Source organism: Spongiactinospora sp. TRM90649 (assembly GCF_029382225.1).
Lineage (GTDB): Bacteria > Actinomycetota > Actinomycetes > Streptosporangiales > Streptosporangiaceae > Spongiactinospora.
Map to the genome: position 1 here is coordinate 566,699 of NZ_JARLTC010000002.1, position 57,259 is coordinate 623,957.

52 protein-coding genes and 1 tRNA gene (1 of these 53 only partly in view) are annotated in these 57,259 nt (G+C 69.6%); 20 read left to right on the forward strand and 33 right to left on the reverse strand.

The window, feature by feature from the left end:
* The 5 genes from P3X83_RS02750 to P3X83_RS02770 form a co-directional block, all read left to right on the forward strand.
* Nucleotides 1–287 carry the 3' portion of a DUF4352 domain-containing protein gene (locus P3X83_RS02750; protein WP_277302863.1) on the forward strand. It extends 373 nt beyond the left edge of the window, so 287 of the gene's 660 nt are visible here — the last part of the coding sequence; its start codon lies beyond the left edge, outside the window; it ends in the stop codon at nt 285–287.
* A gap of 74 nt (nt 288–361) precedes the next feature.
* Nucleotides 362–658, forward strand: a complete 297-nt coding sequence (locus P3X83_RS02755; protein WP_277302864.1) for a hypothetical protein — start codon at nt 362–364, stop codon at nt 656–658.
* 78 nt (nt 659–736) lie between these two features.
* Nucleotides 737–1,447, forward strand: coding sequence for an alpha/beta fold hydrolase (locus P3X83_RS02760; protein WP_277302865.1), 711 nt, complete (start codon nt 737–739; stop codon nt 1,445–1,447).
* Between the two features lie 252 nt (nt 1,448–1,699).
* A complete protein-coding gene (locus tag P3X83_RS02765; protein ID WP_277302866.1) occupies nt 1,700–1,960 on the forward strand; it encodes a hypothetical protein in 261 nt (86 codons plus the stop codon).
* A gap of 234 nt (nt 1,961–2,194) precedes the next feature.
* A complete protein-coding gene (locus P3X83_RS02770; protein ID WP_277302867.1) occupies nt 2,195–4,231 on the forward strand; it encodes a M14 family zinc carboxypeptidase in 2,037 nt (678 codons plus the stop codon).
* A 594-nt stretch (nt 4,232–4,825) separates the two neighbouring features.
* On the opposite strand, the gene P3X83_RS02775 is transcribed toward P3X83_RS02770, so the two are convergent.
* The 9 genes from P3X83_RS02775 to P3X83_RS02815 form a co-directional block, all read right to left on the reverse strand.
* Complete coding sequence (locus tag P3X83_RS02775) at nt 4,826–5,338, reverse strand: hypothetical protein (protein ID WP_277302868.1); 513 nt, start codon at nt 5,336–5,338, stop codon at nt 4,826–4,828.
* 391 nt (nt 5,339–5,729) lie between these two features.
* Nucleotides 5,730–9,605, reverse strand: coding sequence for a DNA-directed RNA polymerase subunit beta' (locus tag P3X83_RS02780; RefSeq protein ID WP_277302869.1), 3,876 nt, complete (start codon nt 9,603–9,605; stop codon nt 5,730–5,732).
* A gap of 18 nt (nt 9,606–9,623) precedes the next feature.
* A complete protein-coding gene (rpoB, locus tag P3X83_RS02785; RefSeq protein ID WP_277302870.1) occupies nt 9,624–13,100 on the reverse strand; it encodes a DNA-directed RNA polymerase subunit beta in 3,477 nt (1,158 codons plus the stop codon).
* A 466-nt stretch (nt 13,101–13,566) separates the two neighbouring features.
* Nucleotides 13,567–14,163, reverse strand: a complete 597-nt coding sequence (locus P3X83_RS02790) for a hypothetical protein (RefSeq protein ID WP_277302871.1) — start codon at nt 14,161–14,163, stop codon at nt 13,567–13,569.
* A gap of 37 nt (nt 14,164–14,200) precedes the next feature.
* Complete coding sequence (locus P3X83_RS02795; protein WP_277302872.1) at nt 14,201–14,680, reverse strand: hypothetical protein; 480 nt, start codon at nt 14,678–14,680, stop codon at nt 14,201–14,203.
* A gap of 192 nt (nt 14,681–14,872) precedes the next feature.
* Nucleotides 14,873–15,892 (reverse strand): ABC transporter ATP-binding protein, encoded by a 1,020-nt coding sequence (locus P3X83_RS02800; protein WP_277302873.1) that lies wholly within the window; start codon nt 15,890–15,892, stop codon nt 14,873–14,875.
* Between the two features lie 224 nt (nt 15,893–16,116).
* Nucleotides 16,117–16,509, reverse strand: coding sequence for a 50S ribosomal protein L7/L12 (gene rplL, locus P3X83_RS02805; RefSeq protein ID WP_277302874.1), 393 nt, complete (start codon nt 16,507–16,509; stop codon nt 16,117–16,119).
* 67 nt (nt 16,510–16,576) lie between these two features.
* The gene (gene rplJ / locus P3X83_RS02810) at nt 16,577–17,185 is read right to left on the reverse strand and encodes a 50S ribosomal protein L10 (RefSeq protein ID WP_277302875.1); all 609 of its coding nucleotides are present in this window, start codon (nt 17,183–17,185) and stop codon (nt 16,577–16,579) included.
* A 240-nt stretch (nt 17,186–17,425) separates the two neighbouring features.
* Entirely contained in the window at nt 17,426–18,307 is an 882-nt protein-coding gene (locus P3X83_RS02815; protein WP_277302876.1) for an AraC family transcriptional regulator, read from the reverse strand.
* A 113-nt stretch (nt 18,308–18,420) separates the two neighbouring features.
* Here P3X83_RS02815 and P3X83_RS02820 point away from each other — a divergent pair, with 113 nt between their 5' ends.
* Complete coding sequence (locus P3X83_RS02820; RefSeq protein WP_277302877.1) at nt 18,421–19,239, forward strand: NAD(P)H-binding protein; 819 nt, start codon at nt 18,421–18,423, stop codon at nt 19,237–19,239.
* Nucleotides 19,240–19,263: 24 nt separating this feature from the next.
* Here P3X83_RS02820 and P3X83_RS02825 read toward each other — a convergent pair whose 3' ends face one another.
* Together P3X83_RS02825 and P3X83_RS02830 are read right to left on the reverse strand one after the other, a co-directional pair.
* Nucleotides 19,264–20,037 (reverse strand): SDR family oxidoreductase, encoded by a 774-nt coding sequence (locus P3X83_RS02825; RefSeq protein WP_277302878.1) that lies wholly within the window; start codon nt 20,035–20,037, stop codon nt 19,264–19,266.
* 137 nt (nt 20,038–20,174) lie between these two features.
* Nucleotides 20,175–21,470: a helix-turn-helix transcriptional regulator gene (locus P3X83_RS02830; protein WP_277302879.1), complete on the reverse strand. Its 1,296-nt coding sequence runs from the start codon at nt 21,468–21,470 to the stop codon at nt 20,175–20,177.
* Nucleotides 21,471–21,898: 428 nt separating this feature from the next.
* Here P3X83_RS02830 and P3X83_RS02835 point away from each other — a divergent pair, with 428 nt between their 5' ends.
* From P3X83_RS02835 to P3X83_RS02845, 3 genes are all read left to right on the forward strand, one after another.
* Nucleotides 21,899–22,180 carry a hypothetical protein gene (locus P3X83_RS02835; RefSeq protein ID WP_277302880.1) on the forward strand — a complete coding sequence of 94 codons (282 nt, stop codon included), beginning with the start codon at nt 21,899–21,901 and terminating at the stop codon, nt 22,178–22,180.
* Nucleotides 22,181–22,261: 81 nt separating this feature from the next.
* Nucleotides 22,262–22,807 carry a helix-turn-helix domain containing protein gene (locus P3X83_RS02840; protein WP_277302881.1) on the forward strand — a complete coding sequence of 182 codons (546 nt, stop codon included), beginning with the start codon at nt 22,262–22,264 and terminating at the stop codon, nt 22,805–22,807.
* Between the two features lie 123 nt (nt 22,808–22,930).
* On the forward strand, nt 22,931–23,587 hold the full coding sequence (locus tag P3X83_RS02845) for a DUF2306 domain-containing protein (protein WP_277302882.1): 657 nt from the start codon (nt 22,931–22,933) through the stop codon (nt 23,585–23,587).
* A 160-nt stretch (nt 23,588–23,747) separates the two neighbouring features.
* Here P3X83_RS02845 and P3X83_RS02850 read toward each other — a convergent pair whose 3' ends face one another.
* The gene (locus P3X83_RS02850; protein WP_277302883.1) at nt 23,748–24,500 is read right to left on the reverse strand and encodes a helix-turn-helix domain-containing protein; all 753 of its coding nucleotides are present in this window, start codon (nt 24,498–24,500) and stop codon (nt 23,748–23,750) included.
* 240 nt (nt 24,501–24,740) lie between these two features.
* Here P3X83_RS02850 and P3X83_RS02855 point away from each other — a divergent pair, with 240 nt between their 5' ends.
* The 3 genes from P3X83_RS02855 to P3X83_RS02865 all read left to right on the forward strand — a co-directional run bounded on the left by P3X83_RS02855 (nt 24,741) and on the right by P3X83_RS02865 (nt 27,795).
* A complete protein-coding gene (locus P3X83_RS02855; RefSeq protein ID WP_277302884.1) occupies nt 24,741–25,970 on the forward strand; it encodes a serine hydrolase domain-containing protein in 1,230 nt (409 codons plus the stop codon).
* Between the two features lie 27 nt (nt 25,971–25,997).
* Complete coding sequence (locus tag P3X83_RS02860) at nt 25,998–26,405, forward strand: hypothetical protein (protein WP_277302885.1); 408 nt, start codon at nt 25,998–26,000, stop codon at nt 26,403–26,405.
* 820 nt (nt 26,406–27,225) lie between these two features.
* Complete coding sequence (locus P3X83_RS02865) at nt 27,226–27,795, forward strand: dihydrofolate reductase family protein (RefSeq protein ID WP_277302886.1); 570 nt, start codon at nt 27,226–27,228, stop codon at nt 27,793–27,795.
* Between the two features lie 761 nt (nt 27,796–28,556).
* Here the strand turns inward: P3X83_RS02865 and P3X83_RS02870 are convergent.
* The 6 genes from P3X83_RS02870 to P3X83_RS02895 form a co-directional block, all read right to left on the reverse strand.
* Nucleotides 28,557–29,387 carry a DUF1396 domain-containing protein gene (locus P3X83_RS02870; RefSeq protein ID WP_277302887.1) on the reverse strand — a complete coding sequence of 277 codons (831 nt, stop codon included), beginning with the start codon at nt 29,385–29,387 and terminating at the stop codon, nt 28,557–28,559.
* Between the two features lie 239 nt (nt 29,388–29,626).
* Nucleotides 29,627–30,346: a 50S ribosomal protein L1 gene (gene rplA / locus P3X83_RS02875; protein ID WP_277302888.1), complete on the reverse strand. Its 720-nt coding sequence runs from the start codon at nt 30,344–30,346 to the stop codon at nt 29,627–29,629.
* Nucleotides 30,347–30,445: 99 nt separating this feature from the next.
* A complete protein-coding gene (gene rplK, locus P3X83_RS02880) occupies nt 30,446–30,877 on the reverse strand; it encodes a 50S ribosomal protein L11 (protein WP_277302889.1) in 432 nt (143 codons plus the stop codon).
* 91 nt (nt 30,878–30,968) lie between these two features.
* Nucleotides 30,969–31,781, reverse strand: coding sequence for a transcription termination/antitermination protein NusG (nusG, locus tag P3X83_RS02885; RefSeq protein ID WP_277302890.1), 813 nt, complete (start codon nt 31,779–31,781; stop codon nt 30,969–30,971).
* Between the two features lie 76 nt (nt 31,782–31,857).
* Nucleotides 31,858–32,106 (reverse strand): preprotein translocase subunit SecE, encoded by a 249-nt coding sequence (gene secE, locus P3X83_RS02890; protein ID WP_277302891.1) that lies wholly within the window; start codon nt 32,104–32,106, stop codon nt 31,858–31,860.
* A gap of 76 nt (nt 32,107–32,182) precedes the next feature.
* Nucleotides 32,183–32,255, reverse strand: a tRNA-Trp gene (locus P3X83_RS02895).
* A gap of 279 nt (nt 32,256–32,534) precedes the next feature.
* On the opposite strand from P3X83_RS02895, the gene P3X83_RS02900 reads away from it, so the two are divergent.
* On the forward strand, nt 32,535–33,740 hold the full coding sequence (locus P3X83_RS02900; protein WP_277302892.1) for a pyridoxal phosphate-dependent aminotransferase: 1,206 nt from the start codon (nt 32,535–32,537) through the stop codon (nt 33,738–33,740).
* A 70-nt stretch (nt 33,741–33,810) separates the two neighbouring features.
* Here the strand turns inward: P3X83_RS02900 and P3X83_RS02905 are convergent, their stop codons facing one another.
* Nucleotides 33,811–34,893, reverse strand: coding sequence for a Stk1 family PASTA domain-containing Ser/Thr kinase (locus P3X83_RS02905; protein ID WP_277302893.1), 1,083 nt, complete (start codon nt 34,891–34,893; stop codon nt 33,811–33,813).
* A complete protein-coding gene (locus P3X83_RS02910) occupies nt 34,890–35,390 on the reverse strand; it encodes a SigE family RNA polymerase sigma factor (protein ID WP_277302894.1) in 501 nt (166 codons plus the stop codon). The genes P3X83_RS02905 and P3X83_RS02910 overlap by 4 nt, the downstream gene beginning before the upstream one ends.
* Before the next feature lie 78 nt (nt 35,391–35,468).
* Between P3X83_RS02910 and P3X83_RS02915 the strand changes: the two genes are divergently transcribed.
* Nucleotides 35,469–36,506 carry an adenosine deaminase gene (locus tag P3X83_RS02915; RefSeq protein ID WP_277302895.1) on the forward strand — a complete coding sequence of 346 codons (1,038 nt, stop codon included), beginning with the start codon at nt 35,469–35,471 and terminating at the stop codon, nt 36,504–36,506.
* On the opposite strand, the gene P3X83_RS02920 is transcribed toward P3X83_RS02915, so the two are convergent.
* Together P3X83_RS02920 and P3X83_RS02925 are read right to left on the reverse strand one after the other, a co-directional pair.
* Nucleotides 36,495–37,313 carry a hypothetical protein gene (locus P3X83_RS02920; protein WP_277302896.1) on the reverse strand — a complete coding sequence of 273 codons (819 nt, stop codon included), beginning with the start codon at nt 37,311–37,313 and terminating at the stop codon, nt 36,495–36,497. The genes P3X83_RS02915 and P3X83_RS02920 overlap by 12 nt on opposite strands.
* Nucleotides 37,300–37,992: an RNA polymerase sigma factor gene (locus tag P3X83_RS02925; RefSeq protein WP_346742662.1), complete on the reverse strand. Its 693-nt coding sequence runs from the start codon at nt 37,990–37,992 to the stop codon at nt 37,300–37,302. The genes P3X83_RS02920 and P3X83_RS02925 overlap by 14 nt, the downstream gene beginning before the upstream one ends.
* Between P3X83_RS02925 and P3X83_RS02930 the strand changes: the two genes are divergently transcribed.
* The 4 genes from P3X83_RS02930 to P3X83_RS02945 all read left to right on the forward strand — a co-directional run bounded on the left by P3X83_RS02930 (nt 37,991) and on the right by P3X83_RS02945 (nt 42,215).
* The gene (locus P3X83_RS02930) at nt 37,991–38,725 is read left to right on the forward strand and encodes a methyltransferase domain-containing protein (RefSeq protein ID WP_277302897.1); all 735 of its coding nucleotides are present in this window, start codon (nt 37,991–37,993) and stop codon (nt 38,723–38,725) included. The two genes, P3X83_RS02925 and P3X83_RS02930, sit on opposite strands and share 2 nt — an antisense overlap.
* A 375-nt stretch (nt 38,726–39,100) precedes the next feature.
* Entirely contained in the window at nt 39,101–40,372 is a 1,272-nt protein-coding gene (locus P3X83_RS02935) for an extracellular solute-binding protein (protein WP_277302898.1), read from the forward strand.
* A gap of 101 nt (nt 40,373–40,473) precedes the next feature.
* Nucleotides 40,474–41,370 (forward strand): sugar ABC transporter permease, encoded by an 897-nt coding sequence (locus P3X83_RS02940; protein ID WP_277302899.1) that lies wholly within the window; start codon nt 40,474–40,476, stop codon nt 41,368–41,370.
* On the forward strand, nt 41,370–42,215 hold the full coding sequence (locus tag P3X83_RS02945; RefSeq protein ID WP_277302900.1) for a carbohydrate ABC transporter permease: 846 nt from the start codon (nt 41,370–41,372) through the stop codon (nt 42,213–42,215). The genes P3X83_RS02940 and P3X83_RS02945 overlap by 1 nt, the downstream gene beginning before the upstream one ends.
* Before the next feature lie 411 nt (nt 42,216–42,626).
* Here the strand turns inward: P3X83_RS02945 and P3X83_RS02950 are convergent, their stop codons facing one another.
* From P3X83_RS02950 to P3X83_RS02995, 10 genes are all read right to left on the reverse strand, one after another.
* The gene (locus tag P3X83_RS02950; RefSeq protein WP_277302901.1) at nt 42,627–43,772 is read right to left on the reverse strand and encodes an acetyl-CoA C-acetyltransferase; all 1,146 of its coding nucleotides are present in this window, start codon (nt 43,770–43,772) and stop codon (nt 42,627–42,629) included.
* Nucleotides 43,773–43,841: 69 nt separating this feature from the next.
* A complete protein-coding gene (locus tag P3X83_RS02955; RefSeq protein ID WP_277302902.1) occupies nt 43,842–44,240 on the reverse strand; it encodes a hypothetical protein in 399 nt (132 codons plus the stop codon).
* Nucleotides 44,237–45,508 (reverse strand): hypothetical protein, encoded by a 1,272-nt coding sequence (locus tag P3X83_RS02960; protein WP_277302903.1) that lies wholly within the window; start codon nt 45,506–45,508, stop codon nt 44,237–44,239. The genes P3X83_RS02955 and P3X83_RS02960 overlap by 4 nt, the downstream gene beginning before the upstream one ends.
* Complete coding sequence (locus tag P3X83_RS02965; protein ID WP_277302904.1) at nt 45,505–46,500, reverse strand: hypothetical protein; 996 nt, start codon at nt 46,498–46,500, stop codon at nt 45,505–45,507. Before P3X83_RS02965 ends, P3X83_RS02960 begins: the two co-directional genes overlap by 4 nt.
* A 193-nt stretch (nt 46,501–46,693) precedes the next feature.
* Entirely contained in the window at nt 46,694–47,296 is a 603-nt protein-coding gene (locus P3X83_RS02970) for a response regulator transcription factor (protein ID WP_277303507.1), read from the reverse strand.
* A 35-nt stretch (nt 47,297–47,331) separates the two neighbouring features.
* Nucleotides 47,332–49,023, reverse strand: a complete 1,692-nt coding sequence (locus tag P3X83_RS02975; RefSeq protein ID WP_277302905.1) for a sensor histidine kinase — start codon at nt 49,021–49,023, stop codon at nt 47,332–47,334.
* Nucleotides 49,024–49,138: 115 nt separating this feature from the next.
* Nucleotides 49,139–50,011, reverse strand: coding sequence for a class F sortase (locus tag P3X83_RS02980; protein ID WP_277302906.1), 873 nt, complete (start codon nt 50,009–50,011; stop codon nt 49,139–49,141).
* Between the two features lie 15 nt (nt 50,012–50,026).
* Nucleotides 50,027–50,962, reverse strand: a complete 936-nt coding sequence (locus P3X83_RS02985) for a hypothetical protein (RefSeq protein ID WP_277302907.1) — start codon at nt 50,960–50,962, stop codon at nt 50,027–50,029.
* Nucleotides 50,963–51,143: 181 nt separating this feature from the next.
* Nucleotides 51,144–52,136, reverse strand: a complete 993-nt coding sequence (locus P3X83_RS02990) for a class F sortase (RefSeq protein ID WP_277302908.1) — start codon at nt 52,134–52,136, stop codon at nt 51,144–51,146.
* A complete protein-coding gene (locus P3X83_RS02995; RefSeq protein ID WP_277302909.1) occupies nt 52,133–53,494 on the reverse strand; it encodes a hypothetical protein in 1,362 nt (453 codons plus the stop codon). Before P3X83_RS02995 ends, P3X83_RS02990 begins: the two co-directional genes overlap by 4 nt.
* Before the next feature lie 151 nt (nt 53,495–53,645).
* On the opposite strand from P3X83_RS02995, the gene P3X83_RS03000 reads away from it, so the two are divergent.
* Together P3X83_RS03000 and P3X83_RS03005 are read left to right on the forward strand one after the other, a co-directional pair.
* Nucleotides 53,646–54,797 (forward strand): acyl-CoA dehydrogenase family protein, encoded by a 1,152-nt coding sequence (locus P3X83_RS03000; protein WP_277302910.1) that lies wholly within the window; start codon nt 53,646–53,648, stop codon nt 54,795–54,797.
* Between the two features lie 372 nt (nt 54,798–55,169).
* A complete protein-coding gene (locus P3X83_RS03005; RefSeq protein WP_277302911.1) occupies nt 55,170–55,736 on the forward strand; it encodes a hypothetical protein in 567 nt (188 codons plus the stop codon).
* 165 nt (nt 55,737–55,901) lie between these two features.
* Here the strand turns inward: P3X83_RS03005 and P3X83_RS03010 are convergent, their stop codons facing one another.
* Nucleotides 55,902–57,194, reverse strand: a complete 1,293-nt coding sequence (locus tag P3X83_RS03010) for a YibE/F family protein (protein ID WP_277302912.1) — start codon at nt 57,192–57,194, stop codon at nt 55,902–55,904.
* Between the last annotated feature and the right edge of the window lie 65 nt (nt 57,195–57,259).

A 57,259-nucleotide genomic window follows, 5' to 3' on the forward strand; every position in this document is an offset into this window, starting at 1 on the left:
GCTACTACGCGGTCGAGCTGACCATCGGCACCAGGAGCAGCGTCCCGTACACCGGCGTCCCAGCGGACGGCGCCGTGGTGTCCGACGCCGACGGCAACCGGTACCCCGCCAGCGCCATCGGCGACGTCCGTGAAGGCGTCCCCCTCGGTTCGTTGAGCATCGCCCCCGGCGACAGCCGTAAGGGCCTGGTCGTCTTCGAGGTGCCGGAGAAGGCCCGGATATCCGCGCTCCAGCTCGGCCTCGACACCGGCTTCACCGACCAGCCCGCCGAGTGGCACTTCGGCTGACGGGTTTCATCCGCCCAGGAGGGGCAGAGGGCAGCCACACAGCCACACAGCCACACAGCATCGGGGGGAAGAACATGATGCGAACACTGCACAAGATGGGGATCCGGTCGGGGATCTTCTACTTCGCCGGAGTCGCCTCGGTCGGTCTCTCCTTCGCCGCGTGGCTGGCGTCCCGGCAGTTGGAGGACGCGGGCCTGGACAGGGCCGACCGCTGGGGGCTCTTCATCGGCGAGTGGGCACCCACGTTCTTCGCCATGGGAGTGGCGCTGCGCATCGAGGAGACCCACTGCCAGGAGAGCGGCGGCGTCCACGACATCGAGCACGAGCGTCATCGTCACCACGACCGGCAGGCGTCCATGGCCGGTGTGTGACCTCTGCGCGGTCCACGTGGGAGCGACCGTCTCCCACGTGGACACCATCGTCACCGCGCGGAGGGGCAGAATGACCACATGCCCTCCACGCCTTCGCCGGTCCTCCTGCACAGCCCGCTGGTAGGCCCGCTGACCTGGGAGGCGACGGCGATGTGCCTCCGGGAGGCGGGGCACGCAGCGGTCACCCCCTCACTGCTCGGCGCGCTGGAGGACGGCCCGCCGTACTACCCGGCGTTCGCACGCGCCGTCGCGGACGACTACCCGGGTGACGAGGACGGTCCTGTCGTCCTCATCGCGCACAGCGGGGCGGGGGCGCTGCTCCCGGCGGTCGCCGCGGCGCTCGGCGGCGCGGTGCGCGCCGCCGTCTTCGTGGACGCCGTGCTGCCCGCGCCCGGCGCCGACTGGTTCTCGACCGCTCCCGAGCACCTGCGCGGCCACCTGACCGCCCTCGTCCACGACGGACGGCTCCCGCCCTGGCACGAGTGGTTCCCGCCGGGAACGGTCGCCGCGCTGCTCCCCGACACCGCCCTCCGCGATCGGTTCATCGCCGAACTCCCCCGCCTGCCCGTCGCCTACCTGCGCGAGCCCGCCCCGCCCGAAGACCCCTCCTGGGGCCGAGTACGCCCCGCCTACATACGGCTGAGCGCCGCCTACGACTCCGAGGCCGACGAGGCCGCCCGCCTGGGCTGGCCCGTCCTGCGCGCCGACGCCGACCACCTGGCCATGCTCACCCGCCCCGAGACGGTCGCCACACTGATCGCTCAGGCGATCCGGCGAACGACGGTGTAAGAAGCGGGGCTCTCCGCTCACTTCCCTTCACTGGCGCATCCAAGGAAGGGAGGAACGCACGCATGGAGGAACCCGTTCCAAGGGACCGATTCACCGCCCTGTACGACTCCTGCTACGCGAACGTCTACGCGTACGCGGTCAGCCGTGCCGGGCGCGGGCTCGCCGAGGAGGTGGCGAGCGAGACGTTCTGCGTCGCCTGGCGCCGGATAGACGACGTTCCCGGCGACGTTCCGGGCGGGCCTGTTCCGGCTCATGGCCGACCTGCCCGCCGTCCGCTCGCTCGGTGCGACACGCGACCCACTGGGCCGCGACGCGGTCGGCGTGGCCTTGCGGAGCTGCGACAACGGCTACGCGTCCGAGACCCGGGCGCTGTTCGGCCGCACCGGCGGCAGGCTGCTCGCGGTGCTGCGGGCCACCGGCGACTCCGGCTGCCAGAAGGTCTCCCCCATCGCCTGGACCGCCATGCTGGGCTCCGGCTGGACCGACGCGAAGCCGGTGCTTCCGCGCCGCTGAATTTCCGGCGACAACATTTGAGCGGCCGCTCAGGTAATACCGGTAAAAGGCAGGGAAACGGCCACGTGGAGTGGCCGGCGAATTGCACCGCTGACGCGGCGCCGCCGGTCACACCACGTTGACATGTGCCAATACCGCTGGGTCGTTTTCGCGACTTTTCTTGTTGGCCGGGTCTTGCCCGTTCCGTCAAGTCGGCTTTGAATGATCTCCATAGCGGTGATCCAGGAGGAGCCGATGCGTGTATTGCGGGCGTCCGCAGTAGTACTGACGATCGTTTTGGCCACATTTCCGGCCGCCGGGCCCTCGTTGCCGGCGGTCGCCGGCCCGACCGACCCGGAGCCGGTCTCCCTTGTGACGCTGTCCGTGCCCGACCAGGCCGCGATGGAACGGCTGGTGGCCACGGGAGCCGACCTCACCGAACGAGTCCGTCCCCAGGCTGACGGCAGCGTCCAGGTGGACGCCGTCGTCACCGACAGCCAGCTCGCCGCCTACAGGCCGCTCGGCGCGACACTCGCGCCCAAGGCGGCCCCCCAGGCCAAGCGGGCCCCCACGGCGGGGGCCGCGCAGGATCAGATCGTGATCGAGCGGGCCGTCTGGTTCAAGTCCCGGGCGGGCTACTTCCTGTCCGTCGAAGCGTCCAGCAGCGCGGGAGGCGAGGCCGCGCTCAGCGTGTCGTGGAAGGGCAAGCGCGGCACGAGCGGACAGGCGCCGCTGGTCCCGTACGTGGACGTCGGGTCCTACCTCGGCCACCAGTTCTCCACCCCGGTCCCCGCCACGGAACAGCCGCAGTGGGTGACCGTCACCTCGGCGACCGGCGGCAAGGCCGACGCCAAGGTCTCCGAGTGGCCGGACGGCGAGCGCCCCGACCGCAACCGCCCCGGCTACCAGAAGGACTTCATCACCCAGTACATGCCCCCCGCGCAGCTCAACCAGCGGGTCAAGGACCTGCACAAGCGCTATCCCAAGCTGACCGACATCATCACGCTGCCCAACCGCACCAACGGCTACCGGCGGCACGCCCAGGCCGTGATCGGCACCCCGCCCGGCGCGGCCATCGTGGCTACCTCCAACGCCTACGGCTCCGAGGGCGGCAACGACCTGGGCGTCGAACTGGTCGATCCCGGCGCGGCCGACCGTCCGCTGCGGGTCACCGTGAACGGCAAGCAGGTCAGCGTCAGCCTGGCCACCGACGCGTCCGGTAAGCCGGTCAGCACAGCCGCCCAGGCCGCCGCCGCGATCAACGCCACGGCGGGCAGCCCCGTGCGGGCCTCGGTCTACCAGAACGACCCCGGCCAGGGCGTACTCGCCCCCGTGCCGCTCACCCAGCTCACCGACTCCCTCAAGGCCCCCGCCGACGTGTCCCGCGCCCCCGCGCGGGTGCTGGCGCTGCGCGTCGGCGTCCACCGGGACGGCTCGCGCCCCGGCGTGCTCGCCTACGCCCAGGAGCACGCGCGGGAATGGGTGACGCCGCTGGTCACCATCGAGACCGCCGAGCGGCTGCTGCGCAACTACGACCGTGACCCGGCGACGCGGAAGCTGCTGCGCCGCACGGACATCTTCATCGTGCCGACGGTCAACCCCGACGGCGCGAACTACAGCTTCTACGACTTCAACTTCCAGCGGAAGAACATGACCAACCACTGCCCCGCCGCGCAGGCCGACCCGGCCCGCCGCGACTCCTGGGGCGTGGACATCAACCGCAACTACGCGGTCGGGTCGCTGTTCGACGGCTACTTCGGCGCGTCGACCAACTGCCTGAGCGGGACGTTCGCCGGTCCCGCCGAGCACTCCGAACCCGAGAGCCGCAACGTGATCTGGCTGGCCAAGACGTACCGGAACATCAAGTTCGCGATGAACGTGCACAGCTACGGCGGCTACTTCATGTGGCCTCCCGGCGCGTACAAGCTCGAAGGCCGCGTTCCGCTGCCCCGGCCGTCCAAGGAGCAGGAGGCGTACTTCCTGCGCTCGGCCCGCACCATCGAGCAGGCCATCGCCGCCGAACGCGGCACGGTCACCTGGCCGCAGCAGACCGGCCCGGTGACCGACGTGCTCTACTCGGCGGCGGGCAACTCGGCGGACGAGCTCTGGTACGACTACGGGATCTTCGGCTGGGACTTCGAGGTCGGCAACGACATCTGGAACCCGGAGACCAAGCAGTGGGAGGGCGTCGGCTTCCAGCCGCCGTTCGAGGAGGGCCACCAGGAGGCGCTTGAGTTCGCCTCCGGCCTGATCTCGCTCATCGGCGTCGCCGCCGACTACCGCGAGCCCTGATCAGCGATGATCCTCTGAACGACAGCGGGCGGGCCGCAGGGAAATCCCCCTGCGGCCCGCTCGGCTCGTCAGGTGACGCCTGACGGATTAGAAAAGCCCTCGCTTCGCTCGGACGATCTTTCCCGGGTCGGGCTTCGCCCGACAGTGGTTGCGCCCCGGACTCCAACGCTTCGCGAGCGCGGCCGCTTCCCGCCGTTACGGCACCCCGTGCTGTGCGCCCGGCTCGGCTCGGGGCGGGTCACCGCGATCGATGTGGACCCCTACCTCAACGCCACGGCGCTGGCCGTCCAACTCGGCATCCTGGTCCGCTTGGGTGCCGCCTGACTCCTCGGCGGGGCGCACACGCCCCTTCCCGGCCACTCCCCGCCGAGGACCAACCGTCGTGGCCGCGTCCCGGCCCTGCGAGACCGCCGCACATGGCAGTGGTCCCGCACCCGTGGGAGATCGGAAGCCCGGCGGGGCGCGCGCCTGGTTCAGCGCCGCCGGGGCCTGCCTGAGCAACTCGACGAGGCAGAACCGCTGCGGCGGAGGAAGCCCGTGGACGCCGATGAGGACGCGCCGCGCGGGATCACGAGCCGGACGACGGTCCCGGGGTCAGTGGCCGGGGGCCGCCAGGCAACCACCGTCATTAATGAACCCGCCCACCTCCACCTTCGACTCACGCTCGTCGTAGAAGCCGGTCAGGCATCCTCCCGGCAGCGCGATCGCGAACTCCACAGCGGAGCGCGCACCGCCCGCCCTCATGATCACGTGCGTTCCCTCCGGGGCGACCGCTCGGACCGCCTTGGCGACGTGGGCCTCGCCGTGCAGTTCCCGCTCGCGTAGGCCGGCGAATCGGCCCCGCAGAGCCTCGGCCACCGGCTCGGCCGCCGCGGCCGTCTCCGGAGAGAGCGTGTGGCGCTGGCGGTATGCCCTGTTGCCCGCGTGCTTCTGCTCCCAGGAGGGCATCGTCACGCAAGGGCCGGGCGCTGGCGAATCCGCGGCTTCCGGGCAGGGGAGCAGCGCCGATGGCGACGCCGACGGCCCGGCTCCCTGCGCCCCCACCAGGCCACAGCCGTTCAGGACGGCCAGCAGCAGCACGGCGACAAGGGCCATCAAGATCCTCATGCCTCCACAGTCGGGCAAGGCGAGCCGGGACACAAGTGAACGGGCGGTGGCGCCTGACCGCCGGACTCGCCCAACGAGCGTGGCGAGGGCCAGGGGGTGGACGGCACCGCCGTCCGGACCATCCCTGATGGACGATCGTCGATCATCGTGATGACTGGCAGGCGGGCTACAAAGATCGTTGATCGCGGCATCCGGTACCCAAGTGATGGACCTGCGGCGACAGCGTCGGGCGGAGCCCGACCCCGGAAAGAACGTCCGAGCGCAGCGAGGGCCTTGCGACGGGAAACGGCGCGGGGCGGGGGTCGTCGAGATGGGGAAGGACGGAGAACGGCCGCCCCGCGCTTTCGTGCGGGGCGGCCGTTGGTTGTTCGACTGGCTTCGACTGGGTCGGTCAGCGGTTGTACTGGCCGAAGTCGTACTCCTCCAGCGGGACGGCTTCGCCGCTGCCCGTGCCGAAGGTGTAGTCGGCCGCGCTGCCGTCGTAGCCGCCGACCGTGTACATCGCGGCCTTGGCCTCTTCGGTGGGCTCGACCCGGATGTTGCGGTACTGGGGCATGCCCGTACCGGCCGGGATGAGCTTACCGATGATGACGTTCTCCTTCAGGCCGAGCAGGGAGTCGGACTTGGCGTGGATCGCCGCGTCCGTGAGGACCCTGGTCGTCTCCTGGAAGGAGGCCGCCGACAGCCACGACTCGGTGGCCAGCGACGCCTTGGTGATGCCCATGAGCACCGGACGGCCGGAGGCCGGCTGTCCCTGCTCGGCGACGCACTCGCGGTTCATCGCCTCGAAGCGCGGACGCTCGACCAGTTCGCCGGGCAGGAGGTCGGTGTCGCCCGACTCCAGCACGTTGACCCGCTTGAGCATCTGCCGGACGATGATCTCGATGTGCTTGTCGTGGATCGACACACCCTGCGACCGGTAGACCTGCTGGACCTCCGCCACGAGGTGGAGCTGCACGGCGCGCGGGCCGAGGATGCGCAGCACCTCGTTGGGGTTGATCGCACCGGCCACCAGCTTGTCGCCGACCTCTACCCGCTGGCCGTCGGAGACCTGGAGCCGCGAGCGCATCGACACCGGATAGGCGACCTCTTCCGAGCCGTCGTCCGGGGTGATCACGATCTTGCGGGTCTTGTCGGTCTCGTCGATCCGGACCCGGCCGCTGACCTCGGTGATCGGGGCGACACCCTTGGGGATGCGCGCCTCGAACAGCTCGGTCACACGCGGCAGGCCGTGGGTGATGTCGGCGCCCGCCACACCACCGGTGTGGAAGGTCCGCATGGTGAGCTGGGTGCCCGGCTCGCCGATGGACTGGGCGGCGATGATGCCGACGGCCTCGCCGACGTCCACGAGCTTGCCGGTGGCCAGCGAACGGCCGTAGCAGGTCGCGCAGACACCGATCTTCGCCTCGCACACCAGCGCGCTGCGGGTGCGCACGGTCTCCACACCCGCCGCCACGAGGGCGTCCACGGTGATGTCGTTGATGTCGACACCGCCGGCGGCGACGATCTTGCCGTCCACCTCGACGTCCTCGGCCAGGATGCGGCCGTGCACGTTGGTCTCGGCGTTCTCGGCCCTGACCAGGTTGCCCGCCGAGTCGCGCTCGGCGACGTGCAGCGGGACGGTGCGGTCGGTGCCGCAGTCCACGTCGCGGACGATGACGTCCTGGGCGACGTCGACCAGACGCCGGGTCAGGTAGCCGGAGTCTGCGGTCCGCAGCGCGGTGTCCGCCAGACCCTTCCGCTGGCCGTGGGTGGAGATGAAGTACTCCAGCACCGACAGGCCCTCGCGGAAGGAGGACTTGATCGGACGCGGGATCGTCTCACCCTTGGTGTTGGACACCAGGCCGCGGATACCGGCGATCTGCCGGACCTGCATCTTGTTACCACGGGCGCCGGAGTTGACCATCATCCAGACCGAGTTGGTGTCCGGGAAGGCGTTCACCAGGTCGGTCTCGACGTCGGTGGTGGCGTGGGTCCAGATCTCGATGAGCTCCTGACGGCGCTCCTCGTCGGTGATCAGACCACGCTCGTACTCGCGCTGGACCTTCTCGGCCCGGCGCTCGTAGTCCTCCATGATGGTCGCCTTGTTCGGCGGGGCCACCACGTCGTCGATGGAGATGGTGACGCCCGCGCGGGTCGCCCAGTGGAAGCCGGCGTCCTTGAGGGCGTCGAGCGCGGTGGCCACCTCGACCTTGGGGTAGCTCTCGGCCAGCTCGTTGACGATCGCGGAGAGCTGCTTCTTGCCGACCTGGTAGTTCACGAACGGCAGGTCTGCGGGCAGCGTCTCGTTGAACAGGCAACGGCCCAGAGTGGTGGTCAGGCGAACGAAGTCGCCCGGCTCCCAGCCCTCCGGCGCGCTCCAGCCGCGCGGCGGCGCGACCTCCTTGAAGCGGACGTTGATCTCGGCCTGGATGTCCAGCTCACGCCGGTCGTAGGCCATCAGCGCCTCGCTGACCGAGCCGAAGGTACGGCCCGCGCCCTGCGCGTCGTCCTTCTGCGTGGTCAGCCAGTACAGCCCGATGACCATGTCCTGGGTGGGCATCGTCACCGGCTTGCCGTCGGCCGGCTTGAGGATGTTGTTGGTGGACAGCATCAGGATGCGGGCCTCGGCCTGCGCCTCGGCCGACAGCGGCAGGTGGACGGCCATCTGGTCACCGTCGAAGTCCGCGTTGAACGCGGTGCAGACGAGCGGGTGGATCTGGATGGCCTTGCCCTCGACGAGCTGCGGCTCGAACGCCTGGATGCCCAGGCGGTGCAGGGTCGGCGCACGGTTGAGCAGCACCGGGTGCTCGGTGATGACCTCTTCGAGGACGTCCCACACGACGGCGCGGGCGCGCTCGACCATCCGCTTGGCCGACTTGATGTTCTGCGCGTGGTTCAGGTCGACCAGGCGCTTCATCACGAACGGCTTGAACAGCTCCAGCGCCATCTGCTTGGGCAGGCCGCACTGGTGCAGCTTGAGCTGCGGGCCGACGACGATCACGGAACGACCGGAGTAGTCGACTCGCTTGCCCAGCAGGTTCTGGCGGAACCGGCCCTGCTTGCCCTTCAGCATGTCGGACAGCGACTTCAGCGGCCGGTTGCCGGGGCCGGTGACCGGGCGTCCGCGACGGCCGTTGTCGAACAGCGCGTCCACGGCCTCCTGGAGCATCCGCTTCTCGTTGTTCACGATGATCTCGGGCGCGCCGAGGTCGAGCAGACGCTTGAGGCGGTTGTTCCGGTTGATGACCCGGCGGTACAGGTCGTTGAGGTCGGACGTGGCGAACCGGCCACCGTCGAGCTGCACCATGGGGCGCAGGTCCGGCGGGATCACCGGGATGCAGTCCAGCACCATGCCGTTGGGCGAGTTGCGGGTGTTGAGGAACGCCGAGACGACCTTGAGCCGCTTGAGCGCGCGGGCCTTCTTCTGCCCCTTGCCGCTGCGGATGGTCTCGCGGAGGTTCTCCGCCTCGGCGTCGAGGTCGAAGTTGACCAGCCGCTCCTGGATGGCCTGAGCGCCCATGCCGCCGCGGAAGTAGCGGCCGAAGCGGTCGCGCATCTCGCGGTAGAGGAGCTCGTCGCCCTCAAGGTCCTGGACCTTGAGGTTCTTGAAGCGGCTCCAGACCTCGTCGAGCCGGTCGAGTTCGCGCTGCGCGCGGTCGCGGAGCTGACGCATCTCGCGGTCGGCGCCCTCGCGGACCTTGCGGCGCTGGTCGCCCTTGGCCCCGGCCGCCTCAAGCTCCGCCAGGTCGGCTTCGAGCTTCTTCTGGCGGCCTTCGACGTCGGCGTCACGGCGCTGCTCGATGTGCTGCCGCTCCACGGAGATCTTGGCCTCCAGGGACGGCAGGTCGCGGTCACGTGTCTCGGTGTCGACCTGCGTGATCATGTAGGCCGCGAAGTAGATGACCTTCTCCAGGTCCTTCGGGGCCAGGTCGAGCAGGTAGCCGAGGCGGGACGGCACGCCCTTGAAGTACCAGATGTGCGTGACCGGAGCGGCCAGCTCGATGTGACCCATCCGCTCACGGCGCACCTTGGCACGGGTCACCTCGACGCCGCAGCGCTCACAGATGATGCCCTTGAACCGGACGCGCTTGTACTTGCCGCAGTAGCACTCCCAGTCGCGAGTAGGACCGAAGATCTTCTCGCAGAAGAGGCCGTCCTTCTCCGGCTTGAGGGTCCGGTAGTTGATCGTCTCCGGCTTCTTCACCTCACCGTGCGACCACTGGCGGATGTCGTCAGCGGTGGCGAGGCCAATTCGCAGCTCGTCGAAGAAATTGACGTCGAGCATTGTCATACCCCCTTTGAATTAGACCTCGTCCACGCTCATGGCACCCTCGTTGGGGCGTCTGGCGAGATCGATGCCGAGTTCCTCGGCCGCACGGAAGACGTCTTCGTCGGTGTCGCGCATCTCGATGGACATGCCATCGCTGGAGAGCACCTCGACGTTGAGGCACAGCGACTGCATTTCCTTGATGAGCACCTTGAACGACTCCGGGATGCCCGGCTCGGGAATGTTCTCGCCCTTGACGATCGCCTCGTAGACCTTCACTCGGCCGGTGACGTCGTCGGACTTGATGGTCAGCAGTTCCTGGAGGGCGTAGGCGGCGCCGTAAGCCTCCAGCGCCCACACCTCCATCTCACCGAAGCGCTGGCCGCCGAACTGCGCCTTACCGCCCAGCGGCTGCTGGGTGATCATCGAGTACGGGCCGGTCGAACGCGCGTGGATCTTGTCGTCGACCAGGTGCAGCAGCTTCAGGATGTAGATGTAGCCGACCGAGATCGGGTCCCTGAACGGCTCGCCGGAGCGGCCGTCGAACAGCCGCGCCTTGCCGCTCTGCTGCACCATCCGGTCACCGTCACGGTTCGGGATGGTGTTGTCCAGCAGGCCGACGATCTCTTCCTCGTAGGCGCCGTCGAAGACCGGGGTGGCGACCTTGGTGCGCGGGTCGACCTGGCCGAAGCCCTTGTCCCGCAGCCGCTGGCCCCACTCCTCCTGGACGCCGCTGAGCTCCCAGCCCTGGGCGGCGATCCACCCGAGGTGGGTCTCCAGGACCTGGCCGACGTTCATTCGGCCGGGCACGCCCAGCGGGTTGAGGATGATGTCGACCGGGGTACCGTCCTCCAGGAACGGCATGTCCTCGACCGGGAGGATCTTGGAGATGACGCCCTTGTTGCCGTGCCGGCCGGCCAGCTTGTCGCCGTCGGTGATCTTACGCTTCTGGGCCACGTAGACGCGGACCAGCTCGTTGACGCCGGGCGGCAGCTCGTCGCCCTCCTCGCGGGAGAACACACGGACGCCGATGACCTTGCCGGACTCGCCGTGCGGCACCTTCAGCGAGGTGTCGCGGACCTCACGGGCCTTCTCACCGAAGATCGCGCGAAGCAGCCGCTCCTCGGGGGTCAGCTCGGTCTCACCCTTGGGGGTGACCTTGCCCACCAGGATGTCGCCGGGGGTGACCTCGGCGCCGATCCGGATGATGCCCCGCTCGTCGAGGTCGGCGAGGACCTCCTCGGAGACGTTGGGGATGTCGCGGGTGATCTCCTCGGGGCCCAGCTTGGTGTCGCGGGCGTCGACCTCGTGCTCCTCGATGTGGATCGAGGACAGGACGTCGTCCTGCACCAGACGCTGAGAGAGGATGATCGCGTCTTCGTAGTTGTGACCCTCCCACGGCATGAACGCCACGAGGAGGTTCTTGCCCAGGGCCATCTCGCCCTGGTCGGTGCACGGGCCGTCGGCGACGACCTGGTTCACCTCGACCCGGTCGCCCTCGTTGACGATCGGCTTCTGGTTGAAGCAGGTGCCCTGGTTGGACCGCTTGAACTTGGCGACACGGTAGGTGGTGCGGGTGCCGTCGTCGTTCATCACGGTGACGTAGTCGGCGGAGACCTCCTCGACCACACCGGCCTTCTCGGCGATGATCACATCGCCGGCGTCGGTGGCCGCGCGGTACTCCATGCCGGTGCCGACCAGCGGGGCCTCGCTCTTCAGCAGGGGCACCGACTGGCGCTGCATGTTGGAGCCCATCAGGGCGCGGTTGGCGTCGTCGTGCTCCAGGAAGGGGATCATCGCGGTCGCGACCGACACCATCTGGCGCGGCGAGACGTCGATGTAGTCGACCTCCTCGGCACGGGCGAGCTCGGTCTCACCGCCCTTGGTGCGGACCAGCACGCGGGACTCGGCGAAGGAGCCGTCCGCGTTCAGCGGCGTGTTGGCCTGCGCCTTGACGTAGCGGTCCTCCTCGTCGGCGGTGAGGTAGTCGATCTGCTCGGTCACCTTGCCGTCGACGACCTTGCGGTACGGGGTCTCGACGAAGCCGAAGGAGTTGACCCGCCCGTAGGAGGAGAGCGAGCCGATCAGGCCGATGTTCGGGCCTTCGGGAGTCTCGATCGGGCACATCCGGCCGTAGTGGGACGGGTGCACGTCACGGACCTCGAAGCCGGCCCGCTCACGGGACAGACCACCGGGGCCCAGCGCGGACAGACGCCGCTTGTGCGTCAGGCCGGCCAGCGGGTTGGTCTGGTCCATGAACTGCGAGAGCTGGGAGGTGCCGAAGAACTCCTTGATCGACGCCACCACGGGGCGGATGTTGATCAGGGTCTGCGGGGTGATCGCCTCGACGTCCTGGGTGGTCATCCGCTCGCGGACGACGCGCTCCATCCGGGCCAGGCCCAGCCGGACCTGGTTCTGGATCAGCTCGCCGACCGTGCGCAGACGGCGGTTGCCGAAGTGGTCGATGTCGTCGACCTCGACCACGACCTCGCCGGACGCGCCGGGCATGGAGTTCTCGCCGGCGTGCAGCCGGACGAGGTACTCGATGGTGGCGACGACGTCTTCCTCGGTCAGGGTGCCCTGGTTGATCTCGGCGTCTACCGCGAGCTTCTTGTTGATCTTGTAGCGCCCGACCTTGGCGAGGTCGTACCTCTTGGGGTTGAAGTACAGGTTCTCCAGAAGGGTCTGGGCGGACTCCTTGGTCGGAGGCTCACCCGGACGCAGCTTCCGGTAGATGTCGAGCAGCGCGTCGTCCTGGCCGGCCGTGTGGTCCTTCTCCAGGGTGGCGCGCATCGACTCGTACTGCCCGAAACGCTCAAGGATGCGGTCGTTGGTCCAGCCGAGTGCCTTCAGCAGCACTGTCACCGGCTGCTTCCGCTTGCGGTCGATTCGGACGCCGACGGCGTCGCGCTTGTCGATCTCGAATTCGAGCCAGGCGCCCCGCGAGGGGATCACCTTGCACCCGTAGATGTCCTTGTCCGAGGTCTTGTCGACACTGCGGTCGAAGTAGACGCCGGGAGAACGCACCAGCTGGGAGACCACGACACGCTCGGTGCCGTTGATGATGAAGGTGCCCTTGCCGGTCATGAGCGGGAAGTCGCCCATGAAGACCGTCTGGCTCTTGATCTCACCAGTGGTGTTATTGATGAACTCCGCCGTGACGAACATCGGGGCGGAGAAGGTCATGTCCTTGTCTTTGCACTCGTCTACGGAGTACTTGGGCGGCTCGAACCGGTGATCGCGGAACGACAGGGACATGGTTCCGGAGAAGTCCTCGATGGGACTGATCTCCTCGAAGATCTCTTCGAGACCGGACTGGGCCGGAACGTCCTTGCGCCCGGCCTGGCGGGCCGCCTCGACCCGGGCCTTCCACTTCTCGTTTCCGAGCAGCCAGTCGAACGACTCGGTCTGCAGGGCGAGAAGGTCGGGAACCTCGAAGGGCTCCTGAATACGCGAAAAGGAGACACGACGGGGACCAGCGGGTACGGCGGAGGCGTTGCGCGAGGCTGCCAACAGATGTCCTTCCGAGGGCTCGCGGCGGACTGATCTACACGCACGCCAGACAACCTCGCAAGACTACAGAGAGAAGCGAGGTCGTCAAAGGGCAGCGCAAAGGAGCAGTGTAGCCGAAAGGCATACACCTGTCCACTCTAAGTCCGCTGCATGCTCCACGTTGCTCGCAGCATCGCTCCTCTGAGGCGAAACGTCAAGCCCGAGAGCAGACATTTCAGCCACTTAGTGGCCAGCACGCTGGGAAATCCCCTCCGTGTGACTCGTCCGCGCTGCCGGATCCCAGACGATACCCACGAGCGCCCTGGGGTAACGCTGCGTCACACAGAGGTTCCAACCCTTGCGATCCAACGGAACTCTTGGGGCTTCCATCCCCCTTGTCACACCTTCCCCAAACCGTTTCTTTGCTAACAATTGAATAACGCGGACACGCCAGAGGTCTACCCCAGAGGGCGCCCGGGGACACCCCTCAGTTGGACGGCACGCTCCCGAGCAGCGTGGACAGCTCCGCGACCAGCCACCGGGCACCCGACTTGACCATGACGAACCTGGCCCGGTCGCGGGACACCTGCTGCTGCGGATCACGCGCGCCGGCCACCGTCCGCGTGGTGGTCATGTCCACGAACAGCAGCACCTCGACCCGGTCCGGCTCGGCCCGTTCCACGGCCGCGCTGACCACCTCGGCCTGCCGCACCGTGCGCTGCTGCCGGACGGCGGGCACCAGCACCTGGAGCAGCCGCGTGTAGTGGCCCGTCAGCTCCCCCGTGGTGTGGCTCCGCCCCCGCACGAGATCCTGTTCGACCGTCTCGTGGTTGTAGGAGAGCATGTCCGGCGCCACCGAGCGGGCCGTCTCCAGCGCCTCCCCGGCCGCGACCTCGCCCTGACGCAGCCAGCGCAGGTTCGCGTGCAGCACCAGCGCCGCCGCGCCCAGCCCCAGCGCCAGCACGATCAGCGCGGCCACGGCGATCCCGAACGGCCGCGACCTGGAACGCGACAACGCCCGGGCACGGGCGCGCGGGCCGAGCCCCGCCTCGGCCGCCCCGTAGGGCTCGATGGAACGGTTCACAAGCGCACCGCCGATCCGGCCAGGGACGCCGTCCGCGTCACTGGACCTCCTCCCAGCGCGACACGAGCCAGGACCCGCCGGTCTTGGTGAGGTCCATGGTCCACCGGTAGAAGCGCTCCTGCGGCGCGGCGTCCTTGCCCTCCCAGTAGATGACCCCGTCGGCCACCACGAGGGCCTTGGCCGTGGTCTCGTCCATGGAGACGACGCCGACGGCCCGCAGCACGCCGGTCTGCACGACCTTGTTGGCCACGGTGGTCTGCCGCAGCCGGGCGACGCCCGCCTGATAGGCGTCGCGGGCCGCCCCCGTGGAGGAGGCGAGCACGCGCCGGATGTCGTCCTCGACGTTCTGGTGGCTCACCGACAGCACGTTCACCGCGTGCGCCCCCGCCGCGCGGACGACGGCCTCGCGCTCCACCGCCCGGTCTCGCTCGGCCCCGAGGTCGCGGGTGATCCACACCACCGCGCCGCCCAGCCCGAGCACCAGGACGGCCAGCACCCCGATCACGACCGCCCTCATCCGCCCTCCCCGCAGGGCAGCCCGCGCCGCCGACATCCGGGTCGTCGGCATCCGGGTCGTTCGGCGGCCACTGCCATGGGTCCACTCTCCTCCCGCGCCGGTCGCCGGATCATAACCCGCGGCGTGGGCGGCAACCCCGGCTTCGCCGGGACATCCACAGCCCGTGCGCGGACGGGGACGGGGACGGGAGTGTCAGCCCGCCAGCAGGCGCGGATACTCGGCCCGCCAGTCGCGGCCGTGCTCGTCCACGAACGACCCGGCGGGCGGCACCACCCCGTTGGCGCTCAGCCACGCGCCCGGCACCGGCTGGCTGGCGCGGATGCGCCCGCCGCTCGGCATGAGCTGCGGCGGGATCGGCGGCAGGCCCCCGAACCGATGCTCCTCCGCCGGCTCGGAAGCGAGCTCGCGGGACCCCTGCTCGATGCCCTGCTCAGTGCCCTGCTCTGTGTCCTGCTCCTCCGACATGCCGATCGGCCCGTGCCTGCGCGCGTTGAGGAACTGCCGGACCACCGGTTCGTCGCTGGAGAGAACCATCTCCCGGGGCCCGAACATGACCAGCTCGCGGCGGAACATCAGGCCGATCTCGTCGGGGACCGTGCGGGCGGTGTTGACGTCGTGGGTGACGATCAGGAAGGTCGCCCCGGTGTCGGCGTTGAGATCGACGATGAGCTGGTTGAGGTAGGCGGTACGGACCGGGTCGAGGCCGGAGTCGGGCTCGTCGAACAGGATGATCCGGGGATCGAGCACCAGCGCCCTGGCCAGCCCCGCCCGCTTGCGCATCCCGCCGGAGATCTCGCCGGGCAGCTTGCCCTCCGCGCCGCGCAGCCCGACCAGTTCGACCTTGCCCATCACGATCCTGCGGATCTCGGCCTCGGTCTTCCTGGTGTGCTCGCGCAGCGGGAAGGCGATGTTGTCGTAGAGGGTCATCGAGCCGAACAGCGCGCCGTCCTGGAACAGCACGCCGAACAACCTGCGCAGTTCGTAAAGCTTGCGCTCGCCGCAGTTCGCGAGGTCGTGGCCGTCGATCCAGATGTGGCCGCGGTCGGGGCGGAGCAGGCCGACCAGGGTCTTGAGGAAGACCGACTTGCCGGTGCCGGAGGGGCCGAGCAGCACCGAGATCTCACCGGCGGGGAGGGTGAGCGAGACGTCTCGCCAGATGACCTGCCTGCCGAACGACTTGGTCAGCCCCTCGACCACGACCTCGACGCTCACGAACGCCACCTACCGTTATCAATACATCACTCACCGCACACTTTACTTCCAGATGCAACAACCGTAGCGGCGTTCTCCCGCATTCGAGGGAGTTCCCATCGCCCGGCCCGATCGTTACGCCGCCGTTATGGCGGGCCACGGGGTCCAGGGACGCGAAGAGGGCGGCCCACCCGGCACCTGGGTGAACCGCCCTCTTCATGGGTCGTGCGTGGAGCCTCAGAGCGTCACTTGACGGTGACGGTGGCGCCGGCGCCCTCAAGGGCGGCCTTGGCCTTCTCCGCGGCCTCCTTGTTGACCTTCTCCAGCAGCGCCTTCGGCGCGCCGTCGACCAGGTCCTTGGCCTCCTTGAGGCCCAGGCTCGTCAGGGCGCGCACCTCCTTGATGACCTGGATCTTCTTGTCGCCGGCGGCCTCGAGGATGACGTCGAACTCGTCCTGCTCCTCGACCTCGGCCTCGGCGCCGGCACCGCCACCGGCGGGGGCGGCGGCGACGGCGGCGACCGGAGCGGCGGCCTTGACGTCGAACGCCTCTTCGAACAACTTCACGAAGTCGGCAAGCTCAAGGAGGGTCATCTCCTTGAAGGTGTCGAGCAGCTCGTCGGCGCTGAGCTTCGCCATGGTGGTGTTCCTCCGTATGAATGGTTGATCAAGAATCGGGACCGCGGTGAGCGGCAATCCCCTGGTTCTACTCGCCGCCCGCGTCCGCGTCGGCCGGTGCGTCGACCGGCTCGCCGGCGGGGGCGTCGGAAGCATCGGAGGCGGGCGCGTCGGCCGCGCCGCCCTCGGCCTTCTTCGCTCGCAGGGCCTCGGCGAGCTGGGCCATCTTGGTGGGCAGCGCGTTCAGGACGGCGGCCGCGTGGCTCTGCTTCGCCTTCATGGCCCCGGCGAGCTTCGCGAGGAGGACCTCGCGCGACTCCAGGTCGGCAAGCTTGGTGATCTGGTCCGGGTTCATCGACTTGCCGTCGACGACACCGCCCTTGATCACCAGGAGGGGATTGGCCTTGGCGAAGTCACGCAGCCCCTTGGCGGCCTCGACCACGTCGCCCTTGACGAACGCGATCGCCGACGGACCCTGCAGCAGGTCGTCCAGGGCCGAGATCCCGGCCTGGTTCGCCGCCAGCTTGGTCAGCGTGTTCTTCACCACGGCGAACTTCGCATTCCCACCGAGAGAACCGCGCAGCTCCTTGAGCTGAGCGACGGTGAGACCGCGGTACTCGGTCAGAACGGCGGCGCTGGAGCCCTCGAACTCACTCCTGAGTTCGGCGACAGCCGTCGCCTTTTCCGCCTTCGCCATGGGCCTCCTTCCAGATGTGCCGCCGGTGCGTGAAGGACCCCGGGAAAACAGAACGCCCCGGCGCAGGCGCACGGGGCTCGCACATCGGACGTCACAGCGGGACGGCCATATGGAACACTCATCCACCTACGCGGGCCGCCCACTTAACGGGGCCTTCGGCCACCGAGCTTGCCTCGGTGACGACCGGCGGTCTTCGGCACCAACCAGAGTACCTCATCAAACGGCCTGTGTATGCGCGGGTCAGTGCGAGGCGGGGACGGCGGAGGCGCGATAGGCGCTCGGGCTCATCCCGCGCGTGCGCTTGAAGGCCGCGCTGAAGCCGAACGCGTCGGAGTAGCCGACGCGGCGGGCCACCGCCGCCACCGTCGAGGCGCGCTCGGCGAGCATGTCGGCCGCCAGCGCCATCCGCCACTCGGTCAGATACGTCAGCGGCGGCTCCCCCATGATCTCGGTGAACCGGCGGGCGAACGTGGTGCGCGAGACGTTCGCGGTGGCGGCGAGCGAGGCCAGCGTCCAGGGCCGCGACGGGTCGTCGTGGATCGCGCGCAGCGCCGGACCGGCCACGTCGTCGCCCAGCGCGACGTACCAGGCGGGCCTGGCCGCCTCCGGCCGGTCGAACCAGTCGCGCAGCGTGCAGACCAGCAGCCAGTCCAGCAGCCGGTCGAGCACGACCTGACGGCCGGGGCAGCCGGAGAGGAGCTGGGCCTCCAGGTAGTCGCGCATGCCGCCGCACCCGTGCTCGTCGGGGACGACGAGCATCGGCGGCAGCAGCCGCACCAGCCGCCGCGCGACCTCGCCGTTGACCCGGTAGGTCCCGGCCAGCAGCACGGTGTCCCCCGTCACCTCACCGGGACCGGCGCTCGGCAGGTCCGTGACGGCCCCGGGCGTGGGCGTGTCGGCGAACACGAACGGCTCGGGGCCCCGGACGACGGCGGACTCGCCCGCGCGCACCCTTCTGGCCTCCCCGGCTCGCACGAGCCACCCTTCGCCGCGCAGCGGCGCGCACAGCGTCATCGAGTGGCCGCTGGTGAAACCGAGCGCGAACGGCGGCGACAGCGCCGTCGCCCCGAAGACGGAGCCCTCTCCCCGCACGCCCCGAAGAAGATCGTCATACGGGTCCATATCCGTCAGACTACGCAAACCCCCTGGCCGCGCCCGCACGCCGGGACGATCGCACAGGCCCCACGGACGCTCGCCCATGTCCGCCCCGGGCGCGGCGGGGTTGGCTGAGAGGCATGAACGACATTCTGATTCTGGGAGCGACGGGGAAGACCGGACGCCGGGTGACGCGGCGGCTGCATGAGCGGAACCTGCCGGTCCGGGCGGCGTCCCGCTCCAGCGCCGTCCGCTTCGACTGGACCGATCCGGATACGTGGGAACCGGCCACGCACGGTGTGGGGGCCGTCTACCTGGTGGCGCCGGACGACCCGGCGCCGATCCGCCCGTTCGTCGAGGGGGCCAAGGGCGTCGAGCGCTTCGTGGTCTTGTCCGGGCGCGGCATGGACCACGTGCAGAGCGGCTTCGGCGAGGGCATGGCCGAGGCGGAGCGCGCCGTCCAGGACTCGGGGGCTACCTGGACGATCCTGCGGGCCAACAACTTCGCCCAGAACTTCAACGAGGACCTCTGGCACGCCCCGGTGCGCGCCGGGCGGCTGGCGCTGCCGACCGGCGGGGTGCCCGAGCCCTTCGTGGACGTCGAGGACATCGCCGACGTGGCCGTGGCCGCGCTCACCGAGGACGGCCACGCCGAGCGGATCTACGACCTCTCCGGGCCCGAGGCGCTGTCATGGGACCGGGCCGTCGAGATCATCGCGCGAGCGGCGGGCCGTCCCATCGAGTTCGCCGAGCTGACCCCCGCCGAGTACCAGGCGGAGCTGCGCGCGGACGGTCTCCCGCCGGAGTTCGCCGGGGCGCTCGGCGTCCTGTTCGAGGTCATGCGCACGGGCGCGCTGGCCGAGGTCGCCGACGGTGTGGAGCGCGCGCTCGGCCGTCCGGCCGCGCCGTTCCACGAGTACGTCGCCCGCGTCGCCCCCACCGGAGCCTGGTCGCGCTAGCGGAGAGCCGCTAATGGGGAGCCGCTAACGGGAGTGGGGGCCGCCGTGGCCGAGCCACTGGCCGCCGCTGGCGTCGATGGCGGCGCCGGTCACCCACCGGGCGTCGGCGGAGGCCAGGAAGGCGATCACGCCCGCGATGTCGTCGGGCTCGCCGATCCTGCCCAGCGCGGTGATCGAGGCGACGCCCTCCTTGATCCCCGGCGCGGCGTGCAGCCAGGCCGCCATGTCGGTGTCCACCGCGCCGGGCGTGACGGTGTTGACGGTGACGCCGCGCCCGCCGAGCATCTGGGCCAGGCCGCGCGTCATCACCTCGACCGCGCCCTTGGCCATGGCGTAGTGCAGGAACGGCCCGGCGATCCGGGTGACCGTGGAGGAGATGTTGATCACCCGGCCGCCCTCCGGAAGCAGCGGCAGGGCGCGCTGGGTGACGAACAGCGGGGCCACCACGTTGATCGCCCAGGTCTGCTCGAAGATGTCGCGGGTGAGCCGGTCGTAGGGGGTGGTGTCGAGGATGGCGGCGTTGTTGATGAGGATGTCGAGCTTGCGCCCGTTCAGACCGGCTTCGAGACCGGCGAACAGGATCTCCACGCCGTCGTCCAGCCCGAGGTCGGCCCGGACGGCGAACGCCTCGCCTCCGGCGTCGGTGATCTCGGCGACCACCTCCTTGGCTGCCGTCTCGCCGGCGGAGTAGTGCACCGCCACCAGCGCGCCGTCCGCGGCCAGCCGGACGGCGACGGCCCGCCCGATCCCGCGGGACGCGCCGGTCACCAGCGCCGTCCTGCCCTTGAGAGGCACCATGTCCCGAACTCCCGTCATCGGTCACCGGGGCGCGCCCGCGTCCCCCGCATACAAACAACCGATAGCGGATCTTCATCAAGATTCCCACCAACCGTCCGGAATCGGTCACGACGGTCGGTAACCCCCCACAGCACCCGTCAGTTCACGAGCAATGCCCGAAGGTCACGTACTGGGGCAAGCCGTCGCGCGTCCAGCGGGACGGCCCGCAGCACCCGGCGGCCCGTTTCCATGATCATTTGGTTTCGGTAAGCGGGCGGCAGCTCGCCGATGATCGTGGCGGCCTGCTCCGCCCCCTTGCCCACACCACCGTTGACGATCACGCACAGCGCCTGCTGCAACGCGGAGTTGGCGGAGTACTGATAGTCGGGTCTTCCAGCGTTCAACCGATCCAGCGCCGCCGTGAGCTGGGACTCGTCGCCTGAGGCGGCGTGCACCCACGCGTCCGCGAAGTGGACCCGTTCCCCGGCCGGTTCCCAGAAGCCGGTGACAGCGGCCAAGCCTTGGTCCACGGTCTCGTGCAGGGCGTTGAGCCGCAGGCGCGCCTCCTCGTGCCGCCCCAGCAGGGTCAACGCCTTGGCCCCGGTCGCGGTGAGGAGGGCGCGACCCACCGATGGGCGATCACCGGCCAACCGCTCCCCGCTTCGCGTCATATCGAGGATGGCGGACGGGTCGCGCAGGCCGTAGAGGCCGTGGCCCGCCTCGTGCGCACGGATCCTCACCCGCAGATCCAGATCACCAGAGAGGTCGGCCGCACGATTGGCCGCCCGATACATTCGCAACGCGGGACCGAACTCGTCCAGCCTCACCAGGACGCTGGCCTGGAACGCGCCCAGCACCGCGAACGTGCGCTGTAGTTCGGTGATCTCCTCCGCCGTATGCTCGCCGGACTCGATCTGCTCACGCAGGAGCAGCAGATCGATCAGCAACTCCTGCCGGATCCGGGACGCCGGGCGTGTATGGATCGCATGCAAGTGATCGAGGATCGAGCGCTCCCATTCGTCTACCGTGCGGGGCTCATCCTCAACGGCGTTGAGCATCCACGAGGTGGACTCGACGACCGGCCCGAGCATCCCGCCGATGCCGGCGGCGGTCGCGAACCGCAGAGCGCCGCGACGATCCGTGATGCCCTGCCCTAGTTCGTTCTTGAACTTATCCAGGAGCTTTCGCGTTCGTTCCAGTTCGCTCACGGTCGCATATATACCCACAAGGCGATTATCCGCACCGAAAAGCTCGTCGAGTGCCCGCACCGACTCCACCCTCGGATGGGCCACGCCCCGCTCCCATTTAGAAAGGTCACCTTTGTCCAGGTGGGCGAGCTTTGCCACGTCCACGTGGCGATAGGAATTGAGGTCGCGCCAGTACCGAATATGCGAGCCGAGCAGGTGCCACGGGGACGCCAGCGGATCCACCGGCTCAGGGGGACGACCGGCCACAACGACCACTCCTTCTACTGGGAAAGCTGGAATCACCTGAATCCAGAAGGCAACGTCTGGCGCATTACTTCCGAGCGCCTTCACTATGACACTCACTTCCCGTGAGCACGGGAGAAAGCCAGCAATTAAAACGAAGAGGAAGGTCCTGCGCCAATGAATGTCGGCAGGGCGGCAAGGCGGCAAGGCCCGGGAATCGGCGTCCCATATCCGGCCCGCTCGCGGCCCCGGAACTGGTGCCCCCGGGAACGCGCCGCCGCGACGGCGCTCAATGAATCCGAGCGCGGCTGGGAGATCTGGTACGGCGTGGGCTCCCGGCTCTTCTTCGCCGCGCCGCTGGGATGGGGCCCGCTGATCGTGCGATCGTCATCCGTCGCCGGCCTCATTGGACGAATGCGGGACGCCGAGGACGCGCGAACCACAGGATCGGCATGAGCCGCCCTCCCTACGGGCGCGTCTTCGTGTGGTGGGCGGATGACGGAAGCGGGGACCGCCGTTCGCTGGGCGTCTGCGGCGACCGGGTCCTGGCCGAGCGCCGCGTACTGGAGGCCCTGGACGGCATGCCGGGGCCGGGCGCGCACGGCGAGGTCGCCACGGCGTCCACCGACTGCCTCGGCCGCCCGGTCTACACCCCGCCCGTTCCGCTGGCCCATTACTACCGCGACCCGGCGACCGGCCGGATCCGCCGCCACCCCCCGTCCCCGCCCTGCTGAACCTCCGCCCGCGCCGAGCCGTGGCGCGGGCGGAGAGCGCGCTCTTGACGGCGAATCGATAGTGACTGTTTACTATCAAACATGGCCACGGCACGTCGTCCCCGGGTGAGCGCGCAGCAGCGGCGCGAGGAGATCCTCGCCGCCGCCCTGCACGAGTTCAGCCACAAGGGGTTGCACGGTGGCTCCACGATGACCATCGCGCAGGCGGCCGACCTGTCGCACCCCAACCTGTTCCGTCTCTTCTCCACGAAGAAGGAACTGTTCATGGAGGTGCTGCGCAGAGCCTTCGACACCGTCTCCCGCGAGATGGTGCAGCGTGGCGAGGAGGCCGTGACCGATCCCGTGCGGGTGATGGCCCAGGCGTGGAACCAGTTGATGAACCAGCGCGAGTTCATGCTCATGCTGCTGCAGGGCTACGCCGCCAGCGACGACCCCGACATCCGCGACCTGATGCACGACTGGACACAGGACGTGTTCCAGCGGGTCGAGGCGATCCGCGGCGTGGGCACCGACGCGGCGCACCGATTCGTCGCCGAGGGCATGCTCTACATGGTCGCCACGGCGATGAACCTGCCTTCCATGGCGAACGTCGACGCGTTCGCGAAGCGCTTCCTGAACTCCGGCTGATTTTTTTTGGGCTTTTGATAGTGAGTAGTCAGTATCAAGAAGGGACGCCAAGCAATGAGCAGCATGACCTCCACACCCCCGTCCGCCGCCCGTCGCCGCTGGTGGTGGGCATTATGGGGGCTCATGGCCGTCTCGGCGGTCAGCATCGCCGCCTTCGCGCTGCCCCCCTACCTGACCGGGAACCCCGCCGACGCCACCCTGCCGCTCGACCCCGATGTGGCGCTGCACTACCTGTCGCTCGTCGCCCACGCCGTGCCCGGCGGCCTAGCCTTGATCCTCGGCCCGCTGCAGTTCCTCACCCCGCTGCGCAACCGCCGCCCCCGCCTGCACCGGATCACCGGCCGGGTCTACATGATCTCCGTCGTGGCCGGCTCGATCATGGCCTTCTTCGCCGCCACGTTCTCCGTCAACGGCCTCCCGGCCCAGATCTCCTTCTACCTGCTGGCGGTCGCCTGGCTGTACTCGCTCTACATGGCATACGTGCACATCCGGCGCGGCGACGTGCAGATGCACCGGGTCTGGATGATCCGCAACTACGCGCTCACGCTGGCCGCGGTGTCCCTGCGCGTCTTCCTGCTCATCGGGATGGCGCTGATGCCGTCGTTCCCCTCGCTGGAGTTCGGCGACGTCTACACCTCCAGCGCGTGGGCCGCCATCATGATCAACATCGTGGTGGCCGAGTACTTCGTCGTCCACCGCGTCCTCAACCAAATGACTCGCCGTCGCAGGCGCCCCGAGTCCACCGCCTCCGCCGCACCGGCCGCCGCGCCGCTCGCCTGACGTTCGGGAAGTGCGCTGCCGGACCGGCGCACGCCGTCCCCCGGCCCGCTGGATACGGTGGGCTGCGGTAACGGCACACGAACGTCAGGACGAACGACATGAGCACCCACGAGCACGACGGGCTCGGCGACGGCACGCGGAAGACCTGATCGCCGACGTACTACGGGCCCTCGGCGTCGCCGTCGGCGGCCGTCCGTAGTTCCTCGGCCCCCGCCCGCTGCCGCCACCGCTCCAGCACCTGCTGGTGGGCCTCGCTCACCATGAGCAGGAACTCGGCGGAGGCCGCGAAGCGGACCCCCGCAGGTGTCCCGGCCCCCATGACCTCGGCGCCGCGCCGCGCCTCGGCCGCCAGGACGTCGTTCATCCGCAGCGCCGCGAGTAGCGACCGCAGCCAGATCTGGTCGTCCATGACATAGCGCTCGCGCCGAGCGGTGCCCGGGAGCCGCTCCCGCCTGATCATGCCCTGCTGTTCGAGGAAAGCGACGGCGTGCGAGACCGACGCCGGGCTGACGCGCAGCCGCTCGACCAGGTCGGCGGCGGTCAGAGCACCCGTGTCGGTGATGTGGAGGCAGGCCAGCACCCGGGCCTCCATCCGGGGCAGCCCCTGCTGCACGAGAAGTTCGGTGAACGACTCCGTGAAGACCCGCACCGCCTCCGGATCGCGCCCGTGGCCGCCGTCGATGACCGGCGGGGCCGGGGGGCGGGTCCGCTTGTGCCGTCGCGCCCGGTGCCGGGTGGCCTCCTGCGCCCGCTCGGCCCCGTAGTCGTCGGGCCCGCCGTTGCGGGTGACCTCCCGCATGACGGTCGAGGCGGGCCGTCCCAGACGGCGGCCGATCTCGGCGTATCCGAGCCCTTCGGCCAGTCCGGCCGCGATCCGCCGACGCTCGTCGTCGCTGAGCCTGCCTCCTGGCATCGGTGCCGGCCCCCTGCTCGTCGTGTGGGTGCGTGGGGATCAGTATGCATTCACCGGCAGTCCATTGCAAAGCCGACCTAGTCATTCATTGCATTCAGCCTCAAGTTCATTGCAAAGTATGCTTCAGCGTGACGCTTGCAGCAGGGATTTTGATGCATTGCTTCATATTGACGGATTTATGAATGCAATGTAGCGTCGCAGACGTTCAGAGATTCCCGAACGCCTGTGGGGAGACACACGATGAGACACGGCAACGGCGGCTTCTCCGAAGCGGGCCTGCGCAGGTGGCGTGACGTGCTGGCACGGCATGTCGAATCCGGGAGGATCCCTGGGCTGGTCGCCCTGGTCAGCCGGGGCGATGAGACGCACGTCGAGGCCATCGGGACCATGCGCCACGACGGCGGTCCGCCGATGAGCCGCGACACGATCTTCCGGATGGCCTCCACCTCCAAGCCGGTCACCGCCGCCGCGACGATGGTCCTGCTCGACGAATGCGGACTGCGGCTGGACGACCTGGTGCAGACCTGGCTGCCCGAACTCGCCGACCGGCAGGTGCTGAAGCGGATCGACGGCCCGCTGGACGACACCGTCCCCGCGCGGCGGCCGATCACCGTGCGGGACGTGCTGACCTCCACGTTCGGTCTCGGCATGGACATGACGTCGCTGGGCACCCCGATCATGAACGCGGTCTTCGGGCAGGGCCTCACGCCCGACCTGCCGGAGCCGATGCCCGAGCCGGACGAGTGGATGCGCCGCCTCGGCACGCTCCCGCTGATGCACCACCCCGGAGAGCACTGGCAGTACCACATCGGCAACGACCTGCTCGGCGTCCTCGTCGCCAGGGTCACCGGTCGGTCGTTCGAGACGTTCCTGCGCGAACGCGCCTTCGGCCCGCTGGGGATGAAGGACACCGGTTTCCACGTTCCGGCCGACCAGATTCACCGGCTGCCGCCCCTCTACGCCCCCGACCCGCAGACCGGCGAGTTCATGGTGTGGGACGAGGCCGAAGGCGGACGCTACAGCCGTCCCCCGGCGTTCCAGGGCGGCGGGGGCGGGCTGGTCTCCACCGTGGACGACTACCACGCCTACTTCCGCATGCTGCTGAACGGCGGGACGCACGGCGCCGAGCGAATCCTGTCCCGGCCCGCCGTCGAGCTGATGACCACCAACCGCCTCACCGCGGAGCAGACCGCCGCCCGGACCGCCCTGGCCACCAACAACGTCCATATCTCATACGGCCAGGGACAGCACGGCGGCTGGGGTTTCGGCATGGCCGTGCGCACCTACCGCGGCGACTACGCCCCCACCGGCCAGTTCGGCTGGGACGGCGGCAGCGGCACCTCTACCTACGCCGACCCGACGACCGGCCTCACCGGCATCCTGCTCACCCAGGTCGGCATGACCGTCCCGGCCCCGGCCCACGTCATCCACGACTTCTGGACCACCGTCTACCAGGCCCTCAACGACTGACCCCGCTATTCGAAGGAGCACATGACCATGTCCGTCACCCTTACCGACCAGGACAAGCTCACCCTGCGGACCGCCGCCTACGGCGCCGTCTCCCTGCTGGCCGCCGCCGACGCCACCGGCTCGCCGCACAAGGTCGCCACCGCGGGCTCCATCGCCCTGGCCTCCGCCACCGGCCCGATCGGCCACGTCCTGGCCGAGAAGTCGACGGCGGTCAACCTGGACGGCAAGACCGTGGCCGAACTCGCCGACCACGTACTGCCCGCCCTGACGGAGGCCATGAGCCTGCTCAACAAGCAGTCTTCAGCCGAGGCCGCCAACTTCCGCAACACCATCATCGTCGCCATCGAGGCGGCCACCCAGGCCCACCGCGGCCAGCCCAGCCCCACCATGGCCGACATGACCAACAAAATCACCACAGCCCTCGACGCCTCCTGACCCACGAGTCTCATCACCCCCACCCTCGGTCCGCTCCTGCCATCCGTACGGCCCCCTTCCGTACGGTGCTGCCATCCGTACGGCCCCCATCCGTACGGCAGGCAGCGGTGCCGGCCGACGCCCGTGCCCGCTCACGGCCCGGTCCCCGGCGTTTCCCGGGAGCGGCCACGTCTCACCGTTACGGCACCGGCTATCCACATCCACGCCACTACGCATGGAGACGTCCCCGCCGCACGCCGCGCCATCCGCACCGCTCAGAACCCAAAGGCCCTCGCTGCGCTCGGACGCGCCTTCTTGGGTCGGGCTTCGCCCGACGCTTGCGCCTCAGGTCGGTCGTCTGGATTCGGTGTCATTGCCCCAACACCACTCGGGCGCATGCCTCAACGACCAACCCCAACATGATCTGCCTGCCAATTCCGTGAGGCGGCGTTCGAAACCTTCGCATGCGGTGGGTCGCGTCCCGCGGGCTGGTGGAACTTTGGTGCGGCCGGAGCAGCCGACCTGCGCGATGTCGCGCGTGTCCACCGTCGGGGCCGTGACGGTGACAGGCCGCGCGTTCGCGCAGATCACGGCGCTCAGCTCTGTGTTCGCCCAGCAGAGCCACCGTTCCTTGAACACTCCTCCTTGAACACTCCCCGATGTCCGATATGACCGCTCCCATTCACACCACTCGGCGGGGCACCATCTCGGTCTGCGGTCTGGTTCGCATCACGACGGTGTTGAGCAGGTGGGATCGGGCGCCGATGAGAAATGGCGCCGACAGTCGTCTAAGTAGACGTCCGGTGAAAACGCGCTGCGCGCATCAAGGGAGAGCAACGAGATGAGACCACTTCGATACTCGATCAACGTCACGCTCGACGGCTGCTGCCATCACGAGGCAGGGCTCCTCCCGGACGAGGAGTCGATGCGTTACTGGACCGCCGAGATGGAGCGAGCCGATGCCCTGCTGTTCGGCCGGGTGACCTACGAGATGATGGAGTCGGCGTGGCGGAAGCCGGCCACTGACACGTGGCCTGACTGGATGGATGAGTGGCAGATCCCGTTCGCCGAGACCATCCACCGGGCAAAGAAGTACGTCGTGTCGAGCACGCTGAGCGCGGTCGATTGGAATGCCGAGCTGGTGCGAGGCGACTTCGGGCAAGCGGTTCAGCGGCTCAAGCAGGAGTCAGGCGAGGGCCTGTGGGTGGGTGGCGTGACGCTCCCCCTGGCATTGGCAGATCTGGGACTGATCGACGAGTACGAGTTCCTTGTGCAGCCGGTCCTTGCCGGACACGGACCGACGTTGCTCGCCGGTCTGCGCGAGCGCATCCAGCTCGAGCCCGTGGACCGCCGTGAGTTCCGGTCGGGGGCGGTCGCCCTGCGATACCGGCCCACGCGAGTTACGGCTTGAAGTGATTCATCCTGGCACGTTGGCCGCCTCGCGACAGAACGACGGCTCGGAGTCGCGCCGGCCACGCTGGCCGTTCCCCCGAACGCGCCGGACATATCGACGGGGGACATCGCCCCGAGGTGCCGGTAGCGGGCAGGGCAAACGTTGCGAATCGCCGTATACAGCTCGACCTTGGTCGTCGCTACGCGCATGGGGTCCCCAAACGGGAGAAGCACACCGACTCTCCCACCGCAAGGACCCCACTGCCGTCAAAACTCGGCGACATCACCCCTCACCACACGAAGCCGCCTTCCCTGCCCCGGCAACAAACACCTTCGCATCCACCCAGGCAGACGAGTCCCACAGGCCGGGCAGCACCGCCCGTCCGTCACCGGCATGCCACCACACTGGCTCAACCCTCAGCATGAGCACCAGGACCCTCAGGGCCACGACCACCGCACCCACGTCCCCGGCCCTCTCTCATGCCTTCCATTCATCCCGGGGACGGTGGTGTCCGAGATCAAGAGTTCAGCAACACCCTCTTAGGCACTGAGCAGCACGAACGGCAGGACGCGCGGCAACGCGGGCACCTGGGGACCAACGAGCCGACAGCCGGTGCCGTAACGGCGAGATCGACCACTCCTGGGAAACGCCGGAAACCAGACAGTGGCCAGACACGGGCCTCGGCTGGTGCCACTGCGTGCCGTACCGAAGGCCCACCGTAGAAATGCGGCGGCCCGCGCCGTAGGGAGCGGCGCGGGCCGGCGGTGGGATGTGGTACGTCAGTTGGTCTGCGTGCGGTTCGGGATCTCGCCGACCTCGCTGGCCGGAGGGGCGGTGATCTCGACGGGCTCGTTGTAGCCCTTGAACATCATGGTGGCGTTGAACTTGCCGCGGTCGGCCTCGCCGCTCATGGTGATCTTGCGGGGCAGGCTCTGCGCGTCGGCCCACAGGTCGAACTTCATGTTCTTGACCTCGCCGAAGCTCTGGGACGCCTGGTCGCGGTGGGCCGGGTCGAGCAGCTTGACGGCCTCCTCGACCGGGAAGGTCCCGGAGTAGTGGGTGGTGTCGACGCCGCCCACGCTCTCGGTGCCCACGGACTTCACGTCCTTGGACGCGGTGACCAGCTTGACGGCGGCCGAGAGGTCGAACTGCTGGATGCGGCCGAGGGCGTTCTGCGCCTCGGTGCGGCCCTGGCCGTCGAGGTCGGAGACCGACGCCTTGATCCACGGCTTGGTGACACCGGTCATCGACTTCAGGGCGTCGAGCTTGATGTACGCGGTGTCGCCGACGAGGATGGCGCGGGCCCCACCCGGCAGGTTGTTCTGACCGAAGCTCACCGTGTCGAGTGTGAGATCGACGGCGAGCTGCGGCTTGCTCTGGTACACCATGCGGCCCTGCACCTTACCGGCGCCGCCGTCGGGGTGGGAGAAGTCGGCTACGGCGTCCACGGTGTAGCTGCTGACGGCCTCGGCCTGCTGGGCGCTCTGCGCCACGGCCTCGGCCGCGGCCAGCTTAACGCTGCCGAGTTGCGGGCTCGTTGAGCCGCACCCGGTGAGGACGACCGCGCTGGCGGCGCCCACGGCGGCGATCGCGAGAGTAATCCGGCGCATTTCTATTTAAGTCCCTTCATTTCCCCCTGCTCTGCTACCGACCCTACGCGCCGGAGGAGGCGTGTGGGCCGCGGTCCCCGGCAGATCCGGGTTAGTTCCGGGTTTACCCTGAGAAGCCGCCATTATCAGAATGTCCGCGAAATCTTCACGAAATGAACTCATTAGAACGACAAAAGCGCAGGTGAAAGCACAGAACCCCCGCCACCATGCGGTGACGGGGGTTTCGGTGAGTACAGGCGTCAGGCGGTTGCTTCGCCGACCAGGCCGCGGGTGACGTTGGGGTCGACCGGGATGCCGGGGCCCATGGAGGTGCTGAAGGTGACCTTCTTCAGGTAGCGGCCCTTGGCGGCGGACGGCTTGAGCCGGAGCACCTCGTCGAGGGCGGCGGCGTAGTTCTCGATGAGCTGGTTCTCGCTGAACGACGACCGGCCGATGATGAAGTGCAGGTTGGCGTGGCGGTCGACGCGGAACTCGATCTTGCCGCCCTTGATCTCGGTGACGGCCTTGGTCACGTTGGGGGTGACGGTGCCCGTCTTCGGGTTGGGCATCAGGCCACGCGGGCCGAGCACGCGGCCGAGGCGGCCGACCTTGCCCATCAGGTCGGGCGTGGCCACGACGGCGTCGAACTCGCCGAGGCGGTTGCCCTTGGAGATCTCGTCGATCAGCTCGTCGGCGCCGACAATGTCGGCGCCCGCCTGACGGGCCTCCTCGGCACGGTCACCGGTCGCGAAGACCAGGACCCGGGCGGTCTTGCCGGTGCCGTGCGGGAGGTTGACGGTGCCGCGCACCATCTGGTCGGCCTTGCGGGGGTCGACGCCCAGCCGCAGGGCCACCTCGACGGTGGCGTCGAACTTGGTGGCCGAGGTCTCCTTGGCCAGCCTGGCCGCGTCGGCCGGGGTGTAGAGCTGGTCTCTGTCGATCTGTGCCGACGCGTTGCGGTAGCTCTTGCTGCGCTTCACTGCTCACTCCTGTGTGGACGAGTGTCGTGGTCGGGGCCAGCGCTCGGGCCCTCCCACTGAGGAAAAGTCTGGAACGACGAAGGACGACGAGGAACGACGTCAGTCGGCGACGGTGACGCCCATCGACCGGGCGGTGCCGGCGATGATCTTCTCGGCGGCCTCGATGTCGTTGGCGTTGAGGTCCTGCATCTTGGTCTCGGCGATCTGCCGCAGCTGCTCCCTGGTGAGCTTGCCCACCTTGTCGCGGTGCGGGTTGGCGCTGCCCTTGTCGAGACCGGCGGCCTTCTTGATCAGCTCAGGCGCCGGGGGCGTCTTGGTGATGAAGACGAAGCTGCGGTCTTCGAAGATGGTGATCTCGACGGGGATGATGTTGCCCCGCTGGGCGTCGGTCGCAGCGTTGTACTGCTTCACGAAGTCCATGATGTTGACGCCGTGCGGACCGAGGGCGGTACCGACGGGCGGGGCGGGCGTGGCCTGTCCGGCGGGGAGCTGGACCTTGACCAGGGCCGCGATCTTCTTCTTAGGAGGCATCTGTCCTTCTCCGGGTCTTGTCTTCGAGACCCCGTGGGCATGGTGGATCGACACACCACCACGGGGACGAGTAGCTAGTCTACGCGATTGCTCAGATCTTCGAGACCTGGTTGAACGACAGCTCCACCGGGGTCTCCCGGCCGAAGATCGAGACGAGCACCTTCAGCTTCTGCGACTCGGCGCTGATCTCACTGACGGTCGCGGGCAGCGTGGCGAACGGCCCGTCCATGACGGTGACGGACTCGCCGACCTCGAAGTCGACCGTCGCCGGAGCGGCCTTGGAAGAGGCCCTCTTGGACTCCTCGGCGGGCTCGGGAGCGAGCAGCTTGGCGACCTCGTCGAGGTTGAGCGGGCTCGGCTTGTTGGAAAGGCCCACGAAGCCGGTGACGCCGGGGGTGTTGCGGACCGCGGCCCAGGACTCGTCGGAGAGGTCCATCCGGACCAGGACGTAGCCGGGCAGCACCCGCTCCTTGACCGGGACCTTCTTACCGCTCTTGAACTCGGTGACGGTGTGGGTGGGCACCTCGACCTGGAAGATGAAGTCTTCCATGTTGAGCGAGCCGATCCGGGTCTCGATGTTGGACTTCACCCGGTTCTCGTAACCGGCGTAGGAGTGGATGACGTACCACTCACCCGGGAGGCCGCGCATCTGGCGCTTGAATTCCTCGACCGGGTCGATGTCGGAGAGCTCCGGAAGAACGTCACCGTCGTCATCGACGGCCGTGGCGTCGTCGTCGGACTCGCCGGGAGCCCCCGGCTCAGACGCTTCGGCCGACTCGGACGCCTCAGGCGATTCCTCGGACTCCACCGCCTCGACGCTCTCGTCTACGGCCTCGATCGCCTTGTCCGGCTCGCTGTCCCACTTCTCGCGGGATCCGCCGGCCGACAGTGGGGACTCGGACACGGTGACTCTTTCTCTTTCCTCGGTGGGCTGCTGGCAATACCGGCGGGCGCGACCGCCGGTATCGGCTCCGGAACGCTCAGGAACCGCCGAAGACCGCCAGCACACCCTCCGTAAGCAGGAAGTCTAGCGCGGACACGATGGCGACCATGATCAGTACGAAGACCAGGACGACCATGGTGTAAGTGATGAGGTCCTTACGCGTCGGCCAGATGACCTTGCGCAGCTCCGCGACCACCTGCCGGTAGAACAGGGCAGGCGTGGTGCGCTTCTTCTTGGGACTGGGAGCCGGCTTGTCCGAAGTCTCGCCGCGCGTGTCGATCGCCACAGTTCATCACCTGATCCGTCGTGTCCTCGCCACCTGCGGTGCGCATGTACACGCCTGCCGCGTGGACCGCTTCTCGCAGGGCACGAGGGACTCGAACCCCCAACCGCCGGTTTTGGAGACCGGTGCGCTACCAATTGCGCCAGTGCCCTTGGTCGTGAAACCCAACCATACCCCGACTGAACCGAAGTCTAGCCAGGATGCGCGCAGCCTGCTACGAGACGAGCGGTAGCACGGCCACGTCGGAAGTCTACGGGGGTTTCGCGCTCACGTCGAACCGAAACTCCCGTGGACGGCGGTGACCCACGTCCGCCGCGTCGGCGTGTCTGGGAGAGTCTGGGGAAATTCCCACTGAACCCAGACGAACCACCGGCACCTCGTATGGCGGATATAGGGAGGTGACGGCCATGCGGGTCTGGGAGCATGGAGGCATGACCCGACCTCGCATCTCTGCGCGCATCTCAGCCATCTCCGAGTCGGCGACCCTCGCCGTGGACGCCAAGGCCAAGGCCATGAAGGCGAGCGGCCGTCCGGTGATCGGCTTCGGCGCGGGCGAGCCGGACTTCCCGACGCCCGACTACATCGTCGAGGCCGCCGTCGAGGCCGCCCGCAACCCGCGTTTCCACAAGTACACCCCGGCCGGCGGCCTGCCCGAGCTGAAGGAGGCCATCGTCGCCAAGACGCTGCGCGATTCGGGCTACCGGATCGACGCGTCGCAGGTGCTGGTCACCAACGGCGGCAAGCAGGCGGTCTACGAGGCGTTCGCCACCATCCTCGACCCGGGTGACGAGGTCATCGTGGTCGCGCCGTACTGGACCACCTACCCCGAGGCGATCAAGCTGGCGGGCGGGGTGCAGGTCGACGTCGTCACCGACGAGACCACCGGCTATCTGGCGAGCCTGGAGCAGCTTGAGGCGGCCCGCACCGAGCGCACCAAGGCGCTGCTGTTCGTCTCGCCGTCCAACCCGACCGGCGCCGTCCACAGCCGCGCCGAGGTCGAGGCGATCGGCCGCTGGGCGGCCGAGCACGGGCTGTGGGTGGTCACCGACGAGATCTACGAGCACCTCGTCTACGGCGACACCGAGTTCACCAGCATCGCCACCGCCGTCCCCGAGCTGGGCGACCGCGTGATCGTGCTGAACGGCGTGGCCAAGACCTACGCGATGACCGGCTGGCGGGTGGGCTGGCTGATCGGCGCGAAGGACGTCGTGAAGGCCGCGACCAACCTGCAGTCGCACGCCACCTCCAACGTGGCCAACGTCTCCCAGGCCGCCGCCCTGGCCGCGCTTACCGGCGACCTCTCTGCCGTCGCCGCCATGCGCGTGGCGTTCGACCGCCGCCGCCAGACCATCGTGCGGATGCTCAACGAGATCCCCGGCGTCATCTGCCCCGAGCCGCACGGCGCGTTCTACGTGTATCCGTCGGTCAAGGGCGTCATCGGCAAGGAGCTGCGCGGCCGTCGCCCGCAGACCTCCTCCGAGCTGGCCGAGCTGATCCTCGAAGAGGCCGAGGTGGCCGTGGTGCCCGGCGAGGCGTTCGGCACGCCCGGCTACTTCCGCCTCTCCTACGCGCTCGGCGACGACGACCTGGCCGAGGGCGTCAGCCGCATCGCCAAGCTGCTCGCCGAGGCGCGCTAGCCGACGACGTGAACCGCCCTGCCCGGAGCCGGGCTCCAGCAGGGCGGTCCTGTGTGCGAGCGGGCCGGGGTCAGTCCAGGACCACGGCCGCTTCCGCGATCTTCTTCAGCTCCGCGTCCACGTCCACCTTGGCGGCGAAATCAGGGCTCGCCATGATCTCGACGGCCAGTCCCGACGACTCCACCCACACCAGCGTCCGCGTGCTGGACATGGGTTCCCCCTCGTTCGGAGCGGGCTTGCCCTGCTTGTTCGCCTCGTCGAACTTCAGCTCCTCCTCAAGGGCTTCGGGGTCCTTGGGAGTGCCGCTCGGCTCGGGCTCCGACGTGGGGTCGAAGGTCGACGTCATGGTGACCTTGTCGGTGGGGGGGACCAGTTCGCCGACGGCCTCGCCCACGCTGACCAGGAAGGCCCGCTTGCCGTCCCGGATCTTGATGGGCTCCGCGCCCTGGTCGCGGTAGCCGTCCATCCGCTTGCGGATGTCGGCGACCGCCCCGCCCCGGTAGACGACGACCTCGATGCCGTAGGTGCCGTCGGACCGACCGGAGAAGCTCCACGACGTGGCCGCGCTGTTCACGCCGAACGTGTCCTCGACGAACCAGTTGGCCCACTTCAGGCCGCCCGGCAGGTACTTCCAGTCCACGCCCGCGAAGCGGGTGCCGCCGTCGCCCAGGTCTCCCATCTCGGATGGAAGCTTGTCCTTCGTCCCGTTGGCCACGTTCACCCGCACGTCCGAGCCCGGCTCGGCCGGTGCGCCAGGCGGGGGCGCCTGGGAGACGACCGAACCGCCCGGCACGTCGCTGGACGGCACGTCGTAGAAGCGTCCGCGCAGTCCCGCCGCCTTCAGCGCCTGGTCCGCCTGCTCCGACGTCATCCGTGCGAGGTCGGGCACGACCGCCCCCGGCGCGACCGTCGCCCCGGCGGTGGACGTGGCGCCCGAGGCCACGTCGCCGCCGCGTTCCGGCCCCGCGTTGACCGCCAGGTAGACCGGCACCGAACCGGCGACGACCGCGGTGACCAGCGCCGCGCCCGCCGTCCGCAGCCCGACGACGCGGCGGCGGTGCCGCCTGCGGATCGCCGCGCCCGTGGCCGGATCCGCGCGTACGTCGCCGACGTGGCCGGACATGGCGTCCTTGAGTGCGTCCTCGATGCTCATGCGCTCACTCCTTCCAGTTTCACCAGACGCTCGCGGATCCGGGTCAGCCCCCGTGCCGCCTGACTCTTCACGGTCCCGACGGAACAGCCGAGCAGCGTCGCCGTCTCGGTCTCCGACAGGTCCTCCCAGTACCGCAGCACCAGTACGGCGCGCATCCGGGCCGGCAACCGCCGCAGTTCGGCCAGCAGCGACTCGCGCAGGTCGAGGTCGGCGGCGGTGTCCGCGGTCTCCGGAGGCCGCGCGAAGGAGATCTCCCTGATCACCTTCTTCCGCCGTGCCACCGAGATGGCGGCGTTGACCACGACCCGCCGGGCATAGGACCCGGGATTGTCGTGCCGGATGCGCGGCCAGTGCCGGTAGACCTTCTCCAGCGCGTGCTGCAACAGGTCTTCGGCGTCGTGCTCCGACGCGCCGCAGACCAGGATCGCGGTGCGCAGCAGTGCCGTGCTTCTGGCGGCCAGGAACTCGTCGAAGGCCGCCTCGTCTTCGTCCGTCATCTGCGAGGTCCCCTTTCGACCCTCCCAACGCACCGGCCTTCGCGCAGGTTGAGTGCGAAGTTACGGCACGATGGGGAAATGCCACGCCCAATCGACACCCTGCCGAAGGCGCACCTGCATCTGCACTTCACCGGTTCAATGCGGCATTCGACGCTCATCGAACTGGCCAGAGAGCAGGGAGTGCACCTTCCCGACGCCCTTGAGGAGGACTGGCCGCCCACGCTGCGCGCCACCGACGAGCGGGGCTGGTTCCGCTTCCAGCGGCTGTACGACATCGCCCGCTCGGTGCTGCGCCGTCCGGACGACGTCTACCGGCTGCTGCGCGAGGCCGCGCAGGACGAACGGGCCGAGGGGTCGGCGTGGCTGGAGATCCAGGTGGATCCATCGGGTTACGCGCACCGGTTCGGGGGGCTGACCGCGACGCTCGACCTGGTGCTGGACGCGGCGCGGTCGGCGGCGCTGGCCGAGGGGGTCGGCATCGCGGTGGTCGTCGCGGCGAACCGCACCCGCCATCCGCTGGACGCCAAGACGCTGGCCAGGCTCGCCACGCAGTACGCGGGCGAGGGCGTGGTGGGGTTCGGCCTGTCCAACGACGAGCGCAAGGCGCGGGCGCGCGACTTCGACGGCGCGTTCCGCATCGCCAAGCGGGCGGGACTGCTGGCGGTGCCGCACGGCGGGGAGCTGGCCGGGGCGGTGAGCGTGGCCGAGTGCGTGGACGACCTCGGGGCCGACCGCGTCGGTCACGGGATCCGGGCCGCCGAGTCGCCGAGGCTGCTCGACCGGCTGGCCGACCGTCAGATCACCTGCGAGGTGTGCCCGGCGTCGAACGTGGGCCTGGGCGTCGCCGAACGCGCGGAGGACGTGCCGCTGCGGCGGATGTTCGACGCCGGGGTGCCGATCGCGCTGGGCGCGGACGACCCGCTGCTGTTCGGCTCCCGGCTGCTGCGGCAGTACGAGCTGGCCAGAGACGTGTACGGCTTCCGCGACGCGGAGCTGGCCGAGCTGGCCCGTCAGTCGATCCGCTCCTCCACCGCCCCCGAGCACGTCGCCAAGGACCTGCTCAAGGGCATCGACGCCTGGCTCGCCGCCGACGAGGAGCCCGGATCAGCCGGCTGAGCGCATGATCCGCAGCGCCTCCGTGACGTTCTCCGCGCCTTCCAGGCGCAGGCCCACCGAGCCGTGCTGCCAGATCAGCGTGGGCCCGGCGAGGCGGTCGAAGGTGACCGGCCCGCCCCGGCGCGGCAGGTAGGTCAGCGCGTGGTGGCGCGGGATCCACCAGCCCTGCCCGGCCTCTTCGGGGAACGGCGGGCCGAGCTCCTTGCGGAAGACGGCGTCGAGCCGTCCGTCGTACTCGTCGAGCCGCATGCCGGGCCACAGCAGGGTGACGACCCGGCCGCCGTCGCTGAGCCGTACCTCGTCCGGCTCGCCCAGCTCGCGCGGCACCGCGATCGGGAAGGGCGCGGCCCGGCGGGCCTCTTCCAGGGAGACCCGCCGCTCGCCGGGCAGCGGCGGCGTGGCCTGCGGGGTGGCGGGCGGGACGGGCTGCTCGCCGACCCGCACCTCGACCCCGGCGAAGCGGAGGATCTGCACGACGGCGGCGCGCCCCTGGGGGGTGGCCGCGACGAGCGCGGCCACGGCGGCCACCACGGCCGCCGCGATCAGCAGCCGCCGCGGACGCCGCCGCCGGGACGGCGGAGCCCCCGGGCGCACGGTGGCCGCCGGTTCCTCCGGATTCGCCGGACCGCCCGGGGTCGCCGGAGGCACGGACGGGGCCAGGGACTCAAGCCGGGCCCGTACGGCACGCGCGGTCCGCTCCGGCGCGGGGGCGTCCGGCAGGTCGATCGCCTCGCCCAGCGCGCGCAGCTCCGCCTCGAACTCGTCGTCCGGCCCGGCCGCCGGGCTGGGGCCGTCATGCGAGGTCACGATCCACCTCCTTCCGCAACCGGGCGATCCCCCGGGAGGTGCGCGACTTGACCGAGCCGAGCGGCCAGCCGAGCACCTCCGCGGTCTCCGCCTCCGACAACTGTAGGAAGTACCTGCAGACCACGGCCTGACGTTCCCGTTCCGGCAGAGTCCGCACGACGGCCAGCAGCCGCGCGCGCCGGTCCGTGGCGAGGGCGGCGTCCTCTGGGTCGTCGTCGCCGGACTGCCGCTCGGGCTCGGCCTGGGCGCGCAGGACCAGCTCGCCCCGGCGTCCCCTGGAGCGGGTCAGGTTGTGGGTCTCGTTGGCCACGATGCGCAGCAGCCAGGGGCGGAACGGCGCGTCACGCCGGAAGGAGGCCAGATGCCGGTACGCCTTGACGAACGCCTCCTGCACCACGTCGTCGGCTTCGTTCCCGGCTCCGAGCATGGCGGCGGTGCGGTGCGCGAGCGCGGAGTACCGGGCGACCAGCGCCTCATAGGCGTCCAGGTCACCGGCCAGGGATCGGGCGATCGCCTCGTCGTCGTCCGTGGGGGGCTCCTTGTCGATTCGACGTGAGAGATCTACCGCACCGGGCAGAGTTTGAGAAGGGCCGCGGTGAACCCCACTAGACTCGGCCCAGTCCGTACCGTGGCCGCCGGCCGCGGTTTTGTGCGAAAAGCGAGCTGGACGGAATCGCATGTCTGGGTATGACCGTGTAGTTCAACCGGCGGCCGGGGACGAAGCCCTGGAGAACCACCTGGGCGGCGACGAGGCCAGGAACTACCGCCAGTACGAGTACGACATGGTCGCTCCGCACGTGGGCCGGTCCATGCTGGAGATCGGCTCCGGGCTCGGGCACTTCGCCGAGCAGTTCCTGCCCCGGCTCGACCGGCTGGTGGTCAGCGACTTCGACCCGTACTGCGTGGAGCGGCTGCGCAAGCGCTTCGACGGGCACGAGAAGGACATCGACGTCCTGCAGTTCGGCCTGCCGACCGAGATCCCGCTGGAGGGCGACGACCGGGTCGACACGGTCGTGATGATGAACGTCCTTGAGCACATCGAGGAGGACGTCGAGGCGCTGCGGTCGCTGGCCAGGGTGACCGTCCCCGGCGGGAAGATCATCATCTGGGTGCCCGGCTACATGCAGCTTTATGGCGACTTCGATCGCAAGGTCGGCCATGTCACCCGCTACACCCCGGCGACCCTGCGCAAGACGGTCACCGAGGCGGGGCTGCGGGTCGACACGCTCAAGCCGATCAACTTCCTGGGCGGCATCGCCTGGTGGCTCGCGGTGCGGCGGGGCGGCGTCGGCTATCCCGACCCGCGCCTGGTCAAGATCTACGACCGCACGGTGGTGCCGACCACCCGCTTCATCGAGCGTTTCATCCGCCCGCCGTTCGGCCAGACGGTCTTCTGCGTGGCCAAGGTCTGACCCGCCCCTTCCGGGCCTGACGCCCCCTGCCCAGCCGGGCAGGGGGCGTTTTCGTGTGCGCCCACCGCGCATGCACCCGCTCCACAGGCGCTAGAAACTGGTCTATACCGGCCGATCGCCGACATCACACCCCAGGTCGCCACGCCCCTCGGCGAGGTGATCCAGGCCACAGGCGCGACAGCCGGTCTAGACCACCGACACCCTTTCGCCATCCGCTCGTTGCGAATCCGATATATGCCGGTATGGACCGCCCGTCATATGCCCGCTTACGCTGGCGGAGCCGTACCCGGGACGTGGCCGGTCGGACGGCCTGACACTCCCGCGAAAAGCCGGTACGGACCACACATTCACACAGGTCAAGGTGGTATTTCACTGATGAGAACGAGGATCGCGGGCGCTTTGGGCCTGGCGGCCGTCCTGGCCCTGGCCGGTTGTGGGTCCGGCACCGACCAGAGCGGCGGGGGCGGCGACGCCGGCAAGGCCTCTTCGGGGGGCGCGGTCACGCTGAAGATGGTCGCCGCCGACTACGGCGACGGCCCCGGCGCGGACAACGCCGGCGACAAGTTCTGGAAGTCCGTCGTGGACCAGTTCCAGGCGGCCAACCCGAACATCAAGGTCGAGGTCCAGGTCATCAACTGGAACGACATCGACAAGCAGGTCGCCACCATGGTCCAGAACGGCCAGGTGCCCGACATCCTGCAGACCGGCGACTACTCGGGCTTCGTCAAGGACGGTCTCCTGCACAAGGTCGACGAGATCGTCTCTCCCAATGTTCAGCAGGACCTGCTGACCAAGTTCGCCGACTTCGGCAAGGTGGACGGCACCGCCTACGGCCTGCCGTTCGTCTCCTCGGCACGCGCGCTCTACTACAACACGGAGCTGTTCGACAAGGCCGGGATCACCGAGCCGCCCAAGACCTGGGACGAGCTCAAGGCCGCCGCCGAGAAGCTGAAGTCGGCGGGCGTCAGCCAGCCGTTCGGCCTGCCGCTGGGCCAGGAGGAGGCGCAGGCCGAGTCCTTCCTGTGGTTCCTCGGCGCGGGCGGCGGCTACAAGGACACCGCCGGCAAGTGGGCGATCAACTCGCCGCAGAACGTCGAGGCCTTCACCTTCCTCAAGGGTATGGTGGACGCGGGCCTGACCACCCCGAACCCGGGCACCAAGGACCGCAAGACGGTCTGGGAGGACTTCGCCGCGGGCAAGGTCGGCATGGTCAACGGCGGCCCGATGTCGATTCCGATCTTCGACAAGGGCGCGGTGAACAACAAGTACGCCGTCGTGCCGATCCCCGGCAAGACCGCGCCGCTGGACACCACGCTCGGCGTCATGGACTGGATCATGGCGTTCAACAAGAACAACCACCCGGCGGAGATCAAGAAGTTCTTCGACTTCTTCTACACCGGCGACGCCGTCCAGAAGATCGTGGACAACTACAAGCTGCTGCCGGTGACCAACGGCGGCATCAAGAAGCTCGAAGGGGACGCCAAGCTCAAGCCGTTCCTCGACGGGCTCCCCAACGCCAGCTTCTACCCCTTCACCGACCCCAAGTGGTCCACGGTGAACACCACCATCAAGCAGACCATCGGTGGCGCGGTGAAGGACCCTGCCAAGGTGCTCGGCGACATCCAGAAGTCCGCCGAGACCGGCTGAGCAGGTCATGACCGTACGGCCGGCGCCTCCCCCCACGTCGCCCGAGGCGCCGGCCGTACTCCTGCGCGAAACCCCCGAGACCCTCCTAGGAAGCAGGACAGATGCGGCACAGACCGAGGGCATTCCGCGCCCTCGAACCCCTGGCCTGGGTCGGACCGGCCGTCGTGCTGATCGCCCTCGTGGTGATCTGGCCGGTCATCGAGATGATCAGATCGTCGTTCCTGAAGATCAGCCGGTTCGGCGTGGTCCAGGGCGGCAACGGAACCGCCAACTACGACAAGCTGTTCGCCGAGCCGGACTTCGCCGGCGTCATGTACCGCAGCCTGATCTGGGTGGTCGCGGTCGTCGGGCTGACCGTGATCATCTCGCTCTGCCTGGCACAGCTCTTCAACCAGCGCTTCCCCGGCCGCACGGTGGCGCGCTGGGCGCTGATCGCCCCCTGGGCCGCGTCGGTGCTGATGACGGCGATCATCTTCAAGTGGATGCTCGACCCCGAGGTCGGCATGATCAACATGATCCTGCACGACCTGGGCGTGATCGACGCCATGGGCGGCGCGTCGGCCGACCCGCTCGGTGACGCCGCCACCGCGATGCCGTGGCTGATCTTCGTGGCGGTCTTCGTGTCGGTGCCGTTCACCACGTACGCGCTGATCGCGGGCCTGTCCACGATCCCCGGCGAGCTGTACGAGGCGGCCAAGATCGACGGTGCGTCCAAGTGGAAGACCTACTGGTCGATCACGTTCCCGCTGCTCCGCCCCGCGCTCACCGTCGCGGCGCTGATCAACGTGATGAACGTCTTCAACAGCTTCCCGATCATCTGGGCGATGACCCACGGGCAGCCCGGTTACTCGACCGCGACCTCCACCATCTTCATGTTCATCCTGAAAAACTCCGACATCGGGGAGTCTGCCGCGATGTCGGTGGTCAACTTCGGCATGGTGATCATTCTGACCGCCGTCTTCCTGAGGGTCACCCGCTGGCGATCGGAGGCCGTGTGATGGCACACTCCGCTCCCGCCCCCTCGCGGGCCCTCCCCCGCGTGAAGACCGTGATCGTGGCGGCCGCCGCCTACGTGATCGCGTTCATCTTCCTGTTCCCCTACCTGGTCATGCTGCTCACCGCGCTCCGCCCGCAGGAGTCGCTGCGCAACCCGACCTACCTGCCGGAGACCTTCCAGTGGTCGAACCTGGTGGGCTTCTGGAGCGGCGGCCTCGCCGACAACCTGCTCGTCACCCTCCAGGTGGCCGGCGGCTCGACCGTGCTGGTGCTGCTGGTCGCGCTGCCCGCCGCGTACTACACCGCCCGCCACACCTTCCGGTTCCGGACCGCGTTCCTGATCCTGGTGCTGGTCACCCAGATGTTCCAGCCGACCGCCATGCTGGTCGGCATCTACCGGGAGTTCTTCCAGTTCGGCCTGGTGGACACGATCTGGTCGCTGATCCTGGTGAACGGCGGGTTCAACCTGGCCTTCGCGGTGTGGATCCTGAACGCCTACTTCGCCTCGATCCCGCGTGAGCTGGAGGAGGCCGCGTTCATCGACGGCAACGGCCGGTTCGGCACGCTGTTCCGGATCACCCTGCCGCTGGCCATGCCCGGCGTGGTCACCGCGCTGATCTTCACCTTCATCGCCGCGTGGAACGAGTTCGTGGTGGCCCTGACCCTGACCACCTCGCCGGAGAACCAGCCGCTGACCGTGGCGCTCAACTCGTTCATCGGTCAGTACCAGGTGGACTGGCAGAACCTGTTCGCCGGATCGGTGATCGCCACCATCCCGGTCATCATCCTGTTCGCGCTCATCGAACGGAAGGTGGTGGGCGGCCTCACCGCAGGCTCCATCAAATAAATCGGTTGCACCCCTGCGGACCCCCTCGTAGGGTCGATGACATGTGGATTTCCTGATCGACGGCAGCCGACCGGTTCACGTTGACAACGACGCCCGGTTCGCATCCGCTCAGCTTTCTGACCCGTTCATCCGACGCGGTAGCTGAGAACAGGCACGGCTCGACTTCGGTCGCCGCGTCACCACATACGTCGAGGAGTCCGCATATGCGCAACCGCCATGCCAGGAAAACCGGTAAGAACCCTGCGCTGCCGCAGCGGGACTTTCCCAGGCAGACACCGATGCCCCGGATGCCGAGGCGCCCGATTCAGCAGCCGCGCAGGCTGCCGAAGGGTCGCTAGCCCCATCCGCCGGGCGGGCGCGGTGTCCCGGCCTCCGACTGGAGCGGAGGCCGGGGCACCGCCCCAAACCTTTCTACAGGCGTTCGATGATGGTCACGTTGGCCTGGCCGCCGCCCTCGCACATGGTCTGCAGGCCGTAACGGCCGCCGGTGCGCTCCAGCTCGTGCAGCAGCTTGGTCATCAAAATCGCGCCGGTGCCGCCCAGCGGGTGGCCGAGGGCGATCGCGCCGCCGTTGGGGTTGGTGGTCGCCGGGTCGGCGTCCAGCTCGCGCAGCCAGGCCAGCGGCACCGGGGCGAACGCCTCGTTGATCTCCGTGACCGCGATGTCGCCGATGGACAGCCCCGCCCGCGCCAGCGCCTTGCGGGTCGCCGGGATCGGCGCGGTCAGCATGTAGACGGGGTCGTCGCCGGTCAGCGTCAGCGTCACGATCCGGGCCCTCGGGGTCAGCCCGTGGGTGCGGACGGCCTGCTCGGAGGCGATCAGCAGCGCGCCCGCGCCGTCGGAGATCTGGCTCGACGTGGCGGCGGTGATCCGGCCGCCCTCGCGCAGGGTCTTCAGCGCGGCCATCTTCTCCAGGGTGGTGTCGGGGCGCGGCCCCTCGTCGTCCTCGACGCCCGCGATCGGCGCGATCTGCTCCCGGAACACCCCGGCGGACACCGCCTTGGCGGCCCGCTGGTGGCTCTCGTAGGCGTAACGCTCAAGATCCTCCCGTGAGAGGTCCCACTTCTCGCACATCAGCTCGGCCCCGCGGAACTGCGAGATCTCCTGCGTGCCGTACCTGGTCGTCCAGCCCTCGCCGAACGGCAGCGGCATGCCCTTCTCCAGCGCCGCGCCGATGCCCGACCCCATCGGGACGACGCTCATCGACTCGACCCCGGCCGCGACCACGAGGTCCTGGGTGCCGGACAGCACGCCCTGCGCGGCGAAATGGACGGCCTGCTGGGAAGAGCCGCACTGGCGGTCGATGGTCACGCCCGGCACGCTCTCCGGCAGGCCCGCCGACAGCCAGGCGTTCCTGGCGATGTCCAGGCTCTGCGGGCCGAACTGCACGACACAACCCATGATCACGTCGTCCACCGCGGACGGGTCGATCCCGGTGCGCCCGACCAGCGCGCCGAGCGCGTGCGCGGCCAGATCCACCGGGTGGACGGCGGACAGCCCGCCCTTCTTCCTGCCCACCGGGGTACGGACCGCCCCGACGATGTACGCCTCTGCCACGACGCCCTCCCGAGCAATGTTCGGTTCAGTCAGGAATCTACCATCGGCGCCGCCGTCCGCCCCACCGCGCTAACCCTCGATGACCGCGCTCACGGTGAGGACCTCCTCGCCCGCGCGCCCGCTGACCCGGACGGTGAGCTGCCACGCTCCCGGCATGGAGAACAACTCGCCCTCGGCCAGAAAGCGGCCGGGCGCGGCTCGCCGCGCGGCGATCTCGGGCATCGCGTGGCCCATGGCCGGCATCACCGCCGACACGGTGACGGCGTCGGCCTCGCCGGAGTTCAGCAGCACCTCGATCCGGGACGTGCCGGAGTCGATCGGGCTGATCAGCGCGGTCACGGCGTAGTGCTCACCGGCGGTGGAGACCTGCACGGGCCGCCCGACCAGGTCGCGGCCCAGGAGGAACAAGATCACCGCGACCGCCGCCAGTACGGCGACGGCCAGGATCCGGGTCGCCGGAGATCTCACCGGGCGCCTCCCCCGCCCGCGACGTCCACGGTGAACGGCACGGTCGTGATTCCGGTGTCGGTGGCGTACTGCGCCCAGGCGAGGTAGCGGCCGGGCCTGGGGAAGTTGAAGGTGAAACGCGCCTCCCGGCCGGACCGCCCCATCGCGTGCACGTGGCCGAAGTACGTGCCGTCGCCGTCCCGCACGATCAGGTGGCCGGTCATGCCCAGCCAGGGGCGGCCGGCCCCGTTGATCGCGACGCCGATGGTGGCCGGACGGCCCGCGACCGGCGCGGCCGGCCGTACCGTCACCCCGGTCCGTACCAGTGGCGGCACCGAAGCCTGCTTCGATGGTTCGCCGTCCACGGTGAACCCGCCGGAGACGAGCTGGCCGCCGGAATCCTCGCGTTCCAGCTCCACGTGCACCAGATAGCTGCCCGCCGGAACGCCCGCGAGCACGGCGGAGAGCCGCCCCGGCGCTCTCCGCGGCGGGTGCAGATGGCGGAAGAAGCCGCCGTCCCTGCTGGTCACCACCACATGGGCGAGGGCCTCGTGGTGCAAGGCCAGGTCGTCCACGGGGGTTCCGGTGGAGCCGTCGGTGAGGTCGATCCGCAGGGTGAAGCCCGCCCCGGCCGTCGGCCGTTCCGGCACGGTCGCCACCCGCGCCTGCACGAACGGGCGGCCGGCGATGGGCGTGGCCGGGACCGGGGCCGCGCCGTCGGGCGGGCTCGCCGGGAGCATCGGCTCCACCACGACCATCACGACGGCGAAGGTCAGCGCGGCCCCGACGCCCCCGGCGAGCACCATCGCCGGGGTGCGCCGGGACAGGGCGCCGGTGAGCAGCGCCCCGACCGCGAGCGTCCCGGCGACGAACAGCCCCGCGTAGATCAGCGCCTCCGTGGCCGATCCGCGCTGGACCAGCACCCGGAAGGGCAGCACGGCCGTCTCGCCCCCGGCGCGCAGGGTCAGCTCATACGGGCCGGTCCGCTCGACCCGCAGTTCGGTGAACCCGCCGCTCCCCTCCGCCCGGACCTCGCCGGTGACCCGCCGCCCATCGGCCACCGAACGCAGCTCCAGCGCCACTGACAGCCCGGTGACCGGCTGGAAGGCGACCACGCCCACCCGCAGCGGCCCCGGCACCCGCTCGGTGCCCTCGACCACCACGGTCACCTCGTGGCCGGCGATCGTCTGCGCGATCCGCAGGTCCGCGCCGACGGTGACATTGTGCGCGGCGGCCGGGACGGCCAGCGCCACCAGGAGGACGAACGCCAGGCAGAGCGCCCGGATCATGCGCGCCGTGCGTTGGGCAGGAACAGCACGCCGAGCGCGAGCCCCACCAGTCCGGCCACGATCGGCGGGCCGGTCCACAGTTCGGCGACGGTGGGCAGCCCGCCCCCGGTGAACGAGGCCACCGCGATGAACATCGACCAGGTGACGAACGCCGACAGCCCGGCGAACGCCCAGTACGCGCCGCGCCGCGCGGCCGACGGGCGCAGCCACCGGATCAGCAGGTCGGCGACCAGCCCGGAGACGACGAAGCCGGCCAGCAAGAACGGCTCGTCGAAGCCCGTCATCGCGCCCGGCATCAGGATCGCCACCGCCGACATCACGGTCACGCTGCCGAACGGCAGCTCCCAGCGGCGCAGCAGGAACAGCACGGGGGCGAGCAGATAGACGTTGGTGATGACCATCGACGCCGCCAGCCGCGTGGTGCGGGGATTGTCCAGGGACGAGAACGCCTCGACGATGCCGCGCGCGCCGTACTGCATGGCGTTGCCGTAGGTCATCAGCAGCGCGACCAGGGTGACCGCGAAGGACAGCCCGAGCAGCGTGGGCAGCAGCCGGCCGAGCGACGGCCGGTCGCCGATGTCCGGCGCGTTCCAGGCCGAGCGCAGCGGGGTGGTGATGATCAGCACCATGGTCGCAAGCAGCCCCAGATGCGACGGGCTGAACAGGATGTCGACGGTGGTCTCGATACCGAGAAAGGTGTGCCACAGCATGTCGGCGACGCCGAACGCGCCGAACGCCGGGATCGCCAGCAGCCCCGCCAGGTAGCCGTCGGGGACAGCGGCCAGCCCCTGGCGTCCGGCCCTGGCATTGCGCGCCACCTGCCAGACGATCCAGCCCGAGATCGCGATGAAGCCGGAGTAGAACGCCGCGTGCCACGGCGTGAAGAACGTCTCCAGCTCGGTCAGGTTGCTGTGCGCCCACGCGTCGATCATCAGTCCGATGCCGAACCAGACGCCCAGCAGCGCGGTGACGAGATCGGTTCGCGGCGGCACCCAGGTTCGCTTCTCCCCGGAATCCACCACCAGCCGGCGTAAGCCGGCGTTTGCCAAGACCACCTTCGGGCTCCCTTCGTTCACGGGAATCCTCCCCCGCGCGCCAGGGCCCCGGAAGCCGGGTGACCACACCGCGCAGGTGCGGTTAACCGCACCTGCGCGGTGGCGTGACTCGTTCAAGTACCGCGTGGCGTCACGCGTTCAAGTACCGGAGTACGGCCAGCACCCGCCGGTGGTCGTGCGGCCCCGCCTCCAGGCCGAGCTTGCCGAAGATGCTCGTGCAGTGCTTCTCCACCGTCCGCTCGGCGATGATCAGCCGTTCCGCGATGGCCAGGTTGGTGCGGCCCTCGGCCATCAGCCGCAGCACGTCCCGCTCGCGGGCGGTGAGCTGGATCAGCGGGTCGTCCGGCTGACGGTGCCTGCTCACCAGTTGCTCGACCACGACCGGATCCAGCGCCGAGCCGCCCGACCCGACGCGGCGGATCGCCGCCGCGAACTCCGCCAGGTCGGAGACCCGGTCCTTGAGCAGGTAGCCGATGCCCTCCACGCCCCCGTCGAGCAGCTCGACCGCGTAGCTGACCCGCACGTACTGCGACAGCACCAGCACCCCGACCTCCGGGTGCCGCCGCCGCAGCACGCGCGCGGCCCGCAGCCCCTCGTCGGTGTGGGTGGGCGGCAGCCGGATGTCGAGCACGGCGACGTCCGGGCGGTCCTCGGCGACGCGCTCCAGCAGGTCGTCCGCGTTGTCCACGGCGGCCAGCACCTCGTAGCCCGCCTCGCTCAGCAGCCGGGACATGCCCTCGCGGAACAGGGCGGAGTCCTCGCAGATGGTCACCCGCACGGCAGCGTCACCGCGAGCACCGTGCCCATCCCCGGACGGCTGTCGAGGCGGAGCCGTCCGCCGTTGGCCTCGGCGCGGTGGGCCAGCCCCTCCAGCCCGGAGCCGAGGCGCGGATCGGCGCCGCCCCGGCCGTCGTCGCCGATCTCCACGACGAGGTGCCCGTCGCCCCCGGCCAGGCGCACCCACGCCCGGGTCGCCTCGGCGTGCTTGGTCACGTTGGCCAGCCCTTCGTTGACGATGTAGTAGGCCGCGCTCTCGACCGCCGGCGGCAGCGGCTCCGCCATGTCGATCAGGCACTCGACCGGAACCGGCGCGACCGCCGCCAGCTCCTTGACCGCCCCTGGCAGCCCGCGCTCGGTGAGCACCGGCGGATGAATGCCGTGGCTGACGGCCCGCAGGTCGTCCAGCGCGGTCAGCATGGCCCGCTTCGCCTCGCTGACCAAGGTGTCCTTGCGGTCAGGATCGGTGGTGGCCTCGGCCAGGCCGAGGGTCATCGCCACCGACAGCAGCCGCTGCTGCACGCCGTCGTGCAGGTCTCGTTCGAGCTTGCGGCGCTCGGCCTCGCCCCACTGCAGCATCCGCGCCCGCGACGCCGCGAGCTGGCGCAGCCGCGCCCGCAGGTCGGCGGTCAGCCGTTCGTTCTCCAGCGCCAGCGCCGCCGCCGCGCAGGCGGCCTCGACGAGCAGCGGCTCCTCCAGCAGCCCCTCGTCGTGCAGCAGGACGGCCAGCCGCGACTCGCCCTGGTCCACCCGCGTCATCACCCGGCCGCTGCCGCTCGGCGGCAGCTCCACCGGCCGCCCCTCGGCGTCGACGTATCGCCCCTGCTCCGCCATCCAGTACGCCACCCGCAGCGTCGGGTCGTACAGGGTCGTCGCCAGCGCGCTCTCCATGCCGTCCCGCTGCTTGCGGCCGCGTAATCGCACCACCAGGTCGGCCACGCGCCCGCGGTCCAGCCGGACCCGCATCAGGCTGGCGAGGTAGGCCAGCGGGATCGCCAGGAACGCCCCGAACATCACGGTGGCGGGCACCCGCCGCAGCGTCTCCGGCCCCCACGCCCAGAAGTTCCAGTCGACCACGAACGCGATCGTGGCGACGGCCGAGCTGAGCACCACCGGCATGGCCGCGCGCCGCTGGGCCGCGCCGCCCTCACGCCAGCGCACCGCGGCCAGTCCCAGAACGGCCGCCGCGGTGAGCATGATGAGCTGCCAGGACGCCTGATCGACGAAGGCCGCGACTGACCGCAACGGCCCCTCGGGCAGTATCTCGACGGCGACGCCCGTCACCGGGAGGATCAATGCCTCGCCATAGCCGAAGCCTACGACGAGCCGGGACGGCAGGCTGCCGAGCCGTCCCGTCGGGAAGGCCAGGAACAGGTGGCAGCCGACCGCCGACCACACGCTGGACACCGGGTTCCACAGGAGCAGCAGGTAGGGCACATCGGGCTGCAGCCGGAAGATCTGCGGGATCCAGGCGATGCCGAAGGCCACCATGAGCGGCCCGACGCGGTTGCGCGGACGGCCGCGCCAGGCCACCACCCCCGCGTAGACGAAGGCCATGCCCACCAGTTCGGCGATCCCCCAGGACGGCTTGCGGTCCAGCATGGGAAGGGTCACCAGGAGCAGCCAGCCCGCCGCCGCCACGGAGGCGAGCGTCGCGGTGCTGATGTTGGGCCGCCTGGTCATCGCTCACCCCTACGGCGGATTCTATTGGCGGGGATCCGGAATCGAGCGGGGATCGAGCGGCTTCGAGCGGGTTCGGGGAGGCTCGTCCGGGTGCGCTGGGACGCGCGCGGCGCGCTCAGGAGGTGCGGGACCCCCGGTGGCTGCCGGTCAGCGTGGCGTAGACGATGACGTTGTCGGTGTAGTGCCCGGTCGAGCGGTTGTAGGTGCCTCCGCACGTGATCAGGTGGAGCTGCGCGTTGGTGCGGTCGCCATAGACCCGCTCGGTGGGGAAGGTGCGCTTGTCGGCCTGCTCCACGCCGCCCACGGTGAACACCGCGACCGTGCCGTCCTGGCGCCGCACCTCGATCTGGTCGCCGTAGCGCAGCTCGGCCAGCCTGCTGAACACCGCGCTGCGGGTGGCGGTGTCCTTGTGGCCCAGCATGATCGACGGCCCGGCCTCACCCGCCGTGGGCCCGTGACGGAACCAGCCCACCAGGTTCGGGTCATTGCCCGGCGGCACCTGGATCGTGCCGTCCTTGGCCAGGCCGAGCGACTTGATCGGCGCGTCGATGCCCAGCTTCTTGACCACCAGGCGCAGCGGGGTGGACGGCTGCATCGGTGGCGCGGGCTGGATCGGCGGAAGCGGCGGCGGCGCGGTGGGCGCCGCCTGGAACAGCCCGTTGTCGACCGACGGCTGCGCCTTGTGCGGAAGCTGGGTGCGCCCGTCGGTCAGGTTGTAGCCCGCCGGGTCGGCGATCATGAACAGCAGGCCCGCCACGACCGTCACCACCCCGGCCACGGCGGCCAGGATGAGGATCGACCGCAGCACCTTGCCGCCCTGCGGCCTGCCCGGCTGTTCGGGCTCCCGCCACTGCGGCTGCTGCTGGTAGTAGACCGGCTGGGGCTGGCCCTGCTGGTAGGGAGGCTGCGTGCCATACGGGACGGGATGGCCCTGGTAGGGATACCCGCCCTGCTGCGGGTATCCGCCCTCCGGAGGCTGCGTGGTCACCGGCGGCCCCTCCGGTCAGCCCCGGGTCGCCGCAGTGCGCCGGCGCAGGAGCAGTCCGCCGATTCCCGCGCCGACCACGAGCACCGACCCGACCAGCACGAACATCCGCCCGTCCGGGCCCATGTCGCCGCCGCCGCCGGTGGCCGCGCCGTCCTTGGGCGTCTTGTCGATCTGGCTGTCGGCCGTCACGGTGGCCGTCTTCGTGTTGGTACGGCGGGGCGTCGGCGACGTGCTGTCACTGGCGGTCGGGGTCGCGGTCGGCGTGGCGCTGGCGGTCGGCGAGCCCGTGCCGCCGACGGGCAGGTTCAGCGCCGGCCCCGCGCCGGCGGCGATGCAGTTGTAGTAGACCGTCGAGGTTCCGCTGCCCGACTTGAGCACGAAGCCCTGGCCCTGGAGGACGATCGTGCCTTCGCCGGTGGGCTGCAGGACCACGGCCATCGACGTGGGAATCGGCAGGTCGTCGGTCGTGGAGAGGGACTGCGTGGCGACCACCGTGCCCTTGGCGACCGGGGTGGAACTCGCCACCGGGCCGCTGATCGACAGCGTGCCCTCGGCCGCGATCATGGCGCCGGACGCGATGGTGACCGGCGCGGGCAACGGGGTGCTCGTGGTGGTCGGGGTACCGCTGTTGGTGTCACTGGTCGTCGGCGTGGCCGACGGACTGGCGGTGGGCGACCCGGTGGCGGTCGAGCTCGTGGTGGGGCTCGCGCTGCCGCCGATCCGCCAGTTCACGGTGACCGCGGTATTGGGCTGCGGGGTGCCGGAAGGGCCGACCAGTTCCATCGGGAAGACCACGGTGAGCCCCGGCTGCCCGTTGGTCGGCGTGCAGGTGTACTGGACATCGACCGGCGCCGCCAGCGCGGGGATCGCGCCGAACACGAGCCCGCACCCGATGGCTCCCAGGGCGGCGGTCTTCAGGGCGACGCGGCGTCGCGCCTTGGACTTCAGCACTGTCCCATTCTCCGTTTCAGCGGGGGCTCTCGGATCGACAGGCGGACCAGCGTGCCGGTCTTTAGTGATGACTCCAGTCAGATCCTATGAATAGATGATGCGAACAGGCACCCAAATACCGAAATCGGGCATAGATTCATTCCCGCAACGGAAGATCGTTACGGGTGGTGATCGGGATGTCTCACCGAGTGCGCTTGGAGAGCGTCGCGTAGACGATGATGTTGTCGGTGTAGTGACCGGTCTTCGGGTCGTAGATGCCACCACAGGTGATCACCCGCAGGCTGGCGTCGTTGAGGTTGCTGTAGACGCGGGCCGTCGGGAAGGTGCTCTTGCTGATCTTCTCCACGCCGTCCACGGTGAATTCGACGATCTTGCCGTCGTTCCTGGCGACCCGGATCTTCTGCCCCCGCTTCACCTGGTTGAGCCGGTAGAAGACGGCGGGACCGGTGCGGTTGTTGACGTGCCCCAGGATCACGGCCGGGCCGATCTCGCCGGGCACCGGCCCGTACCGGTACCAGCCGCCCAGCTTCGGCCGGTTCAGCGGCGGCACCTGGATCTCGCGGTTCTGCTGCACGCCCAGTGACACCAGGCGGGCGGAGACCCCGATGGCCGGGATGGAGATGCGGGTGGGCCGGGTCTTCTCGGTCGTCTTCACCGGCGGCGGGGCCTTGACGGCGGGCAGCGGCGGCGGCGCGGCGGGCTCGGCCGGAGTCAGCGGCACGCCGGGGCCACCGGGGCCCACCGTGGGCAGGGTCAGCGGGTCGGCCGCCTGCTGTACCGCCGCCGTCTGCGGGGCGGGCGGCTCGGCGGCCGGAGCGGCGGCGAGCACGCCCTCCTGGACGGGAGGCGGGGCCAGGTAGGCGAGCAGCCCCGCCATGATCGCCGCGATCCCGCCGAGCGACACGACGATGAGGACGGCGGGCAGCACCGCCGAGCGCAGCCTGGCCTTCACACTCTGGCGGGCGGGCCTGCCGTACGGATCCTGTCCGAGCATGTGCCGGCCGGACGGGCCGGGGCCGATCGCGAACTGCTCGGGCTGCCCCGGGCCGAGCGCCGGCATCTGGGGCTGCTGGTAGGGCGCCTGGTACGGGTATTGATACGGCTGCTGGTAGGGCTGCTGCTGGTACGGCGGCTGCTCGTGAGGCGGCCCGCCGTACGGGCCCGGGTGGCTCATCGCCCGCCTCCCGCCACGTGCGCTGCCCTGCGCCGGTGCAGCAGCAGGCCGCCCAGCACACCGCCGGTGAGCATCGCCACGCCCACGCCGATCAGCGGGCCGCCGGAGGGCGGTGTGGGCCCTTCACCGGTCTGCGGCGCGCCGACCGGGGTGATCTCCACCTGCGGGGTCGCGGTCGCCGTGACGGTGCGGGTGTTGGTCGGGCGCGGCGAAGCGGTGGCGGTGGCGGTCGAGGTGCTCGTGGAGGTCGCGCCGTTGCCGTTCTGGTTGCCGTTGCCGTTGCCGGTGTTGGACGGGCCAGGCGTGGTCGGACCGGTGTTGGTCGGACCAGGCGTGGTCGGGCCGGGGCCGGACGGGCCCGGGGTGCTCACGGTCGGGTCGGGGCTCTGCGTCACGCCGCCGCCGCTGCCCACGGTGATCTTGAAGGCCACGTTGGGGGTGTCGGGGGTGCAGACGGAACGGAACTCGGCGGGCGGGTTCTTCAGCTCGCGCGTGACGACCTTGAAGGCGTCCACGAACGCCCAGCTGTTGTCTTCGAGATTGGTGACGAGCAACGTGTGGTCGGCCTTGTAGGGCAGGTTGCGCATCTTCCAGATGGTGTATCCGCCCGCGTTGACCACGTTGACGTCGGTGCCGTCGTCGTTCTTGGACGGGTCGGCGGTGACCGGAACCCCTGGCTGGCCGTCGATCTTGAACTCCAGGTTGCCGCCGCGGTAGTCGCGCTCAGTGATGAAGTCCACGCCCGTCCCGGCGAACTTCAGCTCGACGGTGGCGCCGCCCTTGGTGGTCGCGTGGACGTCGCGCCCCACGTCGTTGAAGCTGAGCGGCCGGTCGTTGTAGTCGCCCCACTCGGGACCGCTGTAGGTGATGCCCGCCTCGTCGTCGTTCACGATCTTCTCGCCCGCCGCCGGGGTGAAGTCGACCACCAGGTTGCGCGGCGAGATGCTGATCTCGCCCTCCTTGGTGGCCCCGACGGCGCCGGTGACCAGTGAGGGGAGCCGCAGCGGGTCGCCCACCCGCAGCTCCGGCTGGTCGATCGAGCCCTCGGCCGCGTCGTTGCCGGTCCACGGCCCCTTGATGTTGAGGCGGCCCTTGCCGGACAGCTTGGACCCGGCGGCCAGGTAGCCCGGCGAGGTGAACGCGGTCTGGTCGCGGTACCTCAGATCCCACTTGACGTCGATCTCCTGGCCGACGGTCATCGTGGTCGGGGCCGTGATGGTCGCCCTCAGCCGGGTGCCCTTGCCCACGCCGTCCGTACACGTGTAGTCCAGTGCCACACCGACCGTGTCGGCCCCGGCCGGAGCGCCGGAGATCGCCACCAGCCCGCCACCGATCAGACACAGCACCGAACCGGCCACGGTTCTACGGAGCCCAGTTCCCCAGCCGCCCACCGCACACTCCGATCAACCCGGACACGCCCAGGGAACGGGCCATCCGATCACAAGTCCGCGAGAATCGTACTGACACCGCGCTTTTCTGGCCACACAAGCCGGCCACAGGGAGGCAACGATGCGACGAGACCTCTTCGAAGAGGAGCACCTGCTCTTCCGCGAGAGCGTGCGCGAGTTCATGACCCGGGAAATCACCCCGCACCACGCGGAGTGGGAAAAGCAGGGAATCGTTCCACGAGACGTCTGGAAGCACGCCGGAGAGATGGGCATGTTCGGCTTCTCCGTGCCCGAGGAGTACGGCGGGGCGGGAATCACCGATTTCCGATACAACGTGGTCATCGTCGAAGAGATCATCAGAATCGGCGCCACCGGTCTCGGATTCGGCCTGCACAACGACATCGTGGCTCCCTACCTGGTGCATCTCACCGACGACGAGCAGAAACGGCGCTGGCTGCCCGGTTTCGTCACCGGCGAGCTGATCACCGCGATCGCGATGACCGAACCGGCGGCGGGCAGCGACCTCCAGGGCATCCGCGCCACCGCGACCAGGGCCGAGGGATCCGACCACTACGTGCTCAACGGGCAGAAGACGTTCATCACCAACGGCATCAACGCCGACCTGGTCGTGGTGGCCGCCAAGACCGACCCCGGGGCCGGGGCGCGCGGCATCACCCTGCTCGTTGCCGAACGCGGCATGGACGGATTCACCCGGGGCCGGAACCTGGAGAAGATCGGCATGCACGCCCAGGACACCGCCGAACTGTTCTTCCACGACGTCCGCGTCCCGGTCGCCAACCGCCTCGGCGACGCCGATGGCCAGGGCTTCGTCCAGCTCATGCGCAACCTGCCGCAGGAACGGCTGTCCATCGCGGTGGCCGCGGTCGCGGCGGCCGAGTCGGCGCTGGAGGCGACCATCGAGTACTGCAGGTCGCGCACCGCCTTCGGCCGCAACCTGGGTTCGTTCCAGAACACCCGGTTCGTGCTCGCCGAACTGGCCACCGAGGTGGAGATCGCCCGGCATTACGTGGACAAGTGCGTCCTCGCCCTCAACGCCGGGGAACTCGACGCGGTCGACGCCGCCAAGGCCAAATGGTGGACCACCGAACTGCAGAACAAGGTCATGGACCGCTGCCTGCAGCTGCACGGCGGCTACGGCTACATGCTCGAATACCCGGTCGCCAAGGCATGGCAGGACAGCCGCGTGCAGACCATCTACGGCGGCAGCACCGAGATCATGAAGGAGATCATCGGCCGCTCTTTCGGCTTCTGATTCGCCAGATCGGATTTCCGGCATCCATCGGTGTCCACCGGCATCCAGGGGGTGTCCACCGGTTTCTATGGGCCGGTGTGCACCAAGCCCGCCCACAGATCCGGCCTGCGCGGGTGGGCCTCGCGCATGCTCGGCGGTGCACGACCCGGCGTACGACGCGTGGCACGTCGGCTACCTGTGGGACGGCGACTCGTGGGGTCAACAACGAGGGCCGGACCTTCAAGTGGGGCAGGGTCTTGAACTCGCGTCCCACCACCTGACGATCGCAACGCGGACGGCACCACACGCTCCCGCGTGCGGTGAGCGACGACGCCTGCGCCATCTCCCCCAGGATGGCGCAGGTTTCGCGGTCGCTCGCCGTAGAGTCGGACCATGCTGTTCGAGCGTCGGCTGCGAGACGGGCTGCGGAATGGGACGATCACCGTCGCGTTCAGGCGGTGGAAGCGGCGGCAGGCCAGCGCGGGCGGGCGGTACCGCACCGGTGACGGCGGAATCGCCGAGGTGACCGCACTGAGCGTGGTCGAAGAGATCGGCGAGGACGACGCGCGGGCCGCCGGGTATCCCGGGGTGGCGGAACTGCTGGCCGACCTTCGGGGAGAAGGTGCGATCTACCGGCTCGAACTGCGACTGGTCGATGAGCCCGACCCGCGCGAGGAGCTGGCCAACGACGAACGGGTCGATGTGGCGGAGATCGACCGCAGACTGGCCAGGATGGGCGCATGGGCGCGGCCCACCCTCGAACTCATCGCCCGTCGACCAGGGGTACGGGCCGGCGACCTGGCTCCGGAAGTGGGGCTGGACAAGGACCGCTTCAAGGTGGGCGTGCGCAGGCTGAAGGAACTGGGACTGACGCTCAGCCTGGAGACCGGCTACCGAATCTCACCACGCGGTCACGCCTACCTCGCCGCGACAAAGGAACACCCCTCCGAGACCGCCTGATCCCTGCCGGTGCACCACCCATCCGAGCGGACTCCACGGGGCCGCGCGGCCTCAGGGAGGACAGGGAGCGTCCGGTAGAAGACTGCGGGCTGCGCGGGCGGTGGCGAGCCGAGGCGGCCAGGGGCGGTCGCGGGCCAAGGGGGCGGGGGTGGTGGGGATGGGTGGTTATGAAGGCTGGTGTTCGTGGGTGTGGGGCCATTGTGCTGGGTGTTGGGGTGGGCGGCGGCGGTGGCGGGGTGGGGGCGGGGGGTCGGGGTCGGTGGGGGTTTGGCGGGTGGCGGTTAGGGCGGCGAGGGCCGTGGTGATGGGGACGGCGGCGATGAGGCCGATGGTGCCGACCACGCTGCGCACGATTTCCTGGACGATGACCGGGGTGTTGAGCACGTCGCCGAGCGGTTGGCGGCCGACGCTGATGAGGAGGAGCAGCGGGAGGGACGCGCCCGCGTACGCCAGGATGATCGTGTTGATCACCGAGGCGATGTGCGCGCGGCCGACCCGGGCCCCGGCGCGGTAGAGCTGGCGGACGGTGTACTGCGGGTTGGCGTGGGCCAGCTCGGTGACCGTCACCGCCTGGGTGACCGTCACGTCGTCGAGGACGCCGAGGGAGCCGATGATGATGCTGGCCAGCAACAGCCCCTGGGTGTTGATCTGAAAGCTCATGTCCAGGTTGAACGAGCTCTCGTCGGTGATCCCGTTGAGCTTGGCCACGCCGATCGACACCGACGCCAGCACGCCGGTGAGCGACAGGCTGAGCAGAGTGCCGAGCACCGCCACGGAGGTGCGTACGGAGAAGCCGTGGGTCAGATACAGGACGGCCAGCATGATGGCCGCCGCCCCCACGATGGCCACCGGCAGGGGCGGGCCCCCCTCCAGGATCGCCGGGATGATGAACAGCAGCAACAGCACGAAGGTGATGGCCAGCCCGGCCAGCGCGCTCACCCCGCGCCACCGGCCGAAGGCGATCACCGCGAGCGCGAAGGCCGCCGCCAGCAGGCCCAGCGGCAGGGTCCGGTCGTGATCAGAGATCTGGTACGGCGCCGCGCCCAGTTTCTCGTCGCCCGGCGTGTGCAGCAGCACCACGTCGTCGCCCGCCGTGAAGACCTGCGACCCCGGGCCGCTCGGCAGCGCCACGGTGATCGCGTGGCCGGCCTGTGAGCCGCCGGTCAGTTCGACGATGGCGTCGCCGCAGGTGGCGGGGTCGGGTGGGCGCATCTCGGCGGGGGCCTGGCCGTCGGGGGCGGGCTCGGCCATGCAGGGGGTGAGCGTGATCTTGGTGATGGTGCCGGTCATGCGTTCCGGCGCGGGCCCCGAGGCAGCGGGCGCGTCGGCGCCGCGTGGCCACATCCAGACCAGCGCGGCGAGGGTGACCAGAGCGAGTGGAAGCACGACCGAGAGGACGGCGAGCACCGCGCCTCGGGACGCCGGTGCGGCCGGGCCGTGCGAGTGGTCGGCACCCATGATCGGAAGAACAGCCCCCTCTAGCGCCGAGACCATGGGCGCTGGAACTAGAGAAGTACCACACT

Coding starts and splice junctions, on each gene's coding strand:
- P3X83_RS02755 (WP_277302864.1), top strand. CDS start 362: ATGATGCGAACACTGCACAAGATGGGGATCCGGTCGGGGATCTTCTAC.
- P3X83_RS02760 (WP_277302865.1), top strand. CDS start 737: ATGCCCTCCACGCCTTCGCCGGTCCTCCTGCACAGCCCGCTGGTAGGC.
- P3X83_RS02765 (WP_277302866.1), top strand. CDS start 1,700: ATGGCCGACCTGCCCGCCGTCCGCTCGCTCGGTGCGACACGCGACCCA.
- P3X83_RS02770 (WP_277302867.1), top strand. CDS start 2,195: ATGCGTGTATTGCGGGCGTCCGCAGTAGTACTGACGATCGTTTTGGCC.
- P3X83_RS02775 (WP_277302868.1), bottom strand. CDS start 5,338: ATGAGGATCTTGATGGCCCTTGTCGCCGTGCTGCTGCTGGCCGTCCTG.
- P3X83_RS02780 (WP_277302869.1), bottom strand. CDS start 9,605: ATGCTCGACGTCAATTTCTTCGACGAGCTGCGAATTGGCCTCGCCACC.
- P3X83_RS02795 (WP_277302872.1), bottom strand. CDS start 14,680: ATGAGGGCGGTCGTGATCGGGGTGCTGGCCGTCCTGGTGCTCGGGCTG.
- rplL (WP_277302874.1), bottom strand. CDS start 16,509: ATGGCGAAGCTCAGCGCCGACGAGCTGCTCGACACCTTCAAGGAGATG.
- rplJ (WP_277302875.1), bottom strand. CDS start 17,185: ATGGCGAAGGCGGAAAAGGCGACGGCTGTCGCCGAACTCAGGAGTGAG.
- P3X83_RS02815 (WP_277302876.1), bottom strand. CDS start 18,307: ATGGACCCGTATGACGATCTTCTTCGGGGCGTGCGGGGAGAGGGCTCC.
- P3X83_RS02820 (WP_277302877.1), top strand. CDS start 18,421: ATGAACGACATTCTGATTCTGGGAGCGACGGGGAAGACCGGACGCCGG.
- P3X83_RS02825 (WP_277302878.1), bottom strand. CDS start 20,037: ATGGTGCCTCTCAAGGGCAGGACGGCGCTGGTGACCGGCGCGTCCCGC.
- P3X83_RS02835 (WP_277302880.1), top strand. CDS start 21,899: ATGAGCCGCCCTCCCTACGGGCGCGTCTTCGTGTGGTGGGCGGATGAC.
- P3X83_RS02840 (WP_277302881.1), top strand. CDS start 22,262: ATGGCCACGGCACGTCGTCCCCGGGTGAGCGCGCAGCAGCGGCGCGAG.
- P3X83_RS02845 (WP_277302882.1), top strand. CDS start 22,931: ATGGCCGTCTCGGCGGTCAGCATCGCCGCCTTCGCGCTGCCCCCCTAC.
- P3X83_RS02850 (WP_277302883.1), bottom strand. CDS start 24,500: ATGCCAGGAGGCAGGCTCAGCGACGACGAGCGTCGGCGGATCGCGGCC.
- P3X83_RS02855 (WP_277302884.1), top strand. CDS start 24,741: ATGAGACACGGCAACGGCGGCTTCTCCGAAGCGGGCCTGCGCAGGTGG.
- P3X83_RS02860 (WP_277302885.1), top strand. CDS start 25,998: ATGTCCGTCACCCTTACCGACCAGGACAAGCTCACCCTGCGGACCGCC.
- P3X83_RS02865 (WP_277302886.1), top strand. CDS start 27,226: ATGAGACCACTTCGATACTCGATCAACGTCACGCTCGACGGCTGCTGC.
- P3X83_RS02870 (WP_277302887.1), bottom strand. CDS start 29,387: ATGCGCCGGATTACTCTCGCGATCGCCGCCGTGGGCGCCGCCAGCGCG.
- rplK (WP_277302889.1), bottom strand. CDS start 30,877: ATGCCTCCTAAGAAGAAGATCGCGGCCCTGGTCAAGGTCCAGCTCCCC.
- P3X83_RS02900 (WP_277302892.1), top strand. CDS start 32,535: ATGACCCGACCTCGCATCTCTGCGCGCATCTCAGCCATCTCCGAGTCG.
- P3X83_RS02905 (WP_277302893.1), bottom strand. CDS start 34,893: ATGAGCATCGAGGACGCACTCAAGGACGCCATGTCCGGCCACGTCGGC.
- P3X83_RS02910 (WP_277302894.1), bottom strand. CDS start 35,390: ATGACGGACGAAGACGAGGCGGCCTTCGACGAGTTCCTGGCCGCCAGA.
- P3X83_RS02915 (WP_277302895.1), top strand. CDS start 35,469: ATGCCACGCCCAATCGACACCCTGCCGAAGGCGCACCTGCATCTGCAC.
- P3X83_RS02930 (WP_277302897.1), top strand. CDS start 37,991: ATGTCTGGGTATGACCGTGTAGTTCAACCGGCGGCCGGGGACGAAGCC.
- P3X83_RS02925 (WP_346742662.1), bottom strand. CDS start 37,992: ATGCGATTCCGTCCAGCTCGCTTTTCGCACAAAACCGCGGCCGGCGGC.
- P3X83_RS02935 (WP_277302898.1), top strand. CDS start 39,101: ATGAGAACGAGGATCGCGGGCGCTTTGGGCCTGGCGGCCGTCCTGGCC.
- P3X83_RS02940 (WP_277302899.1), top strand. CDS start 40,474: ATGCGGCACAGACCGAGGGCATTCCGCGCCCTCGAACCCCTGGCCTGG.
- P3X83_RS02945 (WP_277302900.1), top strand. CDS start 41,370: ATGGCACACTCCGCTCCCGCCCCCTCGCGGGCCCTCCCCCGCGTGAAG.
- P3X83_RS02960 (WP_277302903.1), bottom strand. CDS start 45,508: ATGATCCGGGCGCTCTGCCTGGCGTTCGTCCTCCTGGTGGCGCTGGCC.
- P3X83_RS02970 (WP_277303507.1), bottom strand. CDS start 47,296: ATGTCCCGGCTGCTGAGCGAGGCGGGCTACGAGGTGCTGGCCGCCGTG.
- P3X83_RS02975 (WP_277302905.1), bottom strand. CDS start 49,023: ATGACCAGGCGGCCCAACATCAGCACCGCGACGCTCGCCTCCGTGGCG.
- P3X83_RS02990 (WP_277302908.1), bottom strand. CDS start 52,136: ATGAGCCACCCGGGCCCGTACGGCGGGCCGCCTCACGAGCAGCCGCCG.
- P3X83_RS03000 (WP_277302910.1), top strand. CDS start 53,646: ATGCGACGAGACCTCTTCGAAGAGGAGCACCTGCTCTTCCGCGAGAGC.
- P3X83_RS03005 (WP_277302911.1), top strand. CDS start 55,170: ATGCTGTTCGAGCGTCGGCTGCGAGACGGGCTGCGGAATGGGACGATC.
- P3X83_RS03010 (WP_277302912.1), bottom strand. CDS start 57,194: ATGGGTGCCGACCACTCGCACGGCCCGGCCGCACCGGCGTCCCGAGGC.